This is a genomic window from Syntrophus sp. (in: bacteria) (genome assembly GCF_040768185.1).
Classification (GTDB): Bacteria; Desulfobacterota; Syntrophia; order Syntrophales; family Syntrophaceae; genus Syntrophus; species Syntrophus buswellii.
This window is the reverse complement of sequence record NZ_JAXGNC010000001.1, coordinates 230687-288357: the sequence shown is the minus strand read 5'-3', so window position 1 is coordinate 288357 and position 57671 is coordinate 230687. Positions and strand designations below refer to the sequence as shown.

Sequence of the window (57671 nt, the reverse complement as noted above, 5' to 3'; positions counted from 1 at the left end):
GGCACACAGCTTCTCTCCGGGGATGAAATCGATGAAGCGCTTGCCTTTATGGCTGCGGATATTGACTGCGGCGTCTACCTGGAATACACCCTCCTGACCCTCTCCGTCCTGAGGAAGGATTTGGACAGGGCTCTTGAGATCTTTGCATCGATCCTGAGAAATCCCGTTTTTGAGAAAGAAAAGTTTGCAACGGCCAAAAACCTGGACATCGAGGAACTGAGAAGGATACCTGACGATCCTCAGAATCTCGCCTTTCGCACCTATCGCAAGCTCCTGTACAGGGGCGATCCCCGGGGCAGACTTTCAACCCTTCAATCCCTTGAAAGGATTGCCCGAACAGATCTCCTGAACTACCACCGGGCTCATTTCACCCCGGGAAACATCCTGCTGTCTGTTTCCGGCGACATCACCGGAAAGGAAGCCTTGTCCCTGCTGAATCGCTGTTTGGGCGACTGGCAGGAGATCAATCCCGGCATGACGGCCCTTCCCCCGCCTCGAAGGGAGACCGAGGCATCCTTGACGCTCCTTCCCAAGGAGACGCCGCAATCCGTCATTATTTATGGCTCTTTCGCCCCCCCGATATCCTCCCCGGACTGTTATCCCTTTACCGTCCTGGATTTCATTCTGGGAAGCGGCGGCTTTCAATCCCGGATGTTTCAGGAGATTCGAACCAATCGCGGGCTTGCATACAGTTCGGGAAGCTTTTATCAGGCGAGAAGGGATTATGGGATCTTCGAGGCCTATGTCTTCACGAAGGCGGAATCCACCGCTCAAGTCCTGGGTCTGATAAAGGAGATTATACGAGAGTTCCAGGAAAAAGAGGTCGGCACCGGGGAATTGCAATGGGCCAAAAACGCCATTGCCAACAATTTCATTTTTACGTTCAAAACCGCGGATGATGTGGCCCTTCAACAGATGATGCTTGAATACAAAGGTCTTCCCGGCAGTTTTCTGGAGGAATACCCCGACAGGATTGCAGCCGTCGGAGCCGAAGATGTCAGGCGGGTCGCGGCAGCATATCTTGATCCGCAGAAATCGGTGATTCTCGTGCTTGGTCCGGAAAAGGAATTCGATGCCCCCCTTTCCAGGTTCGGAACGGTAAACCGGGAAGACGCCTTTTAGCGAGCGGCTGGTTTCCGACCCGTTACGATGGGCGTTCCTTTTTACCCAGGGGGATATTTATAACACATGAGGGAGATGATGAATAAATGGCAATGATTGATCGGAAGGCGTTCCAGAAATTATGCCGCAGAATTGATTCCTATGAAGAGGCAATGATTGAAATGCAGCGGTCCTTGACGGCCATTCCAGCCCTGTCCCCTGAGAGCGGGGGGCAGGGTGAATACGAGAAGGCAGGTTTTCTGAAATCGATCCTTCAGGAATGGGGCTTCAAGAATACCTCTGAGATAAACGCACCCGATCCAAGAGTGGCTTCGGGCATCCGCTCCAATTTGCTGGTCACGCTCCCGGGCAGGGATACGGAGAAAACAGTCTGGCTTCTGACCCATCTGGACATCGTTCCTCCCGGGGAGTTGAGCTTCTGGAGCCACGACCCCTATCAGGTCGTCGTCACGGACAGGCTCGTCTTCGGAAGGGGCACGGAAGACAATCAGCAGGACCTCATCGCGTCCCTCTTCGCGGCCAGATCCCTGGTGGATGAGGGAATAGAACCGGAGTCTTCCATCGGCCTGGCCTTTGTCGCCGACGAAGAAACGGGAAGCCTTTTCGGCCTGGATTTTATCCTCAAGGATTCTCGGAATCCCTTCCGGAAGACGGACCTCATTGTCGTGCCCGATGCAGGCAACGAGGAAGGGTCATTGATCGAGATCGCGGAGAAGAGCATCCTCTGGCTTCGGGTTAAGACAACGGGAAAGCAATGCCACGGAAGCAAGCCTCATTTGGGAAGAAATGCCTTTCTGGCCGCCTCCCATCTCATTGTGAAACTGACGGAACTGTACAACCTGTTCAGCAGAAGCGACGCGCTCTTTGAGCCGCCGGTAAGCACCTTCGAACCGACACGAAAGGACGCCAACGTCCCGAATGTCAACACCATCCCGGGAGAGGACGTCTTTTTCATGGATTGCCGCGTTCTCCCGGATTACAGCCTTGCCGGCGTCTGGCAACAGATCAGGAAGACAGCCGACTCCATCGAACAGGATTTCGGGGTGAAGATCGACATAACGGCCGTTCAGGAGACTGAAGCCTCTTTGCCCACGCCGGAAAATGCCCCCGTCGTTCAAGCATTGAAGAAGGCCATCTCGGAAATCTATTCCCTGGATGCCTTTCCTCGCGGGATAGGAGGCGGAACCGTGGCGGCTCATTTCCGGCGACAGGGTTACCCTGTCGCCGTGTGGTCAAAAGTGGGGCAAAAAGCCCATCAGCCCAACGAGTGTTGCAGCCTGGACACCATGCTTGGCAATGCAAAAGTCTTTGCCCATCTGTTTTTACAGAAATAAAAGACCCCTACAAAGACGTTGAAAACGTTTTTGTATAGTGTTAGCGTTTTCACCGTTATTTTGATTATTATTTTTTCAAGGAAACCCATGGTATCGAAAACCGCACTTGAATCCGATGTCGTTGAAAAACTGACGTTCACGCATAACGACACATTGAAATATCTCCTCGGTGAGCAGGACAGGAACATTCATCTCATAGAGAAACTGGAGCCCGTCAAGCTGGCCGCAAGGGGAAACACCGTTTCCGTCTCGGGAGACGCGATTTCCGTCGAGCTGGTGAAAACCCTTCTGCTGCAGCTTTACAAACTGATCCAGCGGGGCTATCCCGTCTTTCCCTCAGACATCGATTATGCCCATCGCATCCTGGCCGGGGACAAGTCCCTCTCCCTGGAAAAAATCTTTCTCGACACGGTCTTTATTTCGTCCAAGAAGCGGATCATCACCCCCAAAAGCATCGCCCAGAAAAAATACATCGACGCCATACGGACCCACGACATGACCTTCTGCATCGGTCCTGCAGGGACAGGCAAAACATACCTGGCCATGGCCATGGCCGTATCATTTCTGCTGGACAAGAAAGTGGAGCGGATCGTTCTGGCCCGGCCCGCTGTCGAGGCAGGAGAAAGACTGGGATTCCTTCCGGGCGACCTGGCCGAGAAAGTCAATCCCTACCTGAGACCCCTGTATGACGCATTGTTCGATATGATGGATTTTGACAGGGCAACGGGCCTTATTACCAAGGGGATTATCGAAGTTGCCCCCCTTGCCTTCATGCGGGGAAGAACCCTCAATGATGCCTTTGTGATTCTCGACGAAGCCCAGAATACGACCTCGGAACAGATGAAAATGTTTCTCACCCGATTGGGCTTCGGCTCTAAAGCCGTCATTACGGGTGATATCACGCAGATCGATCTTCCTGCCGACAAAGTCTCCGGCCTTGTTGAGGCCGAACAGATTCTCGGCAGAACACCGGGAATACGCTTCATCCATTTTACGGAGGTGGATGTGGTCCGGCACTCGTTGGTGCAGGAAGTCATCAAGGCCTACGGCCATTTTCAAAGCTCGAAAGTCAAGGGCTCTTCAGCTCACCGGGAATCATGAAGATAATCGATCTGACAAAGGATTATTTCCGCAGTTTGTCCCGGGAACTGGCGGCGAAGATACCGGACATGCCGGCGCTGGCCAAAAACGTGAAGTTCCAGCGGATGGCCGTCCTCGTGATCGTCGCCGTCATTCTTTCCTTTCTGATTACACCGGAATTCTACATCAGCCATCCGCAGTTCAAGATCGGCTCCATCGCTCCCAAGGACATTAAAGCGGACAAGGATTTGCTCGTTGAAGACAGGGCCTCTACCGAGCAGAAGAAGCGGGAAAGCATCCAGGGCACGAAATCCGTTTACGACTATGACAATGCCCTGGCGGAACATCTTGTGTCATCTGTTTCCTCAGCTTTTTCCAAAATGCGGATTTTTCTGAAGGATCCAGCAAACGAGGGCCTGACCGGACTCCCCTCACCTTTCAGCAATAAGGCCTTCCACGGGGCCATTAACCAATTTCAGCAAAGCCTTGGAATCAAGCTCTCCGAACAGGAGTTGAGAATTCTCCTTCAGGAAAATTTTTCCGAGAGCCTCGAAGAGAAGATCGTACAGCTTCTTCGTGCCGTCTATATCAATCGATATTTTGTCAATACCAGATTGCTGGCCCAGGACATGTCCCTGGGAATCACACTTCGAAACGTCCGGACCCAACAGGAACAGAACCTGGCCGACTTGTCAGATCTTCTTTCTCTGGAAAATGCCTACGATCTTTTGATTCAAGAGGCCGGGGCTCTTCTGCAGGGTCAGAAAAAAGAGGTCCGACAGACGGTTCTTTCCTTCACCAAGAGGCTGATCCAGCCGAATGTGACGTTCAACCGAAATGCGACGGAGAAAAAGAAGGCGGAAACCCTGGATACCGTCAAACCCGTCTTTTTCCTTGTTCAGAAAAATGAAATGATCGTCCGTGAGGGCCAGAAAATTTCCGAACTCGACAAGGAAAAGCTGGATGCATTCTACAGCAGAAAGGGACAGGAATCCCTTGCAGATTTTTCTGTTTTGCTTGGGATTTTCTTGACCATTGTCATTCTCTCTCTCGTTCTTTACTTCTGGCGCACAAGGAACTGGCCCAAGAGGCAGGAGCGAAGCATCGTCAACAGCCTATTTCTGTCCACGATCTCTGTTTTTTCAATCCTTATGGTCAAGGCGGGAATTTTTATTTCCGATGCCGTCAACCGGGCATTCCCCACTCTTTCCACCGAGGCCTTCCTCTATGCCATCCCCTTTGCTGCAGGGGCCATGCTCGTCGCCGTGTTGACCAATCGGAATCTGGCTCTCGTGTTGACCATTTTCCTATCGTTTCTCGTTTCCTTCCTGTTTGACTATGACATCAAAATGAGCCTCTTTTGCTTTCTGGGAAGCGTCGCCGCCTCGTACCATGTTGTAAGCTGCCGCCAGCGCTCCGCTTTTTTCAAGGCCGGCCTCTTCCTGGGGTTCTTCAACATGGCCGTGATTATCTGTCTCAGCCTTGTGTTCAAAGCCCCCCTTTCCATTGATCTCATAGCCCGACTGGCCATGGGACTTGCAGGAGGCCTTCTTTCCGGCATCCTGGTCGCCGGTCTGACCCCGCTTTTAGAATCCATTTTCAACTACACGACGGACATCAAACTTCTGGAATTAGCCAATTTGAATTCACCGATATTCCAGCGAATGATGATGGAGGCACCGGGAACCTACAATCACAGCGTCGTTGTTGCCTCCCTTGTCGAAGCGGCCGCCGAAGCCATCGGCGCGAACCCGCTGCTCGCCAAGGTCAGCGCTTATTACCACGATATCGGCAAGCTGAAAAAGCCACTATACTTCATTGAAAACCAGAGAAACGGCGACAACAGGCACGATAAGCTTTCCCCCAGAATGAGCGGCCTGGTGATCATCTCTCATGTTAAAGACGGATGTGAAATCGCGCAGCAGGCAAAACTGGGCAAGGAAATTACCGATATCATCCGAGAACATCACGGCACGGGACTGGTTCGCTTTTTCTATGACAAGGCCAAAAAGGACAAGGACACCTCCATCAGTTCCCTCCCTGAAAGCGATTTCCGTTATCCGGGGCCGAAACCGCAGACCAAGGAGGCTGGGCTTGTCCTCCTGGGAGACGCCATTGAAGCTTCGTCTCGGACTCTGTCCAACCCTACGCCGTCCAGAATCAGCAATCTCGTTCATGACCGGATTGAGAAAATATTCATGGACGGGCAGCTCGATGAATGCGAGCTGACCATGCGCGACCTGAGCAGGATTGCGGAAATTTTTATACGGATCTTAAACGGGATCTTTCATCACCGCGTTAATTACCCCGAACAAACCGACCGGGAAAGCGCTCATCGAAAGGATGCCAATGGCCATATCGATTCAAAACCATCAGAAAAAGGCAAAAATTGATCTGCGGCGATTGCGGCGGGCCCTGAAAAAGCTTCTTCTCCATGTGGATTGTGCGGACAGCGATATCAGCCTTCTTCTGACCGATGACGATGAAATAACCGGGATCAACGAGCGCTACCTGGGCAGGAATTATCCCACCAACGTCATTTCCTTTTCGTTTCTGGAAGGAGAATACTCCGGCATCAATCCCGGCCTTCTGGGCGATGTTGTCATCTCTGTTGAAACGGCTCTCCGGGATGCTGAAAAGGGGGGGATTCCTCTGGAGGATGAACTGGACTTTCTGCTCATTCACGGACTCCTGCATATCCTGGGCTACGATCACGAACATCCGGATCCCGACCGGACACAAGAGATGCAAAAAAAAGAGCAGGAACTCTTCTTCCTGCTCCATGGCTACCCGCTGGATCTTTGACTTTTAACGGGTGGACTGTGATTCCACCTACTGCACGATCAACGTCTGTCCCGGACGAAGCTCGTTTGCATCGTCGATTTCGTTCATTTCCTTGAGCCGGGCCAGATCGATGCTGTTTTTCTGTGCGATCCGGGAAAGGTTGTCACCCCTTTTAACCATATAGGTCTTTCTCTTTTCCGTTTGGCTCATCCGCTTCTTCCCTTTTTTCTTCAGATCCTTTTTCGGCTCGATGACCTCGGAAAGATCGTCCTGATCTCCCCCGTTGCGGCTTATTTTAATGACTTTGCCGAGGACCAGCTTTTTCCCTTTAAGGCCGTTGAGCTTTTTTATTTCCGATTCACTGGTTCCGAATTTTCGCGCAATGGAAGAAATGGAGTCTCCCCGCTTTACCTTATAGCTGATCCTTGTCCCCTTTCTGCTGGAATGATCCGCTTTTGCTGAACGAACAGGCGCCTTATCGAGACTCTCCTCATTGCCGATGGGAATTCGGATACTCTGCCCGGACTTCAAAGACCTTCTCGCAGAAATTGAATTGTAGGACGCCAATCTCCGGGGCGACACCTTATACCGCCTTGCTATCGAGCCGATGGATTCCCCACGCTTGACCCTGTGGCTTACATACTTCACCCGGCTTTTCCTGCTGTCCGAAATACGCTCCGGTTTGTGCGTTTCCCTGCCTGGAGTTGAACTTGAAGACAGGAAGGAAAGGGTGGGCCTTTCCGCTTGTGGAATCGAATCGACAACCTGCGCATACTTCTCAGCGGCTTCCACCGGAAGCTTCAGATCGTATTCCTTGTCCGGTGTTATTCTGTGACGCAATTCCGAATTGAGCCCAATCAATACCTCTTCCGGAACGCCGGTGAAAAAGGCCACATCCTGAAGTTTCATCGGCCGGTAGGATTTTGCCGCTTTGAATTCGCAGGGCTTGAGCTGCGCATCCGCTGTCAAATCGAAGCCATATCTTCCAGGATCACGGATAATGTGGAGTGTGGCCAGGAAACGAGGCACGTAGCGTGCGGTCTCGTTGGGCAGCTGATGGTACAAATCCCAGAAGCGATCCAGATAGTTGATGTGCTGCCGCGAAATGACTCTCATCACCCTGCCTTCACCGCTGTTGTAAGCGGCCAGAACGGTCAGCCAGTCTCCGAACATGCCATGCAGTTCCTTCAAATAACTGATTGCCGCCTGGGTCGACTTGTCGGCATTCATTCGCTCATCGATCCATTCATCGCGATTTAAGCCGTATGCATATCCCGTGGACGGAATGAATTGCCACAGCCCAAGGGCGCGCGCTTTTGATAAGGCCCCTATTTTAAAGCCGCTTTCAACCAGGGGCAGCCATACCAGTTCTTCGGGCAAACCGGCTTTTTTCAGCTCTTTTTGAATGCTCTCCCGATAAATCCCCGAACGCTGATAGGATGAAATGAAAAAGTCCCGCTCGCAGGTCTGAAAAGAGCGGATTTCCCTTTCAACATCGGCGTTCATGACCAGGGGGATCTCGCTACGGCTTCCCTTGGTCCTCGACTGTGTCGACGAGTAAATGGCCAGCAGCCTTTTCGAAATCATCAGCCGCAGGTCATCCTTCTGACGGGCTATTTCGATGTCCCCATCCGTCTCCAGAAGCAGCGTATAGGCCTGATCGAGAAAATCCAGCGCTTTTTCAATGTCACCCTGCTCCCAGAACTTCTGCGATGAATTCAGGTAGGTAAGGGCTTCTTCCATGAGGTCCCGCTCATCTTCCTTCCCCTCCTCGTCATTCCCTTCATTGGAAGACTGACTTGACACCTCCGCATACGAAGACTTCCTGCTTTTGATCTCCTGATCACCTGCATCCTGCACCTTGTTGCCCGAATTCTTCTGATCACCAAAAAACGAAAAGAAGAAGCCTTTTTGGGCCCCTTCATTCCGGCTCTCCTGTTCATTCTTTGATTGGGCGCAAATCGTCTGCGCCAGAAGCAGCGACAGGAAAAGAATAAAGAAAAGGGAGGTCATCGTATTGTGAATTGCCTTTTTCATGCGGGTGAACTCCTTTCTGGAACAGCAGCGATTGAAGTCAACTTTCCAGCTGACCTTTGTTTTCTGACATGACCCGAATCCGTTGGCCGGTGGGATCACTGTTGATGGTGGTGATCCTATACCACATTTTTTCTATTACTTCTAAGCATAATCCGCATCATTACACGGATATTTCACCAAAAAGGTGCCATTTCAATGAAAAAAAAGCCGGGTTACCACCCTACTGGATCAGGTAAGCCTCTATCAAGTCATCGATATCTCCGTCCAGAACCCTTCCCACATTTCCGATCTCGAGATTGGTTCTGTGGTCCTTGACCATTTTGTAAGGCTGAAGGACATAGGAGCGTATCTGACTTCCCCAGGCAATCTCTTTCTTTGTTTTGTTGATCTCCGACATCTTTTCATTCTGCTCCCGGAGCTTCAGCTCATAGAGCCGGGACCTCAGGTATTTCATGGCCATGGCTTTGTTCTTGTGCTGGGATCTCTCATTCTGGCACTGAACGACAATCCCTGTGGGGGCATGAGTAATTCGAACGGCTGAATCCGTTTTGTTGACATGCTGGCCGCCGGCTCCTGTAGACCTGTAAGTGTCGATCCGCAAATCCTTTTCATCGATCTCTACGACAATTTCATCATCAATCTCGGGATAGACAAAAACGGAGGCAAAGGATGTGTGCCTCCGTGCTCCGGCATCAAAGGGCGAAATGCGGACCAGCCGATGGATGCCTACCTCCGCCTTGGCGTAACCGTAGGCGTACTCCCCTTCGAGGGTAAATGAAACACTTTTTATGCCCGCCTCATCGCCGGGAAGATAATCGATGATGGTTGTTTTGAACCTTCGCTTTTCCGCCCAGCGGAGATACATTCTCATCAGCATTTCCGCCCAGTCCTGGGCTTCCGTTCCACCGGCTCCGGCATGGATTGAGATGATGGCATTCATGGGGTCCTGTTCGCTGCCAAGCATCAGCTTCAACTCCGCTTCCCGGACGGATTTTGCCAAGGCCTCCAATTCCCCGGCTATATCTTCCAGCGCGGCCTCATCCTGCTCCTCCAGAGCCATTTCATAGATGACCTGCATCTCGGTAACGGTCTTCCGCTTTGAATTCCAGTCATCCACGGCCGACGCCAGGCTGTTTTTTTCCTTCAGAATCGCAGTGGCCTTCTCATGATCACTCCAGAAATCCTCTTTCTGCGAAACCGCATCAAGCTCCTTGATCCGTTTTTCTTTCTCAGGGATGTCAAAGACACTCCCCTAGATAACGGATTTTTCTATCCATTTCGGCTATGTTTGCTGGCAGACTTTCGAGCATTTTTTCCTCCTTTTTTCCGATATGAAATAAATGGATACCAATAGAAATAAGCAGATATAGACAAACAGATCCCCGTATCTGGAATACAAGGTCGGTATTTTTGCAAATTTAATCTCATCCTGCAGAATCGTTCTCTCAAAAATTCCCGATTGCTTCAATATGTTTCCCGCAGGATCGATAATGGCGGAAATTCCCGTATTGGCGGCCCTCGCGAGAAACAACCGGTTTTCAACGGCGCGGAAAACGGTCATGGACAGATGCTGATAGGGCGCTGACGTTTTTCCGAACCAGGCATCATTGGTAATGTTAACGAGAAGTTCGGCCCCTTGCCGCTTATAGGCTCTGCCTGCCTCGGCCAGAATGCCTTCGTAGCAGATCAGGACCCCGATTTTTCTTCCGCCTGCCTCCATGGGGAAAAAGCCTTCTCCAGACTTGAAGTCCCCGATGCCAGCCGTGAGCTTTTTAATAAAAGGGAAAAAACGCCGCAAGGGAACATATTCCCCGTAGGGCACCAGGTGCACTTTGTCGTATCGAGCGACGGTTTCCCCTTCGGGGGACAGGAGAAATGCGCTGTTCGAAAAGGTTGGGCCGGCCTCACCATCAGCGTAACTGGGGCTACCGAAAAGCAGCCAGCTTCCCGTTTGCAGGGCCAGGGACACGATCCTCAGGTGCATGTCGTCCACATCCTGGAAATAGAAGGGGACGGCGGTCTCCGGCCAGACGAGCATGCCAGGCGCGGAACCGTTTTTAGCGGCCAGAGACAGAGCGCGGTAAATCTCCATCGTTTCTTTCTGATACAGCGGGCTCCATTTCACGCTCTGATCGACATTTCCCTGTATCAGTGAGACCTGCGTTGCGGGAGACATTGTGACAGCTTCGTGAACCTGCCTTTCCCGCAGGATCCCGTAGAGGCATACGGAAGCCATCAGCACCACGCCCATCCCCACTTCAATGAGAACTTTCTTTCGTTCCCTTCGTAAGGTCAAGAGATCATAGACGATGGCATTGATAAGAACGATCAAGAACGAAATTCCGTATCCGCCTGTCAGATCGGCGATCTGAATGAGCCGGGAATGCAGATATTGGGAATGGCCGAGGTTTTCCCAGGGGAACCCGACAAGAAGATTCGATTTTACGAATTCGAGAACGACCCACAGGAGCGGAGCGGAAAGAATCAGGGGGATATCTCTGCTTTTCAGATAAATGACGCCTGCCGCGAACAAGGCAAAATAAAGGCTCAGATAAGCTGACAGCAGGAGCATCAGTGCGATGCCGACAAAGTAGGGAAGATTTCCATAAACGACAATGACGTAGGCGATCCAATAGATGAGGCCGACATAAAAGATCATCCCGACGGAAAAGCCTGTTTTTGCTCCCTGGGCAACGGTTTTTCCGCGCAGGGAATAAAAAAACGGAACCAGGGCAATCCATGCCAGAAGGCCGTTACCGAATTTTGGGAAGGACAGCAGGAGGAGCAGACTTGACAGCAGGGCGGCCGGAATGGATGGTCTTGAAAGCAACTCGTTTAAAAACTTCACGTCTAATTTCTACCTCGGCGTCTCTGTGCCACGCTCAACGGCATTGCATTCTCTCCATTCGAAAGCCGGGAATCCCTGCGGTCGAAAGACCGCAGGATGCCCTCGTCCTCTGGAACGGCCCGTTGAGTTCCCGGGCTCATTATTGGCGCCTTCGCAAAGTGAACACGTTACAGGGCGCGCAAATGTTCGGATCGCAGCATACTGCGCTGTCCCCTCTGAATGACGTCGGCAAGAAGGCGCAGCGTCTTTTCCCTGTCTTCAGGCAGGTTGGCTTTTACCGGGTAATAATTGGATGCGTGATTTGATGCAAAGAAACATTTCGTAAAGCTGGATTGATCGATCATGAGCTCGATCTCCTTCAGGCATCCGAACTCGTCGGGGAGGACGAATCTTCCCTGAAGATAGTCCTCATACAAGGGTGTGCCGGGGACGATCATAACCGTTAACGCACTGGCATAATCAGGATCGATGTCCGTCAAGATCCGGGCGGTGTCGACTGCGTGCTCCGTACTTTTTTCCACGCCTCCAATGCCCAGTAGAACCGTTACGGAAAGCTGGATGCCAGCATCCTTGATTTTGCGCCCCGCCTCAACAAGCTGAGCATAGGTCACACCCTTTCGGATATCCCTCAATATCTCCTCGTTTCCAGTCTCGACGCCCAGATAAACGATCTGCAATCCGAGACTTTTGAGCTTCTTCAATTCGTTGGATGTTTTTCGCAGAATGCTCTTGGCGTTCCCATACAGCCCGATCCGCTCCACACCCCTGAGGCGGCTGTTGATGGCTTCAAAAATAGGAACGAGCTTTTTCTGCGGTATGATCAAGGCATCGCCATCGCAGAGGAATACCTTTCCGACGGAAGAATAGCGGCTGGCCTCGACAATATCCTCTTCGATTTCACCATAACTCTTGATTCGAAATTTCTTGTCCTTGAAACAGGGACAGAATGTGCACCTGTTATGTGAACAGCCCGTAGAGACTTGAATCAATAAGCTGTAAGCTTCGCTTGGTGGACGATAAATGGATCCTTCATATTTCATGGCATCACCTTTTTTATTGAATTCCTTGTTCCCCATGATGAACGGGGCGTTACCTTCCTCGATTCCTGTTGCGGAAAAATGACGGCAGCAGGCATCGTATTATTTCACATAAAATCACGGAGGGAGGATACTGGATCGATAATTTCCATTGAATGAAACAAGAAAGGGGCCAACTTTTCATTGGCCCCTTTCTCTATGATCTGGCGGGGCCGAAGGGACTCGAACCCTCGCCCTCCGGCGTGACAGGCCGGCGTTATAACCAACTTAACTACGACCCCGCTATTTTATACAACTCGCCTGCTCTTTCGTTGCATTCCCACCATGCTTCATGGTAGGCGGAACAGGACTCGAACCTGTGACATCCACGGTGTAAGCGTGGCGCTCTCCCAGCTGAGCTACCCGCCCTTGCTCTTGCCTATCGCAGGGTTGGATTTCTAACAGCAAAGCCCGGCAATGTCAAGCGATAAATAGGCTCACAAAAAGTTATTCTTCCCGAGATCCCTTTCTCAAGCGCTGGAGCCGTCAGCTCGCCAGCTGCGGCGGATTAACGGTCGACATCTTGGACGTGTCAAAGCAGGGGGGCTCTCCGGAAAATTCCGGAGCCGAGCCTTTTTCCTCCTTGAGCAAAGCAACCTTCAGGACCTCATCCACGTGATCGACCCGTATAACCTCCAGCGACTTTAAGATATTCGCCGGCACTTCATCGAGATCCTTTTCATTGTCCTTTGGAATGACGACGGTCTTGATGTTTGCCCGATGGGCGGCGAGCAGCTTTTCCTTCAATCCTCCGATGGGAAGGACACGGCCACGCAGGGTGATCTCTCCGGTCATCGCCAGATCACCGCGAACCTTTCTCCTGGCGAAGGCCGACGTCATGGACGTCACCATGGCAATTCCGGCGGATGGTCCGTCTTTCGGTATGGCTCCCTCAGGGACATGAACATGGATGTCCACGTCCTTGTAAAAGTCTTCGGCCAATCCAAAGACGTCAGCCCGGGAGCGGACGTAGGTCAAAGCGGCCTGTGCGGATTCCTGCATGACCTCGCCCAGTTTGCCCGTCATGATAAGCTTGCCGGTCCCCTTGACAATGGAAGCCTCCACCACAAGGAGCTCTCCTCCCACCTCTGTCCAGGCGAGACCTACCGTAATCCCGATTTCATCCTTCCCCTCCGCTTCGCCATGTCGATGCTTTGGAACCCCCAGATACTTGGTAACGACCTTCGAGGTGATCCGAATCTTTCCCTTTCCGCCGTTCGTTACGATTTCACGGGCGACTTTTCTGCAGATCGAGGCGATTTCCCTCTCAAGGTTTCTGACCCCGGCTTCCCGTGTGTATTGGCGAATAATGCTCTGGAGGGCGCCATCGGTAAATTCGATCTGTTCGGAATTCAGTCCGTTCGCCTCCATTTCCTTGCTGACCAGGAATCTCTTGGCAATGTTCATCTTTTCCGGTTCCGTGTACCCCGCAATCCGAATCACCTCCATCCGGTCCTGCAGAGGAGCCGGTATGGTCTGCAGCACATTGGCCGTGGTGATGAACATCACATCGGAGAGATCGTAGTCGACCTCCAGGTAATTGTCGTTGAAGGCATAGTTCTGTTCGGGATCAAGAACTTCCAGCAGGGCGGAGGATGGATCTCCTCGAAAATCCGAGCTCAACTTGTCCACTTCATCCAGACAGAAAACAGGGTTGTTTGATCCGGCTTTCTTCAGAAGCTGGATGATCTTGCCCGGCAGTGCGCCGATATAGGTTCTCCGGTGGCCGCGGATTTCCGCTTCGTCTCGGACTCCCCCGAGAGAAAGTCGAACGAACTTCCTGTTCGTAGCCCTTGCCACGGACTTGGCGATGGATGTTTTGCCAACACCGGGAGGCCCGACGAGACAGAGGATGGAACCCTTGTTTTTTCGGACCAGGGTCTGAACGGCCAGGTATTCAAGGATCCGCTCCTTCACCTTTTCGAGTCCATAATGATCCTCTTCGAGGATGGCCTCCGACTGCTTCAGGGTATAGGCGTTCTCCGTCCGTTCCGCCCATGGCATATCCAGGATCCAGTCGATGTAATTTCGAACGACGGTGGCTTCGGCTGACATCGGCGCCATCATCTGCAGCTTCTTGATTTCCTGGCGCACCTTCTTGGCCGCTTCCTCAGATAACTTCTTTTGTTTCAGACGCTTTTCCAACTCGGCGATTTCATTCTTAAACTCATCTTTTTCGCCCATTTCCTTCTGGATGGCCCGCATCTGCTCATTGAGATAATAATCCTTCTGAGTTTTCTCCATCTGCTTTTTGACGCGTCTCTTGATTTTTTCTTCGACTTCAAGGATTTCAATCTCAGAAAGGATCATCGCGTAGATGGCCTCTAAACGCTCGTTAATGTCAAATATTTCCAGGATTTTCTGCTTTTCCTCAAGCTTCAGGTTGATGTGGGAGGCAACCACATCGGCCAGCTTTGAAGGGTCATCAATGGCGGCAATCGTACCCACCATTTCGACATGCACCTTCTTGCTCAGCTTCACATAATTCTCAAATGCCGTATTGATGCTTCTCACCAGGGCTTCCGTCCTGACGACATCCTGATTTTCAGATTCATCAATCTCTTCGACATGCACATAGAAGTATTCCTCATTCGGCATGTACTCCTTAACGAGCGCCCGTTTTTTGCCTTCCACCAATACCTTGACCGTACCGTCGGGAAGTCTCAATAACTGGATGATGATTCCTACCGTTCCGATCCTGTAGATATCTTCTTCAACAGGATCATCCTTCTTGGCATTTTTCTGGGCTACCATGAAAATGCCCTTCTCCTCCTTCATGGCGGATTCGAGTGCCGCGATGGATTTCTCCCGCCCGACAAAAAGAGGAACGATGCTGTGCGGAAACACCACCACATCCCTCAGGGGCAGAAGAGGAAGGAAAATGACATTATTTTTTTCCTTGTTCTTTATAAAATCAAACATTTTAGTCTTTCTCGCCTTTTATTCTTATCTTTATTGTTTCAAAACGGCTCAGGCCGATTCCGATTTCTTTTCAAAAAGCAGGATGGGCTGTGCCCTGTTCAGCACGACATCGTCATTGATGACGCATTCACGCACCTCCTGCTGAGATGGGATGTCGTACATGACATCCAGCATGGCGTTTTCCAGAATGGCCCGCAGCCCTCTGGCCCCGGATTTTCTTTCCACGGCCAATTTGGCCACGGTGCGAAGGGCGCTGTCCGTAAATCGGAGCTTCACATTTTCACGCTCAAAAGCCTTTGTGTACTGCTTGATGATGGCATCCTTGGGTTCCACCAGAATCCGGATCAATTCATCCTCATCCAGTTCGTTCAGCGGTGCAATGACCGGCAATCGCCCCACGAACTCGGGGATGAGGCCGCACTTGAGCAGATCCTCGGGCTGGACTTCTGAAAGCAGTTCTCCGACCTTCCGATCCCTTTTGCCTTTGATGTCCGCCCCGAATCCCATGGCATTGACCCCGATGCGCTTTGCGATGATATCGGGAAGGTCGTTGAAAGCGCCCCCGCAGATGAAAAGGATGCCCGTTGTATCAACCTGTATGAATTCCTGCTGAGGGTGTTTTCTTCCCCCTTTTGGCGGGATGTTGGCCATTGTCCCTTCGATGATTTTCAGCAGGGCCTGCTGAACACCCTCGCCCGACACGTCTCTTGTGATGGAGGGATTTCCCGATTTTTTGGCGATCTTGTCAATTTCATCAATATAGACGATGCCCTTCGACGCCTTTTCCACATCATAATCAGCATTCTGCAGGAGGCTGAGAATGATGTTTTCCACATCTTCCCCGACGTATCCGGCTTCGGTCAGCGTCGTCGCATCGGCAATCGTAAAGGGAACATTCAACAGCTTCGCCAGGGTCTTTGCCAGGAGGGTTTTCCCTGATCCGGTGGGGCCGATCAACAGGACATTGCTTTTTTGAATCTCCACCCCGTCATTGTCGCTTGGCGAGGCAAGCCGCTTGTAGTGATTGTACACGGCAACGGAAAGAACCTTCTTGGGCCTCTCCTGGCCGACGACATACTGATCCAGAAACTCCTTGATCATCCGTGGTTGGGGTATGCTTTTCGAAATGTCCAGCCCTAAATCCGTCGTGCGCTCCTCTTCAACGATGCAGCGGCAAAGCTCGATGCATTCATCGCAAATGTAAGCCGTCGGGCCGGCAACGAGCTTTTTGACTTCACTTTGCGTTTTCCCGCAGAAGGAACAAAAAAGCATCTCCTGTCCCTTGGAATAACCGTCTGTTTTTCTACCCATTACGTCTTCCTCGTTGGATTAAGTCCTCTTCAGGATAATTTCATCAATGATTCCATATTCCTTAGCCTGCCGGCTCGTCATATAATAATCCCGCTCCGTATCGGTCTTGATCCTCTCCAGAGGCTGCCCCGTCAAATCCGAGAGAATGATGCTCAGTTCGTCCTTCAATCGAAGAATCTCCTTCGCCTGAATGTCGATATCGGTTGCCTGGCCCTGAAACCCGCCAAGGGGCTGGTGGATCAGGATTCTTGAGTGCGGCAGTGCGGATCGCTTTCCCCTCTCTCCTGCCGCCAGCAGCAGAGCTCCCATACTGGCCGCCTGACCGACACAGACCGTGGCGACAGGAGGCTTGATGTATTGCATCGTATCATAGATCGCCATTCCGGAACTGATGTGGCCGCCGGGGGTATTCAGATAAAAAAAGATTTCCTTGTCCGGATCTTCAGACTCGAGAAAGAGCAGCTGAGCAATAATGAGGTTCGCCACTTCGTCATCGATCGGAGTTCCGAGAAAGATAATCCGATCCTTTAAAAGCCGTGAGTAGATATCGTATGCCCGTTCGCCTCGACCATCCTGCTGGACTACCATTGGAATGAGATTCATTATTTTTCCTCCTCTGTTGAGGAATCCCTCTTCTGAACCATTTTTATATCGGCTTTCTGTTCGATATACTCAAAGATTTTCTTGTTGAGGATGTCACTTTTGACGTTTTCTTTCATGTTGTCGTCAAAAGACTCGACCACTTTTTCATAGTCCTGCGAATACTGCTGGGCGATTTCTCTCAGGCGCGCTTCCAGTTCCTCATCCGTTGCCTCCAGTGCCTCTTTTTTGGCGATATTCTTCAGCAGGAGGGAGGATTTTACAATCCTCTCGGCTTCTTCCCGGTATTTGTCGCGCCATGAAGAACTCACCTGGGCGATCATCTGTGGATCCATCCCTGTGGAGATGAGCCGTTTCTGCGCCTCCATGATCATGAAATAGATCTGCTGCTCGACATAGGCTGCCGGCACGTCAAAGGCATTCTGCGCGAGCAGTTTGTCCACGATCTGCTTGGCCAGGTCATCATTGATCTTTTTCCCCTGCTCCTCGAAGATGGACTTTCTCACGTCTGCTTTCAGAGCATCCAGTGATTCATATTTCTCAAAATTCTTGACAAAGTTTTCATCGAGTTCCGGGAGCTTTTTCTCCTTGAGGGTTTTGATCGTGACGGTAAATTCCGCCTCTTTTCCGGCGACATTCCGGACTTGGTAATCTTCAGGGAATACAATTTTTATTCCTTTTGTAGTTCCGACCTTCTCTCCGATGAGTTGATCTTCGAATCCGGGAACCATTGTTTTAGAGCCGATTTCCAGGAAATAGTCGTTCCTTTTCATCTCTTCGGGAGTTTCACCCTCGACGGAGCCTTCAAAATCGATCGTGACGAAATCTCCGGTCTGTATTTCCCTGTCAACGGTTACCTCCTCCAGCGTACCGAACATTTTTCTGATCTCGTCAAGACGGCTGTCCACCTCCTGGTCTGTGACGACGAGCTCTTCTTTCTCGAGATTCATGTTCAGGTAACCCTGAGGGTCGATATCCGGCTCCACTTCGAAGGTCGCGGAAAAAGAAAAGCCCTTCTCTTCTTCAATCCCCTTCTCATCGATCTCCGGCTGACCGACCGCCTTGATCTCGTGCTCCTTGAGAGCATTTTCGGTGAATTTATTGACAAGATTCGAGATCGTTTCTTCCTCTACATAGTCTTTATAATGAACTTCAAGAATCTTCCTCGGGATTTTCCCCTGCCGAAAGCCCTTGATCTTTACTTTTCTGCTGTAATTACGGTATACGGCGTCCCTTTCCTTTTTGACATCCGTCCAGGGTACATCGATGGTCAGCTTCTTCTTTACAGGACTGATTTCTTCAACCTTCACCGCAGCGCTCAGTTCACTCACAATATTGACTCCTTAATCAAGATATTTAAAAACAGGCCATGCGCTCTTTCATATGGTGCGAGAGAGGGGACTTGAACCCCTATCCGCCGGGCGGGCTGGATCCTAAGTCCAGTGCGTCTGCCAATTCCGCCACTCTCGCTGATAATCTAAGGCAGTATATATTAACTAGATGTTGAATTGTCAACGGCTATTGTATTGAACAGACGGTACAGCGAACTCCGCACCGGAGGCGATTTCTGCCAAACCGCTCCGGAGGACTCCCCTGCGTTCCCCACTCCTTTTCCGGTGGCGACCTGCGTTCCTGTCCTGGAAAAGGTGCCCCTCTTTCAAAGCCCCTTTACTTTCAGCCCCGCTTACGAGGGGCATGTGGGAGCCACCTGAACGACAAATCATTCCAATGCGAAGGGGATTGGAGTTGGCGCATTCAGGCGTTCGGGCACATTTCTTGTTTACGATTTCGATACTGCAGGAATGAAAAAGATGGCCGCCATCATGTTGAACACGCAAGAGACATGACCTTTTTTATCGCGGGCGGCTTGGAGTTCCGCCCATTAGGAATCTTTAAATCGTGAAAACCATTCCCGTTAGGAAAGGCGGTCATGGCCTCCGTGAAGAAGATTGCCGCAACTCAAAAAGTGCCTGATGAGAGATTCGGATGCGTTTTCATCCGTACAATTCATAATAAAAAGGGTTAGAGAAACCGACTTCACTTTCTCTAACCCCTCAGTATTCATGGTCGGGGCGAGAGGATTTGAACCTCCGACCCTCTGAACCCCATTCAGATACGCTACCAAGCTGCGCTACGCCCCGACTTGAATTCCATTCCGATAAACAGGTGAGGTCATTATCACTATAGAATATTGATGTCAAGGATAATTCCTGTCAAAAAAACTTGTATTCGAAATCACATTCACGTATGAATCAGTAACATGAGCGAGATGCACTTCAATTCTTTACCAAGAGGTTTCCGACAGTTCCCTTCACCGCGCCTTCCGCGGAGGGGATATTTCGTTCTGCTCTTTACCATCCTCCTCCTCGTCCCGGCCAACGGGTATCCCGACATTTATAAATATGTCGACAAAAGCGGTGTCATTCATTTGACCAATGCACCCGTTCAGACGAATGTCAAATACGATCTGGTGATGAGGGAACAGAGGATTATCTTCTCCGTTTCATCCCGCGACATCACCCGGTACGATGATCTCATCCAGAAAGCCTCGGCAAAGTACAACATCGACTCGGCGCTGATCAAAGCCGTCATCAAAGCGGAATCCAATTTCAATCACCGGGCGGTTTCGCCGGTGGGAGCCAAAGGCTTGATGCAGCTGATGCCGTCAACGGCGGCCGACCTGCAGGTTCAGGATGCATTCCATCCGGAGAACAATATTGATGGGGGCGTTCGTTATCTGCGTTACCTGCTGCGGTTGTTTAAAGGGAATCTTTCCCTGGCCCTTGCCGCGTACAATGCCGGTGAAGGCGCCGTTGCCCGCTACAACAACACCATCCCGCCCTATCGAGAGACGCAGAATTACGTTCAGCGCGTTCTGCATTATCTCAATCAATACCGGAACAGCGGTGGATGATCACTTTTCAATATGGCGGGCATCCGGATGCACTTTTCAGCGGATGGGGTCAATTCCTTTGCAGGCTGAAGCAGGTTTTTTTGACCTTGTTAACTAAACACCTTCCACATAAAGGTACGTCTTCAATCGTGCCAGCCTTTTGCGTTTTATCCCCTTGATTTTCATGAGATCCTCCAGACGGCGGAACCCTCCCGATCTGTTTCTCGCCGCGATGATTTTCAGGGCTGTCTTCTCTCCTATGCCGGGAACTAGGATCAATTCTTCAAGAGAAGCACGATTCACATCAATGGGCCTGCTCAGGGCAAGCCTCTTTGAAGCCGCCATTCTTTCTACGGCGATCGAAGACCTCTGGCTGTTTCCCGTCGTGACATGGATCCTGATCCCGTCATCCAGCGGCATGGAGAGATCGGGACTCGAAGCGTCGCGCGCCCGGGAAGACCTGCCGATGCCCAGCATGCTTAACAGGTCGGAAAGCCTCTGTCCCCTGCGGATGAAATAGATCCCCTTCTGTTCAACGTCGCCGTCCACTTCAACGGCAAGACAGCCCTCAGCCGGCAGTCCAGAGAGGATGACCGGCGCCGGGCGGATATGTTCCTGATAAAAATGGATCAGCGCAGGAATGACGAGTGCGGACAAGGCAACAAGAACAGCCCCATGCCATTGGCTATCTCCAAGATTGTTCCTGATGCCTCGCTTCATGACGACCGGGATGGATTTTTTTGAGTCCGGGCGGTTTTCAGGGCGTCTTTTCCAGACCAAAGGCGTCATGCAAAACCATTACCGCCAGTTCCGTATACTTCGATTGAATGACACAGGACACCTTGATCTCGGAGGTACTGATCATCATGATGTTGATCCCCTCCTGTGCCAGGGCGGAGAACATCTTTGCAGCAACGCCTGAATGGCTGATCATTCCCACGCCGATGATGGACACCTTGGCTACCTGATCGTCCACTTCCACACTGGCGGCGCCGACCTCCCTGGCCGCCTCTTCGATCAGGCGCTTCGTTTCCTTGACATCTTTTCTCGATACCGTAAAGGTGAGATCCGTGTATCCTTCCAGGCTCGCATTCTGAATGATCATATCGACAACAATATTGTGCTCGCTAAGGGGTGTAAACAGCCGCGACGCGACACCCGCCTTGTCGGGAACGCGGATAACCGTGATCTTCGCCTGATCCCGGTCATACGTTACCCCCGATACGACTTCCCTCTCCATCTCCTTATCCTCCTTTGTCACCAGTGTTCCCACATCATCCTTGAACGAAGATTTAACATACACAGGCACATCATACTTCTTTGCCAACTCCACCGACCGCGGCTGCAGCACCTTGGCCCCTGCCCTTGCCATCTCCAGCATCTCGTCATAGGAGATCCTCGTCAGCAGTCTCGCATTGCTGCAGATGCCTGGGTCCGTTGTGTATACCCCGTCGACATCCGTGTAGATTTCACACACATCGGCTTGAAGGGCCGCCGCAAGCGCCACGGCGCTCGTGTCGGATCCGCCTCGTCCCAGTGTCGTGATGTTATTGTCCTTATCGACGCCTTGAAATCCCGCTACGACGGCAATGACCCCTTTCTCCAGCTCACGGCGCAATGCGGCGTCTTCGACGCTGAGGATTCTCGCCTGAGTGTGAGCCTGATCCGTCATGATCCTGACCTGAAATCCCAGGAAGGATCGGGCGGGATAGCCCATCCCCTTTAAAACCATGGCCAGCAGGGAAACCGTCACCTGCTCCCCCGTGGAGATCAGGGTGTCGTACTCCCGGATGTCATAATCTTCCGCAGCCTGCTGAGCCAGTTCGATCAAACGGTTCGTTTCGCCGGCCATGGCCGAAAGGACAACGACGACCTGGTTGCCTGCCTGCCGTTCCTTAATGACCCTTCTGGCCACGTTTTCAATCTTCTCCAGGTTGGCAACAGAGGTACCGCCATATTTCTGAACAACGAGCGCCATAAATTAAAATCCTCCCCCAGTCAGAGCTGATGCAATTTCCGCCAAGCGCTTTTCCGGTGCGGAAATTTCTATTCTGCGCAAATGCTCATCCACAAATGCGAAACAAATTGTGATTGCGGTTTCCGGAACAATATCCGCTATTTTTTCCGCCCACTCGATCACGGACACTCCCTTTCCATAAAAATAATCCTCATAGCCCATCTCTTCCAGGTCCTTTGACCCTGAAAGACGGTAGACATCGAGATGATACAGGACGTGGCGTCCCGGATATTCATTGATGAGGGTAAACGTTGGGCTTGCAACGGCATAGGATTTCGGCACACCCAAGCCCCGGGCGATACCCTGTGTAAGGCACGTCTTTCCGGCTCCCAGGTCCCCGATCAGGGCCACAATATCTCCCGATACGAGGCATCGGCCGATGATTTCTCCGATCAGGAGCGTTTCCTCATTGCTGCGAGAAAGGATGCACTTCTTCATGACCGCTCCTCGATACTCCCCCCGGTGATCCGGCGATTCCTTTTCATTGCCATTCCGGTAGCTCATTTCTCCAGGATGACAATGGCACAGGCCTGCATGCGGCCATGCGAAAGGCTGACATGGGTGGTCGTGACGCCGCGTTCACTGAGGATGGCCCTTGCCGCTCCGTAAAGATTCATAACAGGCCTTCCCTGGCTGTCGTTCTGCACCTCGATGTCCTTCAACCTGATTCCCATGCCCAGGCCGAGGCCCAGAGATTTCAGAAAGCTTTCCTTTGCCGCAAACCGGGCTGCAAAATGAACGGCCGGCACGGCCCTTTTCATGCAGTAGCTTATTTCCTGTGGAGAATAAACCTTTTCCAGAAATCGTCTGTCCCATTTCTCGATGATCGTTTTCAGCCGATCAATATCGACCAGATCAATTCCCGTTCCATGAATCATCCTGAAGGCCTTTCTTGTCTCCTTAGAAAATACCGGGGGTTGAAATGCTACGCAGAGAGCAGGGCATCCGTCATGGCGGCCACTTTTTTCATCGCAGGGACATCATGCACCCGGACGATGTGGGCCCCGTTCATAATGGCTGCGGCTACGGCGGCAGCCGTTCCCTCAAGCCGCTGCTGCGGATCGGAAAGGAACTCCGGGCCGCCTGACCCAAGGGCAACAAAGCGCTTTTTTGAGGGCCCGACGAGAATCGGCCGCCCCAGGGCTCGGAACTCACGCAGGTGCTTTAGAAGCTTGAGAGAATCCGCAGGGGTTTTTCCAAATCCCAATCCCGGATCAATGATCATCTGCTCTTTTCTGAGCCCTTCGGAAACCGCCTGGTCAATGCGCTCCTCCAGGTAGGCGAAAACATCTCCCTGTACGGAACGGTATGTCAGGTCGCCGAGCTGCATATCCTTCGGCTTCCCACGCATGTGCATAAGGACGATGGCCGCCCCCGAATCCCTCACCGCTTCACTCATGGCTTCATCAAACGTCATTGCGCTGATGTCGTTGATGATTTCCGCTCCCGCCGCCAGGGCTTCCCGGGCGATTTCGGATTTCGTTGTGTCAATGGATATGGGGATGTCGATTTCCTGCGCCAGTTTTTTGATTACCGGCAGAATCCGCTCCGCCTCTTCCTTCAGCGAAATCGCCTCCGCACCCGGTCTCGACGATTCCCCTCCGATATCCAGGATGTCCGCCCCCGCCTCTGCCAGTTGAACCCCATGCGCGACAGCCAGATCATGGGGAAGGTATTTTCCCCCATCGGAAAATGAATCGGGGGTCACGTTGAGAATACCCATGATGTGGGTCTTTCCACCGAAAACCAGTTCCCGTTTTGCCGTTTTCAGGGAAATCCACTCCAGGGCCTCCCGGGCCAGAAGATCCTTCAGGCGCCCGGATATCGCCCGCAGTCCGAAAGGCTGGCAGGAGATCTTCTCCGCAAGGCGTCTCAGCTGCTTTTCCGTTCCCATGAGGATGGCATCGGTCCGTTCAACGGCACAGGATACGGACTGTCGCGACACGGCCGCATCTCCGCCTACGGAAAGCATCTCCTGCTTGAGAATATTGGCAACCTTGCACTCCAGCCCCTCAATGAGGATATTGAGATGCCTCATTTTAGGAAGCATGGCGTCGATCCCGTAGGGATCGACGCCCATGCTCTGCATAAGCGCTGCAAGCTCTGACGGCGAGAAGCCGGAAAGGGATCTCAGGGGATGGCGGAACCGTTTTGCTTCTTGAGCTTTGCCCATTTAGCTTACCCTTGAAACGCCGACTGGAGAGATGAAATGCGGAGGGAACACTGCGACTCAGGCTTCCCCATCGGCAGGATTGCCCTGTTCTCCTTCCTTCTCGACCCCCGCCGTCGGAATTCCGATGATGGCATCCAACTCGGCGGTGTTCAGAACTTCCTTTTCCAGCAGCTCACTGGCAAGCCGATTGAGCGTATCCTTGTTATCCAGAAGAATTTTTTTGGCATTTTCATAGCAGCCTGTCACGATGGCGGATATCTCCTCATCGATCCGCCGTGCTGTTTCTTCGCTGTAATCCTTGTGGGTGGCAAACTCCCGGCCGAGAAAAATCTGCTCTTCTTTTCCCCCGTAACTGAGCGGCCCGAGGACATCGCTCATGCCCCATTCGCATACCATTTTTCGGGCTATGTGGGTGGCCCGTTCGATGTCGTTGCCGGCACCCGTGGTAAAGTCATTGAGGGTGAGCTCCTCTGCAGCCCGGCCTGCCAGGAGAATCGTAATGTTCGTCAGGAGAAACTTTTTTGGATAGGTGTGCTTTTCATCGACGGGCAGCTGCTGCGTCAGACCCAGGGCTCTTCCCCTGGGGATGATGGTCACCTTGTGGATGGGGTCGCTTCCCGGCAGCAATCGGGCGACCAGGGCGTGACCCGCCTCGTGATAGGCGGTGTTCCGTTTTTCTTCATCGCTGATGACCATGCTTTTCCGCTCGGCGCCCATAAGGATTTTATCCCTTGCGAAATCGAAGTCCGCAAGCTCCACGTTATCCTTTCCCAGGCGTGAGGCATGAATAATCGCTTCATTCACCAGGTTTTCTATATCCGCTCCCGACGCCCCCGGCGTTCCCCTGGCGAGAATCGAAAATTCCACGTCATCCGCCAGGGTTGTTTTACGGGAATGCACCTGAAAAATCATTTCCCTCCCCTTGACATCGGGAAGGGGGACAACCACCTGCCGGTCGAACCGACCCGGCCGGAGCAGCGCCGGATCGAGCACGTCGGGACGGTTGGTCGCGGAAACGAGGATGACGCCTTCATTGGATTCAAAGCCGTCCATTTCCACGAGGAGCTGATTGAGCGTCTGTTCCCGCTCGTCGTGGCCTCCCCCGAGACCGGCACCCCGGTGCCGACCCACAGCATCGATTTCATCAATGAAGATAATGCACGGGGCATTCTTTTTGGCCTGGGTGAAGAGATCCCTCACCCGCGAGGCGCCAACCCCGACAAACATCTCGACAAAATCGGACCCGCTGATGCTCAGGAAAGGCACATCGGCTTCACCGGCGATCGCCTTGGCAAGCAGCGTTTTTCCTGTACCCGGAGGGCCTACCAGAAGCAGACCCTTGGGAATCCGCCCGCCCAGGCGGGTGAATTTTTTGGGATCCTTGAGAAATTCGATGACCTCCTCCAGTTCCGCCTTGGCTTCATCGATCCCTGCGACATCGGAAAAGGTCACTTTCTTTGTCTTGTCTGTCATCAGTCGCGCCCGGCTTTTGCCAAAGGCCATGGCCTTTCCGCCACCGGCCTGCATCTGCCGCATAAAGAAGATCCAAACGCCGATGAGCAGGAGCATGGGAAACCATGACACGAGAACCGTCACAAACCACGGGGATTCATCCTCCGGCTTGGCCGTGATACGCACCCCCTTGGATTTCAGCAGTGGAATGAGACTCGGATCATTGGGGGCGTAACTCTTGAATTTTTTTCCGCTTGTCATCTTTCCGGTGATGTTGTCCCCCTGCATGGTCACTTCTGTAATCTGACCTTTGTCGACATAGGAGATAAAATCGCTGAAAACGATCGTTTCCTCCTGGCCTTTTGGCTGGCTGAAAAGATGGTACACAAGCACAAAGACGAGGCTGATGATCAGCCAGAGTGCAATATTTTTCTGCAAAGAATTCAATAAAGATGCTCCTTTTTATTTCCCAGTGGCTACGTTAGGTTCTTTCCATCAAGCAGATTGTCCAAGAAATCAAGTTTCCGGCCACAATTACATTAATCCTTTTACAATTTCAAATAATTTCTATTTTTGCGATATGCTTCGTATTTTTATCTACCGAAACACGCTCACTGAGTCGATGCCCCGCAATCCAGACCACGGACTGGCGATCCGCCAGCAGCGGTATGGAATCCCGTCGCCGGCGCGGGATCTTTTCGTCGATGAAATAGTTCTTCAATTTCTTTGTTCCCTTCATGCCGGATGGCTGAAAGCGATCCCCCTCCCGTCGATTCCGGATGGTCAGGGGCATCTGCACCCTGTCGAAATCCAGGCAGACGGCAAGGCTTCCTTCCCCTGCAGCTTCCCGGTGAGCCTTTTCTACAAAGGCGGTTCTGACGATTCTGCCAAGCTCCTTGATCTCGACACAACCTGGAAATTCAATGGGATAACAGAATTGGCCGGGGATCCTCCCCCCCGTGCCCGCCGTCTCTGCCGGCGGGGTGTCTTCCCTTCCGCGCGACAGGATCAGCCGCCCGTATTCCCTCCTCACCACGGCCTGTCCAGGCAGGTGGACATCGCCGGCTGGCTTCTCCCCCCTGCAGAGATCGATGACCGCCCCGATATGCCGTGAGGTTATCCGGAACGAGCCGGAGAGCAAATGTTCAAGCAGGCCTTTTACCACTCTGTGCTGAAGCGCTTCGGGTATCCCCGTCAGCCGGGAAATATCGAGCGCTGCCCCCTCCCCCGCCATTGAATCGGGAATCTGCCAGGTGTCAAGAATCCGGCGAGCCGTCGTCTCCAGGCAGTCATCCTCGCGGCGGACGATCGAGGCTGTCCGGTTCAGGGCATCGACGATCCGGGGATTGTAGTGCGCCTGCAAGAGGGGAATCAGCTGGTGACGGATCCTGTTTCGAAGGAAGACATCCCGGGTGTTGGAGCTGTCCTCGGAAAAGGGAATACCCTGTGTCAGGAGAAACGTCAGAATCTCTTCCCGGCTGACTTCGATGAGCGGGCGGATAAAAATCCCGTCCCTAACGGGCAGGATGCCTTTCAACCCCTCCAGGCCGCTGCCCCGGATTAGATTCATCAGGACGGTCTCTGCCTGATCCTCCCGATGATGCCCCAGGGCAATCCGGGAAGCGCCGACCCTTTCCCCCAGCGCCGAAAAGAAGGAATAGCGCTCCTCCCTCCCAAGATCCTCCAGGGAGCGCCTCCGGCGCCCCCTTTGTCGAAGCTCCGTGAGGTTTACCCTTTTGACGGCGCAGGAAATCCCCCTTTCCCCACATAACCGGCAGACCAGCCTCTCTTCGGCATCCGATTCCGCCCCCCTCAGTCCATGGTTGAGATGGGCTGCAGTCAACGTCAGGCCGTACTCTGGTGCAAGAAGCGCAAGAACCTGCAGAAGCGAAACGGAATCCGGCCCTCCCGAAACGGCGACGACCACGTGCTCACCACCCTGCAGCATTCCGAACTTTTGCACGCTGTGCCGGATCTTGTTCAGCATCGCCCTCTGCCCCTCCTCAACAGAAGAACGAAATCATCTCAAGCAGGCCTTCACAGACAAAATCGGGCTGCAGGGACAGGAGTTCCTCCCGGTTTCCCAGGCCATTCAAGAAAGCGCAACTGATCAGGCCGGCGTTTTTGGCCAGAAGAACATCATTGATCCCGTCACCGACAACGACGGCTTTTTCCCGAGGGATACCATAGAGATCGAGAAGAGGATCGACGAGACGCCTGTCCGGTTTACAATAAGGCCTGCTGTCCGCCCCGATGATCTCGTCGAAATATTCGGTCAGATGGAGGGCGTCCGTGAGTTCCACGGTAAAATGATGCCGCTTGTTGGTCATGATGACCTTTTTTTTGTCGGAAAAGTGAGTGAGGACAGCCTCCACTCCCGGATAGGTTGCCGTATGGTCCAGCAGGTGTTCCGTGTAGTAAAGGTCGAAGATTTTCATCGCCTCATCGAAGTATTCCGGGAAAAAGCGCCCCAGAGAGCGCTCCAGAAGCTTATGAACTCCATCCCCAACAAAGCTGATGATTTTCCCGCCGGGAAGTTCGGGCAGCGAAAGTCTCTTCAGCGTGTAATTGACCGCATTCACCAGATCGGTGCCGGAATTGACCAGCGTGCCGTCAAAATCGAAAATCATCAGCTCTACGGCTTTCATGTTCGTCTAAATCCTTCCTGTTGCAGATGGTTCGAACTATATCCAAATTGCTGCGGAATGACAAGGCATGATCCGCCTCTGCCTGACTGCCTGCAGAAACGTCATTTCGGTTGATTTTTTTCTACCCTGTGTTAGAAATACATTCGTTTGGATCCACAACGGAATGGACTGAGACGAAAGGGGTTGAATGCATGAAAACTCGGATGGCCAAAAACCCATCGATCGGTCTTGCAGATCCTTTTCCGGGGTTTTTTATGGCGAACATTTTCTGATTCCTTCAAATTCATGAACGGTTCCATTGAGCAAATAGCGATTATCGGAGCAGGAAAGGTCGGTACGGCCATGGCCTATCTCCTTCAGAAGGCCGGTTACGGCGTTGCTGCCGTTTCGGATCGGAATCCCTCCGCCCTGGTGGACATTCTCTCCTACACGTCGGCTCAGCCTTGTTCCAGCCCTGAAGAAGCAGCCCGAAAGGCCGATGTCATCCTGATCACGACCCCTGATGACGAAATTGCCGGAACATGCCGGACCCTGAGCGATTCCGGGGCCATTTTGCCGGGGAATAAGGTTGTGCACATGAGCGGCGCCGGGGGGCTCGATCTCTTGGAGTCGGCCCGCCGTTCAGGCGCGCTGGTCGCCAGCATTCATCCAATCCAGTCTTTTGCAGATATCCGGGGAGCTATTGAGAACCTGCCGGGCAGCGCGTTCGGCGTTACGGCCCAGGAAGAGCTCGTCGGCTGGGCCGAAAAACTGGTAAGGGATCTTGGAGGGAAGCCCTTCCTGGTCCGTGAGGCGGACAAGCCCCTGTATCATGCCGCCGCCTGCATGGCGTCCAACTATCTGACGACGCTGCTGCACACCGTGGAAACCATTTATGCCTCTTTCGGATTGACCCGTGAACAATCCATCGAGGCCTTTTGGCCCCTGGTCCTGGGAACGATCAGGAACATCGAGCGCCAGGGCACCGTCTCGGCTCTGACCGGTCCCATCGCCCGCGGCGATACGGGTACGGTCCAGAAGCATCTGGACGCCTTTTACCTCAAGCTGCCCCACTTTCTACGCATTTACCAGGAGATGGGCGTTCTAACCGTAGAGTTGGGTGTGGAGAAAGGGAGTCTTTCGACTGAACGCGCCGAAGCCCTTAAGAATCTGCTGCGGGGGGTAGACACCGATCAGATGTAGAGAGAAGGCGCTAAAATCACCTCATGGGCGATCCGCGGATTGTTCTCGAAACGAAAAGGGGCCTCTCATCCAGGAACAGATGAGAGGCCCCCTGCATTTCTCTGTCTATCTGTCTGCGTGCCTCAGGAGAGATAGGACACGATCTTTGCTTTTTCCTTGAGGCTCCTGATCATGTTCTTGAAAACATCCTGCTGTTTCTGCTGCTGAAGATAAGCCGAAATCATCGCCTTGGTCTTTTCGTCAAAGGCGATGGTCTTTGGCGGCCGCACACCCAGGGCCTGCACTACATGGAATCCATATTCCGTCTCCACAACCGGACCGATCTGATTCTTTTTCAATGCGAAAACCGCGTCTTCAAAGGGCTTTACCATCTGTCCCCGGGTGACATTACCCAGGTCTCCCCCCTTGCTTTTGCTTGGGCAGTCTGAATGACTCCTGGCCAGCTCGGCAAAGTCGGCTCCTGCCGAAATCTGCTTTCTCAGGCCTTCCGCTTTTGCCTTTTTCTGGGCAAGAAGCGCAGCACTGTCTCCGGGGGCCTTGGCGATCAGAATATGTCTTGCGTGTACGGCCTCAGGCACCTTGAAGCGATTCTGGTTGTTCTTGTAGAAATCGGAGATTTCCTTCTCCGTTGGCACGGGCAGATTCTTGATCTGCGGGGAAATGAGCTTGTTGATGCGGATTCCAAGCTGAATCTCTTCCCGCATTTTTTCCCTGGTCAGATGGTTCTTCTTCATAAGGTCTTCCAGGGTCATATTGGCGGGGAGGGTTGATTTCAGTTTTTCAATCGCCGAATCGATTTCCTCGTTCGTCGCGGTGATTTTCAGGCGGTTTACCTCATTGTTCAGCAGGGTTTTGACAACAAAATCCTCAACAAGTCCCTTCTGAATGTTGGCTTTGACCTGGTCGAGCTTTTCAGCCGGTATTTTGTCCTGAATCTCCGACAGTTTGCTGTTCACTTCCGCATCCAGCTGCGCCTTGGTCATTTTCGCCCCATCCACCTCAATGACGGCCCCACCGGGTCCAAGGGCGACCGATGTATCCTTCGCAGGTTTCGATGGATCGGATGCGTTGGACTTTCCGGTTGTTTCGTTAAGAGCGGTCTCTTTTTCCCCCTGTTTCTGGCAGGCCGTCAATCCGAAGGCCAGTAAAAAGCTCAGGCAAAGTATTGCTGTTGAAAAAATGGCTCGTACTCCCTTGTCCTTTGGTGATGACATATGATCTCCTTTGAATGTTCATGCATTAATGCTGATAAGACAGATTTTTCAATTAAGTGGGCGAAGTATAGGGAAAGTGCCTGTAAAGGTCAAGAGGTGATTCGAATAAATTTCCGAAGATTATTTTTCGCCCTGAAACTCATAATGCCTCAGATTCTTTAGCATTTCGATCTGCACGTCCAGCCCGGGATCGCTCCCGTCTCGTTTTGCCCGCCAGACTTCCTCGAGAGGATGCTCCATCCACTCCAGCAGCAGCGGTAAAGCCCGTCCCATCGTACACGCTGGATAGGCGGTGTCCGAGAGGTGGTGGAGGAATTTCATGGTTCTGAACCCGTCAAACCACTCCGAAAAATGCTCGAGACGTTTTTCCGGACTCCTGTGCGTCCTGCAGATCTTCGTCCAGACATGGGGGAACTGATTCCGTTCCAGGAAAGAGGGAAGAAGGGGTGAGATCTCCTCTGCCATCCGCAGGGTAAAATCCCCACCGTTACCGATGCATGTTGTCATCCCCTTCAGCCAGGACTTCAGAACCCGGAAGGCCCGGGGATCATAAAAGATGTCCTCCCGGTCCGTTCCCTCCAGGGAACTGTTCATCCGCTGTCCCGTGCCGAAGGGAACCCTCCGGGAAACCCTGGGAGACGGGTACACCTGTGTGCCTGAAATGGTTCCCACGGGAGAATGCTTCGCCAGCTTGTTCAGAAAATAGAAATCCTCCCCCGCCTCGCGGCGGTTCATCCCCCGGACGGCAGCATAGCTGCGGACGCTGCAGCTCATGGTGGAACCGATGGTGTGGAAGGCGTAAGGGGATCCTGCAAATTTCAGCCCGAGGACATAATAGCGGAGGTAGAGCTCATACCGGACAATGGCGGCAAGCAGCTTCGGGTTTGCGGGAAGGGGATGGGCATAGGGCACGACGGCAGCTCCCGGTTTCCGGCCTTCATAAAAGCGGCGTACGGCGGACAGATAATTTCGATCCACGGGGGAATCCGCATCGAGGCACAGGAGCAGACCAGGATCGGAACCGGTAAAATCCATGACGCAAAGCGCCGCATCGAGACCGATCTTTCTCGCAAGACCGACCCCACCCTGTTTCAGGGGCAGCTCCCTTCCCGGTGAAGAGGCATCCACATAGGCCAGGCGCAGCCTTCCCTGGAGAATCCGCCGGCAGTCTTCGATGAGGAAGCCTCCGCCCTCTTCGAAAGGGGGAAGTCGCCCTCTTCCCAGTTCCCGAAGAATCTCCAGGGTCCGTTGATTGTTTTCAATCGCCTCCGCGCTTGTGTAGGGACAGGGGCGGTTGTTGACGACGCAGATGACCAGCGTCCGCTCCAGCTTGTCGGGGGCGTTGCCGGCCAGGCTGGCCAGTGTCGAAAAAAGATGGCCCCTTTCAGCCAAAACGGGAATGACCACGGCCTGCAGAATGCCCTGAAGACAATCTTCACCGGGGCTCAAGGTGTGTGAGGACTCGTAGCGACACTTTGTCAGGTAGTCGAAAACGAAGCCGGGCTGAGTCATGCGGTCAGAATCCCGCGGGTCAGTTTTTCCAAGGATTCGTAATCGCTTCCCTCAACCCAGAAAATTTTGATGCCGTGCCGTTCCATTCGGCGAAACCATGTGCCCTGTCTTTTTGAGAACTGGAAAATGCGGTTCGTAAGGGTTCGCACCATTTCTGTACAGGACATTTTCCTCTGAAGATAAAGCGCGACATACCGGTATTCGAGGCCCAGGGAATGAAGCCTCTCCCAGGAGATCCCGGACCGGTTGAGCTCTTTCACCTCATCGATCAGACCCATGGCCAGCCGCTCATTCAGCCGGAGGGTGATCCGTCTGCGGAGCGACTCCCGATCCCAGTGGATACCGATCACCAGGGGATCGATGGCTGGTCGTTCCCCTGTGGAGCCTGCCTCCCTGTTCCGCGGGAATTCAGCGATTTCAAGGGCGCGAAGAATGCGGGAGCGATCGAGCAGATCCGTTGTATTGTGCAAGGTCGGATTGAGCGCCAGCAGTCGCTGCCGAAGTTCCTCGATCGATTTCTCCTTCAGGGATTCCCTCAACTCGATGTTTTCCGGAACGGCATCCATTCGATAGTCTTCGAGAACGGCGGAGAGGTATAATCCGGTACCGCCCACGAGGATGGGGATCATCCCCCGGGACGAGATCTCCGCAAAACAACGGTAAAAGCGGGCCTGATACTCAAACATGCTGAAATCGTAATCAGGATCCACGATATCGATCAGGTGGCAGGGGATGTTTCTTCCGTCGATCCGGTAATCCCCAAGATCCTTGCCCGTTCCGATATCCATTCCCCGATAGACCTGCCGTGAATCCGCGGAAATGATTTCCGTATTCAGGTCAAGGGCGAGGCGGACCGCCAGCCCTGTTTTTCCCGATGCCGTAGGGCCCAAGATGACGATGAGATTTTTGCTCATGTCAATAAATGATCTTGATCTTTTGGAGTATTCAATGTTAGCAGGTACCTTTCTCCGGGCAAGAGAAGAAAGAAATTACGGCCGAATGTCCCGTCGTGCGATTCCTCCCCTTGCTTCCTTTGTCTTGAACAGATTCTGCCTATAAATCAAAGCGCCATGAATGACAAGATCCTTGATCTGGGAAAAGGTCCCATTGTGCCTCTGCTGCTCAGAATGAGCGGACCGTCCATTGCCGCCATGCTCATCATGGCGTTTTTCAACCTCATTGAAGCCTTCTGGCTGGCCCGTTTAAGCTCTAAAGCCATGGCGGCTTTAACCATCTGCTTTCCCATCCTGCTGGTTTTTGGCGGCATCGGAGTAGGAACGGGGATAGGCGCCGGTTCCTACGCCGCCCGGATGTTCGGAGCGGAGGAATTTCTCAAGGCCCGCCAGACGGCGGGGCAGGTCTTTTTTCTTTCAGCCGCTCTGGGCGTTCTGCTTGCCGGGGTGATTCTAGCCGCTCCGGCTCCGATTCTGAAACTCTTCGGCGCCACGGACGAAATCCTCCCCCTTTCACGCCTCTATCTCGTCACGGTCATGCCTGGCGTCCCTTTTCTTTTTCTGATCATGATGATCAACAATCTCCTCCGGGCGGAAGGCAGGCCCAATGCCTCGATGCTTTCCGTTTTTTTTATTGCCGCGGTCAGCGCCATCCTTGAACCCCTGCTCATCTTCGGGCTGGGGCCTTTCCCCCGCCTGGAAATACAGGGGGCCGCCCTGGCCACGGTGATCTCCCAGATCTCGGGCGCTCTGCTGTCCTTTTATTACCTCCAGCAGAAAAGCTCAAAGTATCGGCTGAAATGGAAACATCTACGCCCGAATCTCCCCATCATTTACTCCATTTATTCGACAGGATTTCCCTCTATCGTCATCAATCTGGTGGTCAGCCTGGGCATGCTGCTGCACAATTCCATCCTCGCCGGGTACAGCGACCTGGCCGTCGCCACTCTCGGCATTATCTTCCGGACAAATGGTCTGATCATGATGATGCTCTACGGCTTCGGGCAGGGTCTGATGCCGCTGGTGGGCTTCAGTGAAGGGGCCAGCCTCTATTCCAGGCTTTTGGAGACCGTCAAGGTCGCCGTCAGAATCTCCGTCGGCATCGCCGTGCTGAGTTGCCTGGCTGTAGAAGTCTTCGCACATTCGATTGCAACGTTTTTCTCTCCCGACCCGCAGTTGCAGGCCCTGACGGAAACGGCCCTTCGCATCAACTTTTTAATGCTTTTGACCGCCGCCCCCAGCCTGATGTGGATCAACATGTTCATCGGCCTCGGGCGTGGAATCACGGCCATGCTTCTCCTGGTTGCCCGCGACACCCTGGTCCTGTTTCCCCTTCTGTTCGGCCTGCCTCACCTTTTCGGCATCACCGGCGTGTGGATGACCCAGCCCCTCGCCAATGCCCTGGCCTTTCTTTTTATCCTTTTCTGGACCAAACGCCAGTATCGTGTTTTCGAATCCCGGATGGTCGACTGAACATTGCGGTTCAAATCCCCGGCAGGCTCAGATATCCCCATCATGGCGACGGTACAGGCCCACAGGTTGGCCCGGCGCACAGGATCTCTCCGCAACGAATTCCGACGTGCACTAACGCGTCAACGCACGAACAAATGCTTCCGGCTGCTCCGGTGTGATCAACCACGGACGCTTGCCGGAACGCTCGATCCACACGTAACCATCGGTGCGCGAGACATACATCTGAACGACACCCCGGCGCCTCGTCCACAGCCAACCGAATCCTCCCCAGAGTCCGCCTGATCCGACCCGCACGCACCAGCCGGTTTCCGTCTTCAGTTCCTCCCCGTCGATCAGCCGCACATTCGAGATGTCCCTTCGCGGAATCCCTCTGCGTTTGAGGGGCCAGCACACCTCGATTCCACTGCGATGGACGACAAACCGGCTCGGCCGGAACCGAAGCCAGATCCAAGCGTATACGGCGATGATGACCAGGGCGGGTTCGGCAGGCACCCTTTCCCCGAAGAGCGGCGCGGCAAGCAGTACAGCCGGCAGCGCCAGAAGAAGAAGCGTAACGGTCCGAATCATTGCGGACATCGGTGCCAGCCGGAAGCTCTCGGCGTTCGTCTCATCGCTCATGAGTCGCTCCAACGCGGGGCACCCGTCGATGTCGCTATCGTACAAGATAGGACAGGACGCCGCTCATCAGATCATTGACCGATTGATAACGGCTCGGGCTTACTGACAGGATTTCTTCCGCCGTTTGAACATATCGTGATGGAACGATCTCTTCGCGACAATGGAAGACAAGATCTTGCGCCAAATTCGGGGTTGTTTCGAGGTGGAACTGCAGGCCGATCACCTGCTTACCGAGTTGAAAGGCCTGGTTCCCGCACCCTTCACTCCTGGCGAGGCGTATCGCACGCGCAGGCAAATCAAAGGTTTCCCCGTGCCAGTGAAAAACGGTTTCCGAAGGCGGAAAACGGAAGGCGTCGTCATCGACTGGGGTAACGGCATGGATAGGAAACCAGCCGATTTCCTTTTCTGGGTTGGCAGTGACCTGCGCCCCCATGGCGTTTGCAATGAGCTGAGCGCCAAGGCATATTCCCAGGACAGGTTTCCCAGACTCGATCATTTCACGGACAAAGTTCTTTTCCAGAGACAGCCATGGGAATCTTCCTTCATCATTCACACTCATAGGGCCGCCCATGATCACAAGCAAATCGATTTCTTTGCGATCCGGTAAATCTGCTGCTTCAAAAAACCGTGTTCCGGTCAGATCGTACCCCTTGGAACCCAGCCAGGGTTCGATACTTCCAAGCCCTTCAAAAGGGACATGCTGAAAATAGTGCGCCCGCATTTTCTCTCCAGTGATGGCCGACGACGCGTTTCAGCCGCGCTGATTTTCCGCGCCGGGCAATGGACAGTGTTCATAACGGCAGGCAGGCCATGATTCCGGTCCGCTCGGTCCAGGGATTGACATGCCGTATCCAATTTCCATAGGGATCTACCGTGAAGCAGGAGGCATGCCCGGCATTCATGCCTTCCCCATGGCCTTGAAGAATGTGTAGCAAAAGGTACCGTCCAGCCCGGTTGTCCGATATAAAGCCTGGATTCCCCTGTCGAAGGTGGCGGGGTCTATGATGCCTTCCTCGATGGCCGACTGACGCACCCCCTCGATCATGGCCGTGAATGTTTTTTTCGTAAATCCGTCGACGATTTCCGGCCTGCTGGAGTCGGCATAGACCATTCTGGGTGAGACCCGAACTTCTTTGAACCCGGCAGTGACCAGCAACGGATAGAGGGACCTTCCGATTCGCGCGTTTCCGCCGGCGCGGGACTGCAGTTCGACCTGGCAGGAAATCGCGGCATGGGCTTCATTGCTGTCAGGATAAAAAAATGCGGAACCATGGTCGCCTTCAATCACCGTCATTGTTCCTCCTGGCCGCAGACACGCCTTCAGCCTTTGCAGGGCAAGGCCCGGATCGCTCAGATGTTCCAGAACAAAGCAGACAAAGACGTGATCAAAGGATGCTGCAGCAAAGGGCAAATGGTAGAGGTCCCCCTGCTGGAACCGGACATTGGCCAGCCCTGCCGCGCGGATCTTCTCTTCAGCCTGCAGGATCGAATCTGCAGAGATGTCCATGGATACGATCGAAGCTCCAGGGCTGTTCCGCGCCAGCGTCAGCGTTTGTGCACCGACTCCGCAGCCGGCTTCCAGGACGAGGCTTCCCGCTGGGTATGCCGTGTCGGAATGCAGCAGATCGATCAGGGTGTCGGCCTGATCCTGTAAACGGATGTTTTCCTGCAGATCGTACCCGTGTACATAGGCTTTTGTCATGGAGTTACTCTCCTTGCCGTACATCTGCCGAGCCCTGAGGGCGGCTTGTCCACCCGGGTCGGCTCGATGCGTCATGTCCTTACAATATCGTCCGTCCTGAAAAATCCCGTCCCCGTTTTCTGCCCCGACGGCATGGTGTTGTCAGCAGGTCATAACACCATCTCTTTCCCCTTGTACAGCCTATGCCGTTTCCGCATTCTTAACGTCGGGTACTTAAGATTCCCCGGCATCCGGACATGAAACCCTTCGCTCAGATCGGACACATCCAAGAGTTGGTATATCGGCGAGACGCATCGCGGTCTCTTTTCACGCAGTCCTTCGGTGTGTTTCCGGATTCTGTCATACGAATGGAGGATCTGTTCTTTTCTCTTTTTTGCATAACGGGGAATGTGAACCGCCCGGGGTGAGACGTAATAAGGCCGCTTCAGCGGAGCCGGTCTCAAGCCGCACAATAAGCTCAAAATGAGACGCGCAAGCCCGCTAGGTCGACTGCGGCATTCTTTGGGGCGCTGCCGCGGGTGTCATCGTCAGGATCTTCACGGCATCACCGCCAGATGGAAGCGCTTCCAGTGACCTGGATAGCGTTCACCGTCCCATCTTTCCCCCAATGCATAGTGGGGACCCAATTCCCATGTCCCAGCCGTATCAAGCGTCCTTTCTCCTGAGGTTGTAATTTTTTCCAGGGGCATCATGGTCCTGTTGATTTTCAGGTAGGCAAAATCTTTCTGCTTTCCAGATGGGTCGTAGGCCGTAACCCATATCCCCAGTAGATCAACAGGCTTGTCGCCGGCATTCTGCATCGTAAATTCAACACGGATTCGGTCATTTACCTTGGGCGGGTTGTGGACGCTTTTTGCCGTTAACTCCAGAAAGCGTATCCCGTGACTGTTTGTATCCGGCACATTGTCTTCATAGACGGTGACAGATCCTGGAGGAAACAATGGAAAGAGCCCGACCGCAATCAGGATCAGTCCAAACAGTCCCAGAACCACCTGACGGACACGCGAACTCAGAAGCGGAATTTCAATTCCAAAAGCTTTGAGGCCTCCTCCCACAATGGCAGCGATCAAACAGGTGAGACCCGTAATGAGGAGTGTCTGCTGCATGGCATTCTCTCTTGTTAATGGTTATTGATGGAGCATCCCCGCTTGACACGAAACGAACCCGGAGTGCCGGAGGAGGGCATGATCGCCTTCAGCACCCGGCCGGCGTCTTCTCATCGTCGTTTCTCCATGAAGACAAGGCGGACATCCAACGACAGATCCTCTTCGCGATACGCTTCATACCCGAGCCTTTCGTAAAGGCGGATATTGTTCATGCTCTTGTTGCCGGTAAAGAGCTCAACCGATCCGCTTCAGAAAACGCCTTCTCCAGGCTCTTCATAAGCGTAGTGCCGATTCCCGTTCCCTGGTAATGCAGGTGAACGACCAGTCTGCCAATCAGGCACGTACCCGAACGAAGTGAATCTCTCACGGAGCCCACGATTCTTCACTCGAGAATGGCCTTAAGGAATATCCTGGTTTCAAATTCCGCCCCTCACACTCTCTGTCGCAGCGATACCTATCGCACAGAACAGACCTGTTGTCAATGATTTCTCCATCATATTAGCTACTTCAGCGGCATAATCGCCAAGGGATTCTCGGGGTAAAGGACCGGGGGCCTTCCCTTTCCAGCTGGCCAAAACGAATAAGCCGGCCTAAATGTTCCCAATGCGCTCGTTATCCGACATAAGCATGCGTTGGATCATCCCCGGGATCATCAACTGGGGGAACGTATTGTAATGGCTCTCACCCGGGCTTGCAAATGTCCGCCAACGGTAATGGGGAAGTCGGTGAAAAGGCCGAATTCGATGAAAAAGTCGGTTGCCATCCTTTCGGACACAGTCATGCGATGCACATTCCGGAGATACTCCAACGATCTTTTCAGTTTTTATGAATTTAGAAACTCAATATCCTTATATTCCAGAATCGAAAGTTCCCATTCTGCAAAAGCCGGATACATCTAATGGAGATAAAATTCATGCTCGATAATGAGATGGGGAGAGAACAGGTCTCTGCAATTCTGGATGAGACGATCTACTTTTACTCAGAATAAAGCGGGGCCGAGCTGCAAGCCCTGCCCCGCTTGAGTGCCTTTCAGGTTTTTTCTTTCAAATCCCTCTCTATTTCAAATACCTCTTTCTCATTGCGCCAAGAGCAACGAGACCCGGTGCAAAAAGAAGAACGGCCGGGGGAAGCGGTACGGCACTGGAGGTATAGGCAAACGTGTAAAGCTGACCAGTACCAGATCCCACATTATCGACCCCGCTGGCGTTGAAGTTTATGTAGAGAGTGTCCGCCGTGAAGGACAGTATCGGATCAACGGGCGGCGGGTATCCTCCGATTGAGACAAGGTTCAGAGATGTGAAGAGCGTGGCACCCGTAAGGTTTTTGAAGACAAATCCATTCCACCCGGAACCGCCACTCCATCCCATGGTCACGTTCTCTATCGTTATTTCGCCAGCCTTGACATCGATACTTCCAACTCCGGAACCTGCATACCACTCGCTTCCGGGATCGACAACCGTGCCCGTCCAAGACGAATAGACACTTCCAGCTGACGGATACCACCATTCAATTTGTAACGTCTCACCTACGACTGAACCATAAGCAGGTGCCACAAAAAAAGCAAATAGAACCAAGACCAAACCAAACCGTTTCATGGGGTTTACTCCTTTCATGAATGCATTTCAGAATTAAGGAAAAGTATCTTTTCGGCTTCCTCGTCCTTTATTGAGCGTCATGCCTGGTCTAATGACTCAGCTTACATGTTTTTACTCAAAGCTGACCAACCAGAATCAAACGCCAGTTCAGCCAGGGATGCTCCGCTTGGACGCTGTTGGCTATGTTTTGGACCTATGGTACGCTGTCGTCGGAAATGAGGGGGAGAGGGCGTTTCAGATATCTTCTCTGATGAGTAGATTCCGGATGGTCACTCTCTATGGAATCGGGTTTTCCCCCTGTTTCAGTTGTTCTTCACCCCCTTTCCACGTACTCAGATCCAAAATCCCGCATATCGAGGCAATAACATGAAAGGTGTGAGATGAATGACCGTTATTCACGTCCTGAGTTTGCTTATCCCTTTGCAGAACCACTAAAGTTGCTTCCTGGAACAATAAAACATAAATCGTCCCTTGACAATCGGGGATATCCCGTTATTTTTTGCACTTAACGCTTACACCAAGCTCGCAACATTTTATCTTCCATAGGGTTTTTTACTTAAGAAATGGTCGGAATCACGGGATACTTTTGCTAAACCTGCCAGATATCCGTAACCCGTTAATCGAGAAACCAATGGCTCGTGCTCAATTCTTTGGTAGACGTTGACCCGAACGATTTAAATAAGGTTGAAGGGACCATCGGCAAAAGAAAATAAATTCATCAGCAGGATTCATCTCCACCTGGTTCAAGTGTAATATCAAGGATGGCGGAAATGATCCGGTTCGTATGCCGCCATCCCCACGGCATGGCACCTTATTTTCATTGACACACCTTGATGAATTCCCTATATTCCCGCATCGATAGTACAAGTATTTACGATACTTCATCTTCGATTTCCGGAACGTCCTCCCGCCATCCGCAGATATCATGCCGGATGGCGGAACTCCAGGCGGGCCTCGAATATGGGAACGGAAGGCTCAGACCACCAAACCCGGGACGAACGGCTCCGGACGGAATCGCCCGGCGGAGGGCGTTCTTTCCGGACGCCACCCGTAAAATCCCGCGCGAGCTGGGCCGGATCATCACCTGCAGGAGGATCATGCTCCTTGCCCTGGCAGGGTGTGCCGCGCTCTCCTCGACGCCCAGCTGACGGCTCTGCTCTTCGTGGAAGGGAAGCTCCTTTCTACCTGCTGCACTCTCATGAAGATCTACCTGTTCGTCAACGTTAACGGATTGCTCACAGATTCGACATTGCCTCCTGTGGTTCGTCATCGTCTCCTGCATCTTCCTGCTGGGCGTCGAGGCGGTCCACAACCTGGGAAAGAAGGGTGGCTACAAATGATATATCAGGATCTTCCAACAAGCATAGCCGATCGCGTCCACCGCTGGGTGGTCATTGCTCTCCAGGTGGTCATGGCCATCGAGCTCGTTGTGCTGCTTTTCGAGGGCCAGTGGATGACGGCCTTCACCGTGAGTCTCATCATGGCGATCACTGCGGCACCCGTTGTTTTCAGGAAAAGCCTCCCGGTAAACATATCCCCCGAGTTCCAGCTGCTGGCCATCGTGTTCATGTTCGCCGCCCTTTTCCTGGGGGAGGTCAGGAACTTCTACGAGCGGTTCTGGTGGTGGGATATCACTCTGCACACCACATCGGGCCTGCTCCTGGGCATCCTGGGCTTCCTCCTCATATACGTGCTCAACGAGGCTGACCGCATCGACGTCCACATGCTCCCGCGGTTCGTGGCGTTCTTCGCATTCACCTTCGCCGTGGCCATGGGTGCGCTCTGGGAGATCTTCGAGTTTGCCATGGACCGAGTCTTCGGCATGAACATGCAGAAGCCCATGGCGGGCGACCCGTCGGGCCTGACGGACACCATGTGGGATCTCATCGTGGATGCCCTGGGGGCACTGGCCGTCAGCCTGCTCGGCTGGTGGTACATGGTCCGCGAGCGGCAGTCCTTCATCGAGCTCTGGATACGGCGATTCATCATGCGAAACCCCCGTCTTTTCCGGGAGGGCGTGCATGAGTGACAATAGCAAAGTGATGACTGAAATCCTGGCACTGCTCGGCCGGAAGGACTGGGCCGGCGTGAGGGTGTTGCTCCGCGACGTCCCCCCGCCTGATGTCGCGGATGTCCTCCTTGCGCTGGGCAAGCAGGAACGCGTCCTGCTCTTCCGCCTGCTGCCCAGGTCGCTGGCTTCCGATGCCTTCTCGTACCTGGAACCGTTCAAAAAGGATGAGCTGCTCAAGGACCTCTCTGATGAGGAAGCGCGGGAGCTTCTGGCCGACCTCTATCCCGACGATCTGGCCGAGTTTCTCGAGGAAATGCCGGGCATGGCCACCCAGCGCCTCCTGAACCTCCTGGACCCGGTCGATCGCAAAGACGCCCTGCATCTCCTCGGGTACCCGGAGAAAAGCGTAGGCAGACTCATGACCCCTTATTACGTTGCGGTCCGGCCTGAGTGGACGGTGGCGCAGGCCCTGGATCACATCCGGGAGAGGGGCCGGGACAGCGAGACCATCCATGTCATTCATGTGGTGGACGCACGGTGGAGGCTCCTGGACACACTGAGCTTGAGGCGCTTCATCCTTGCCGGCCCCGATGACACGGTCGAGCGGATCATGGACCGTTCCTTCGTCAGCATCACCGCTTCCGAGGACCGCCAGGAGGCGGTCAGGCTGATTCAGCACTACGACCTCGTCACCCTGCCCGTGGTGGATTCCGGTGGGGTGCTCCTGGGCATCGTCACCGTGGACGACGTCCTCGACGTCGCCCAGAAGGAGGCCACCGAGGACATCCAGCTGTCGGCCGCTGTCAGCCCCCTGAAGATCAGCTACCGGGACTCCGGCTTGTGGACCCTGTTCAGCAGGAGGGTCGGGTGGCTGGCCGCCCTGGTGCTGGTGAACATGGCCTCCGGTGGTGTGATCGCCTACCACGAAGACCTGCTCACGTCCTCCATCGCCCTGACCTTTTTCATTCCCCTGCTCATTGCCACCGGGGGCAATGCCGGATCCCAGTCCGCCACGCTCATGGTCCGGGCCATGGCCACGGGCGAAGTCAAGCCGGCCCAGTACACCTGGGCCGTTGGCAGGGAACTCGTGGTGGGCCTCATCCTGGGGCTCGCCCTGGGGCTGCTCAGCTGGATGCTCGGGTTCTACCGGGGCGGTGTCCAGATGGCCCTGGTCCTCTTCCTGGCTATGGCTTCCATCGTCGTGGTGACGAATATCATCGGCGCGGGTCTCCCCTTCATCCTCTATAGGCTGGGCATGGACCCCGCCGTGGCCAGCAGCCCCCTGGTCACGTCCGTGGCGGACGTGGTGGGTCTGATCATCTACTTCTTCATCGCATCGAACCTTATGGGAATTCCCGGTTGAACGCCTGCTGCGTCGTGCACCTTCGGGACGGATTTATCCCTTTATGCACACAATCACGGCCTTTCCTCCCTTTTCAGCCGCATCTTCGCGTGTGCATGGCCCCTTTTCTTGCCGATGTGCTCCCCGTTCTTTTTATCCGTGATCGTCGGCCAAATGCGGTTTTGTGTTTTCCAATCGCAGACGGCCGACAGATAATTTGAAAGGAAACCAGTTGAAGGAAAGAAAAAAATTGGTTAGATTAACTTTTTTACAGGAAATTTCCACAGGAGAACTCATTAAGGTGCAGAATTCGACGCAACAGGAAGACCTCAGCCGTCTGACTCTCCTCGGCCGGGAGGCAAAACCGTCCAAAAGCCTTGAAACCTTCCCCAACCGCCATCCAGATCGGGACTATGTCGTTACCATGGAAACGGACGAATTTACCTGCGTCTGCCCCATGACGGGCCAGCCGGACTTTGCCCACCTCCAGATCCGGTATATCCCCGATGCCTCCATTCTGGAATCAAAATCCCTGAAGCTCTATCTCTGGTCGTACCGCAATGAAGGCATTTTTCACGAGCACGTCACCAATGTCATCCTGGAGGATCTGATTGCCGTGCTTTCGCCCCGATGGTGTAAAGTCACGGCACATTTCGGAGTGCGCGGCGGGATTTCCATAACCGTGGAAGCTGAATACACCAAGCCGGGGACTGCTCAACCATGATCGACGCCGAGCCCTCCACCCTGATTCCGGATTTCGATATCCCGATCGACCGCCGGGGGACCTCCTCGGAAAAATGGGACAGATACGAGGGACGGGATATTCTCCCCCTCTGGGTTGCCGACATGGATTTCCGCTCTCCCGAACCCGTCATAAAAGCCCTTCACCAGCGTGTTGACCACGGCGTGTTCGGCTATACCGACCCTCCCCGTGAACTCCTTGAAGTGGTCTGCACCATGCTTTTGGATCTTTACTCCTGGTCGGTCGAGCCGGACTGGATCGTCTGGCTGCCGGGCCTTGTCTCGGGACTCAACATCGCATGCCGGGCCGCCGGTCAAGAGGGTGATGAGATTCTCACGGCCGTTCCCGTTTACCCCCCCTTCCTTACGGCCCCGGGCCATGCAAACCGCCGGCTCGGGACGATCCCCATGATCTCGGATGGAAGCCGCTGGATCATGGATCTCGATGCCCTCCGGGACAGGCTGACTCCCAGAACGTCGCTTTTTCTGCTCTGCAACCCTCACAATCCCTGCGGGAGGGCTTTTGAACCGGCGGAACTCTTTGAGCTGGCGGAGCGGTTTGCAGGGAACGACCGGATCATCTGCTCCGATGAGATTCACTGCGGCCTTTTGCTGGATTCGAGCATACGTCATGTGCCGATTGCCGCTCTGAGCACGGAAATTGCGGAGCGGACCATCACCCTGATGGCGCCGAGCAAGACCTTCAATATCCCCGGCCTGGGCTGCTCATTTGCGGTGATTTCCGATCCTCTGTTGAGGAAGCGCTTTCGCCGGGCCATGGCCGGCATCGTTCCACCCGTCAATCTTTTCGGATATGCCGCGGCTCTGGCCGCTTACCGGGACAGTTCGGTGTGGCACGCCGCTCTGCTGAAGTACCTCCGGACAAACAGCTCCCTGGTGGAGGAGACGATTTCCCGCCTTCCAGGCCTGTCCATGTCTTCCGTGGAGGCCACCTATCTGGCCTGGATAGATACCCGGAGCGCCGGGTTGAAGAATCCCGCCTCATTTTTCGAGAACGCCGGCGTGGGTCTTTCGTGTGGCAAATACTTCGGAGCCCCTGGATTCGTCCGGCTGAACTTCGGCTGCCCCCGAAGCATCCTCGGGGAAGCCCTGCGGCGAATGTCACAGGCAATGGAAGGCCTTAACGTTTGAACCGGACCCATAGATAGGGATTTCAAACCCGCCGCAGGCCCATCACATTTTGAAAGGGAGAGAGACATGGCCTTACCAATCAGAATCTACACCCTCAGCACCTGCAGCCACTGCAAGGCCGCCAAGAATTTTCTCAATGAATGCGGCGTCTCTTACGACTGCATTGAAATGGACCTGCTGACCGGGGATGACCGGATAGACCGCCTCAATGAAGTGTTCAAGTACAACCCCGCCCTGTCTTTCCCGACCATTCTCATTGGAGACGACATCATTGTCGGATTTCAGGAACAGCGGTTAAGGGAGGCCCTTGGATTGTGATGGACAGCCGCACTCTTTATGATACATTGAAGAAGATCAATGAACCGAAGGGATATTTTTTCAACAAGGATGAGCGGTGGGTTTTCGACCTGCTGGACAGTCTGCTGATCAACAAGGAACGCTACGGCTACATGTCCTGCCCCTGCCGCCTGGCGGCAAACGACCGTCAGAAGGATTCGGATATCATCTGCCCCTGCGCCTACCGGGAACAGGACATCGCGGAATACGGAAGCTGCTACTGCAATCTTTACGTTTCCGGAAGCTGGAACGAATCCGATGAACACCATCCTGTCGTACCGGAGAGAAGACCCCCGGAAAGGATGTTCTGACCTTGTCACGATGGAAATCAGGAAGCCGGATACAGAAGGAAAATTCATGAATGGCGCTGAGGTCCTTGTTCAGACCGCGGTCCGGGCAGGGGTGGACGTCTGTTTCGCCAACGCGGGCACGACGGAAATTCATGTTGTCAAAGCCATGGAGAAGATCCCCGGGATCCGTCCAAGGCTCTGCCTTTTTGAAGGCGGGTGCAGCGGCGCTGCCGACGGTTACGCCCGGATGACGGGGAAGCCCGCCATGACTCTGCTTCACCTGGGGCCGGGATTCGCCAACGCCGTCGCCAATTTTCACAACGCCCGCCGCGCGGGAACGCCCATATTCAATGTGATCGGGGACCATGCGACCTGGCACCGTCCCTCGGATCCGCTCCTCAACATGGACCTGGAGAGCCTGGTGGGCACCGTCTCCGGATGGACGAGAACCTGCGACTCCGTCTTCAGGATCTCTTCCGATGCGGCTGCAGGCATTTCTGCGGCCCTCTCCGGTCGGATCGCCACTCTGATCCTTCCCAGTGATTGTTCGTGGACTGAGGTCATGTCTCCACAGATTGCCACCGCCGGCTTCAGCTTCGATCCCGTCGAAAAGACATCCATTGACGAGGCGGCTCAGCTTCTGCTCTCGTCGTTCCGTACGGCCCTTTTTCTGGGGGGTAGGGCGCTTCAAAAAGCGGGGCTTCAAGCTGCCGTCCGCGTTGCCGACTCTGCCGGCTGTGACCTCCTCACCGATGTGTTTCCGCCCAGGATGGAACGGGGGGCCGGTTACCCTGTCGTTAAAAAGATTCCCTATTTCCCGGAAGCGGCCTCGGAGCTGCTGTCCGGCTATGACGCCCTGGTCTTTGCGGGAGCCAGGGAACCCGTGGCCTTTTTCGGCTACCAGGACATGCCCGGCTGCCTGCTTTCTCCCGGCCAGAGGCGGGTTCACATCGGCACCGGGAACCAGGATGAAGTCGAAGCGCTCGAATGCCTTGCAGATGCCCTGAATGCCCAGCCTTATCCGGTTCCGGATTCTCCGCTCATCGCTTCTTACAGCCGTCCGCCCCTTCCAGGAGGGCGCCTGACGGCAGAAACGGTCTGCCAGGCCCTGGCCGCCCTGCAACCGGAAAACGCCATTGTCGTCGATGAATCTCTGACCTCCGGGTTCGTTTACTATGCCATGTCCGCAGGTGTGGCGCCTTTCACCCTTCTCACCCTGACCGGCGGTGCCATCGGCCAGGGAATCCCCAGCGCCACCGGAGCCGCCATTGCCTGCCCGGAGCGCCCCGTCATCGATTTTCAGGCAGACGGCAGCGCCCTGTATACCCTTCAGTCCCTCTGGAACCAGGCAAGGGAAAATCTCAATGTCACAACGCTGATCTGCTCCAACCGGAGCTACAACATCATCCGGGCGGAAATGAAGCGGGCCGGCTTTTCTCCTACCGGCCCGGTTTCGGATTGCCTGGTGAATCTCGATCATCCCGAGATCGACTGGGTCCGCCTCGGGCAGGGATTCGGCGTCCCTTCCATGTCGGCCTTTACCGTGGAAGAGCTTGCCGACGGCTTCTCCCGCGCCCTTGAAGAGCCGGGTCCGCACCTGATCGAACTTGTTTTACAGGCCTGACCTTCAGGGTTTTTTTCACTGAGAAAGCCGCATTACGATAGGAGGAATTTTAAAGGACATAGATGATCCATGAATGAGAGAATCTTCGTACACCCCATTTACTCCAAGCCGAACGTCGAGTATCCCTGCCGTTGGATCTACAAGGTCATCGGAAGGGATCGTGAACAGATCGTCCTGGCCATTGAGGAAGTCATGCAGCAGCGTCCCTGCGAGATACGCTATTCCAGAAGTAGTTCAAAAGGAAAGTACCACAGCTTCTCCCTGGAAATAACCCTTCAGAGCGACGACCAGCGCCTGTCCATTTATGAATCGCTGATGAAGCACCCTGCCGTCAGGATTGTCCTGTAATCTCAATGGTCCCTGAAAAACATATCCTTACCAGAGAACTGCAGTCCAGCCAGAACGGAACGGCTATCCAGGCGGCACTTCAGGCGCAGACCCGGAAGCTCCGGTCGGAAGGCGAACTCGCCGTTCCGGTGCTTGCCGTCAATTCCCTTCTGGCCCAGGCGCTGAAAGCGGCGGAAAAGCGCGGTCATCTTCGCATCGGCCTTCAAGCCGCCGGGGAAAAGCTTGCCAGGGAACGGAAAGGCCTGCTGAAAATGGTGCGGGAGCAGGGCCTTGCCGTGGGAGAGCGTATTTCCCGATTGATCCTCGTTTCCAATGACGGAACGGAGCGGTTTTACCGGAGTGTTGAGTGGCTGGCCAAAGATCACCGATCGCGGCTGCTGGTTTGCCTGCTGGACGTACCCAGTCTTGAAATCGGCAATATCCTTTTCGGGGAGGAAAGAAACATCAAACTCCTCCTGATCGATCACAAGGATAGCGTGTCGCTTTTTTTTCACACCTTGATTTCTGAAAGACAAACAGGAGAATAAGATGCCCTATACGATCAATACAACGGCAGAGTATCACCGTGGGAAGCTTGAAACCCTCGGCTGGGAACTCACGGTGAGCAATGCCCTTCATCCTGAGAACAGCCCCTGCAGAACGATTCTCAAAGCCCCCTCTTCCTATGGGCGGCATCTTTATACGTATCTCCAGTCGGTGCTTCCAAATCCGGATTTCGTTTCTGTTCTTGAGATTGGAGGGGGCTACGGCTATCTCATGCGGGATTTTCTTGACTGCAAGCCGGATCTTAAGCCCCTCATGCTGGACATCTCTCCCGTGCTGCTGCAGAAGCAGAGGGACACGCTGAAGGATTTTGATGTGATCTACCGGCTGGGCGATTTCCTGGAGACCGACGATGCTCTCCTCAAGGGCGTTGAATTGGTCCTGATGAATGAAATCCTGGGAGATTTTCCGACCGCGGTGGATGTGCCCCGAGACATTCTCCAACACGATCTTTCCCCTCAGGCGCTGGACAACGCCCTGAAGCGGATTCGACGGCTCTTTGATTCCTACTCCCTTGGGACTCCCCAAACCGTGACGTTTCACTTCAATCTCGGCGCCATCGAGGCCGTGGAAAAACTGTGCAGAGCCGGAGTTCCAGCTATTTTTCTCGGGGAGCACAGCTGCGAGGCCTCCATCCCGGAGCATTTCGCCCGCTTCATCCGTGTCGAAGCATCAGACAGCCCGCAGCGGATCGCCCTCAAAGGACACGATGAATACACGATCAAAATGTCTCACCTCCAGAAAGTGGCGGAATCCTATCATTACCGGATCCTTCGCGGCCCTTTCGCCGACTTTCTGGACGTCAGCTATTCCGACTCCCTGCTGGCCCTTTTGACAAATCAGGAGGAAGCCGATGACCGAGACGAGATCCTGATACATTTCCTCGGGGATCTGTTCCAGTATGAATACCTGATCCTTTTGCGGTAGAAAAGGCACGACGGTTCTCTGTTCCGCAATCTTCGAACCCGGGAGGGGATGGAGAGGATGAATCGCACCATGAATCGGATCTGGCGCCTTTGCTGGAAGGACCTGCCACTCATCAATTTTCTGTTTCTGGCGGTGTCTGTATCATCGGCGGTACGCCTCAATCTGTCGCCGCCACGGGATGATCTCTATTGGACATTTGTTTTTCCCCTGGCGGTTACTGCTGCCCTCTGCCTGGCTCGTTTCCGGAACGTCGATCATCTCGAACGGGCCTTCAACCTGACGATTCTTCTTGGGACCTCGTTCATCCTCGCCGCTATGTACTTCGCAGCCAAACCCAAACCAATGACGACCGACGAGTTGCTCTGCCGCTATGAGTTCAGCGCCCTTGCCAATGCCGCTTTGATCGGAGTGCACGCCTGGCGGCGAAGCGGCAGACTGGCGGCCCTTTTCTTCGGGCCGGTCGCCGCATACGGAGCCGTTCTCGAAAATGGAGGCATTTTGCTCGGGTATTTTACCGAAGTGGGCTACTCGATGTATCTCCGGCCCTTTCCGGCGCCGCTGGCCACCATGGCCGGCTGGATCACGGTATTCTATCTGGTGATGTCCCTTACGTGGGAATTTCGTCTCTGCATCCCATGGCTGGCCCGCTCGGCCATCGGCTCGGCTCTCGTGGCTACAGCCTGCGCACTCTGCATGGATTTCCAGCTCGATCCCCTGGCAACAGCGGCCGGATTCTGGCAATGGAACCACCTTTTGACGCTCCGCCTGCTCGGCGTGCCTTTGCTCAATTTTGTCGCCTGGGCAAGCGCCGTCTTTCCCTTTTCGCTCATGATCCTCAGTCTGCAGACGCGGCAATCCATCGAGCCGGAAGTTTTGGGGTGCGCCGAAAACCTGAAGAGGGTCTGGCGGCGTATTCCGCTCGCCCTGGCGGCTTCTGCGGTTCTCTTCTTCGCCTCAATGGCCGTTTTCGAGGGCGGATTCTCCGGACCAACCTTTGCCGTCCTGGAGAACACGCTGCGAAACTACGGATGCGCACTTAATTAGGATATTGACAAAACATTGGAATCAGTATATCAGCCTACTTCTGTGTTGTTTGCGTGCCGCAAACGGACTTCGAGGCGCGGGCCCATAGCTCAATTGGAAGAGCCACCGGCTCATAACCGGTAGGTCCCTGGTTCGAACCCAGGTGGGCCCACCATTTCAAAACGCAGGAAGTGGATCCGGAGTTCGCATTTCATTGTTCTAAGAAGAGATACGATGGGAAAGATGATCTTCAGTTCAAGAGTCCATTCATCATTATGCCAGTCACAAGGATCGTCATCTTGGACTATCAGCCCGGATTAAGGAAAATGCACCGTTAAATGGTGCATTTTTTATTTCTGCTGTTTCAAAAAGGGGGATATTTTTTTAATTGAACAAGCATTTGTCATCGCTTATTGCTTTGCAGAACATGGATGCTGAGGCGGGAAAGCTGAAAAAACAGAAGAATGACCTTCCGTTGCGCCTTAAACAACTGGATGAGGCAAACGAGAGATACAATCTTGAGTTTGAAGAAAACAAGAAACGATACGAGGACGTTTTAGCACAGCACAAGGAACTGGAATCCAGGCTAAAAAAAGGTTCGGACTCTTTGAGCAAAGCAAAGGATCGACTTGGCGAAGTCAAGACAAACAAGGAATACCAGGCGATACTCAAGGAAATAGAAAGCATTGAGACGAAAAACAGTGAAGTTGAAACGGAGATCATCTGTCTGCTGGAAGAAATAGATACCCGCAAAGGGATTTTTCAGGAGAAGGAAAAGGCAAAAGAGCAGCATAACCGTCAATATGAGGTTGAAAGACAGAATATCGCCAGGGAGATTGATTCTCTGGATGAAAAGATTCTGATGTGCTCCCAGGAGCTCAAAAAGATCCTGGAAAGCATCCCCAAAGATCTTACCAAGCGCTATGATATGATCAAAGCGGTGAATCATGGAACAGCCGTTGTCTCCGTATGGAAAGGCGTCTGCGGAGGCTGCTTCATGAATATCCCCCCCCAGCTTTACAATGAACTCCAGAAAACCGATGATCTGATCTCCTGCCCGAACTGCAGCAGAATTATTTATTGGCAGAACAAGGAATAAGAGACCAACGCCGCCCAGTGGCGCTTTGACATAGAGTAAATCTGTCGAACTTGATTCGGATGCTGTGCCGCAGATCGAGATACGGATTTTTCCTTCCCGATCAGTCCTTTCTTGAAGCTTCTCTCCCCCTTTTTTTCCAGGGATATTTTTTCCGGATGTGTGCAAATCGATGGACTATTCTCCGAATCGGACGGGCAATCGCCCCTTAGCCCGATTGAAGGCCGTAAGGAAAAGATTTGAAAAGAATGTCCAGTGCCGTTAAAATGCAATCTTAAACGGGTGTTGGAGTAGATCAGATGATCGCTGGCCTGCATGTCAGGCGAGAGGAAAGTCCGGGCTCCGCAGGGCAGGATGGTCGCTAACGGCGACTGGAGGCGACTCTAAGGAAAGTGCCACAGAAAAAATACCGCCCGATGTGATCGGGTAAGGGTGAAAAGGCGAGGTAAGAGCTCACCGTTTTCCGGGTGACCGGAAAAGCTTGGTAAACCCCATCCGGAGCAAGACCGAATAGGAGAACATTGTAGAGCGGCCCGCTCGACGTTCTCGGGTAGTGTCGCTGGAGACAGCAGGCAACGGCTGTCCTAGATGAATGATCATCGCCATATTCCGGGAGACCGGGATGTGGAACAGAACCCGGCTTACGGTCTGCTCCGACCCCGTTTTCAACACTTGACCGGAATCCCCTCGGCTCTGCCTTTCCCTCTTTTCCGGACAAATGCCGACACCCCGGGAAGAAGCAATCCCGAGAATCAGGTAGAGTCGCACAACGGGCTCTATCACCACCTCTGAAATAAGATACGGCCATAGTGCAGGCAGATGCTACATCCTGTCCTGCACTATGGCCGTAAACGTTTTCGGCCCGGATTATCCGGCAACCATCATGGCTCGGTATCCTGCCTGCGGGTTATCTAGGATATGCCGAGAGTTTTTTCCATCTCCAGAAGATCGATGGTCGTTTTAATGACCGTATCGGCATTGAGTGAGATGCTGTTGATTCCGCATTCCACCAGGAAGCGGGCGAATTCCGGATAATCACTGGGAGCCTGACCGCAGATTCCGATCTTCTTTCCCATCGCCTTTGCCTTTGCAATCGCCGTCCGGATCAGTTCCTGCACGGCGGCATTTCTCTCATCAAAAATGTGGGAAATTTCGGCGGAGTCTCTGTCCAGCCCAAGGGTCAGCTGGGTCAAGTCGTTGGAACCGATGGAGAAGCCATCGAAGATCTTGCCGAATTCTTCGATCAGAATGACGTTGCTGGGAATCTCCACCATCATGTAAACTTCCAGGCCATTTTCCTTCTGGACCAGCCCTTTTCCCGCCAGCACGCCGAGGACCTTTTTCCCCTCATCAACCGTTCGGCAGAACGGAATCATGAGCTTTACATTCGTGAGTCCCATTTCATTCCGAACTTTTTTCATGGCTTCGCATTCCAGGGCAAAGGCATCGCGATACTTGTCGTCATAATATCTCGAGGCCCCCCGGAATCCGATCATGGGGTTTTCCTCTTTTGGTTCAAAGTAAGAGCCGCCCATCAGGTTCGCATATTCATTGCTCTTGAAATCGCTCATGCGCACAATGACATCGTTGGGGTAGAAGGCGGCACCGATTTTTGCGACGCCCTGTGCCAGGACATCGACGAAGAAGTCGCTCTTCTTCTCGTAGCCCTTTGTCCTCCTCTCGATTTCCTTGCGGGTCGCTTCATCGTTCACCCGGTCGAAATGAATCAGCGCAAGCGGATGGATGCTGATGAAGTTGTTGATGATAAATTCCAGCCGCGCCAGTCCGACGCCGTCGTTGGGAATGGCCGCCAGCGAAAAGGCATTGTCCGGACTCCCCACATTCAGCATGATCTTGGTCTTCGGACGCTCCATATTCTGAACGTTGACCGTCTGCACTTCATATTTCAGCAGGCCCTCGTAGACATTTCCCACTTCACCTTCCGCACAGGACACCGTTGCCTGGGTAACGCCCACCAATTTTTCCGTGGCATCTGCACTGCCGACGATGCAGGGAACTCCAAGCTCGCGGCTTACGATTGCGGCGTGACAGGTTCTTCCTCCCTTGTTGGTGACAATGGCTGCCGCGATTTTCATAACGGGTTCCCAGTCAGGATCCGTCATATCGGTCACCAGGACTTCTCCCTTCTTGAAATTGCGGATATCCGTGACGGATTCGATGATGTTGACCGGTCCCGAACCGATCTTCGATCCGACGCTCGTGCCCGTGACCAGCGGGGTGCCCTGCTCAAGAAGCACATAACTCTCCAGGATGCTGGCATCCTTCTGTGATTCCACCGTTTCCGGCCGTGCCTGAAGAATGAAGAGCTCACCGGTTACACCGTCCCTGCCCCATTCGATGTCCATGGGCTTGAAGTATCCCGCCTGCTGGGAATAATGGTCCTCGATGATGGCTGTCCAGCGGGCCAGGGTGAGAACTTCCTCTTCCGTTACGCAGAAGCGCTCCCGCTCCTCCGGAGAAGTCGGAACGATCTCGGTGGGTTTGTCGCCGCCAGTGGCATAAATCATCTTTATTTCCTTGGACCCGAGCTTTTTCTGAAGAATGGGTTTAAACCCCTGCTTCAGGGTCGGCTTGAAGACGTAATACTCATCAGGATTGACGATCCCTTGAACAACCGTCTCTCCCAGTCCGTGGGCCGCCGTCACCAGGATGGCATCCTTGAAGCCCGATTCCGTATCGATGGAAAAAATGACGCCCGAGGCGCCCACGTCGGAGCGGACCATTTTCTGTACGCCGATTGACAGCGAAACGGACATGTGGTCAAAGCCTTTGTCGACACGGTAGGAAATGGCACGATCGGTAAACAGCGAGGCAAAACATTTTCGGCACGCATCGATCAGCGCTTCATTTCCCCGGATGTTGAGATAGGTTTCCTGCTGTCCCGCAAAGCTGGCATCCGGCAGGTCTTCGGCTGTAGCCGAACTGCGGACGGCCACGTCCGTATTCTCGCCATACTCCTGGCAGAGCTTCTGGTAACTGTCGATAACCTCCTTTTTGAGGTCTTCCGGAAATTCAATATTATAAATCAGCGAACGGATCTGCTTTCCCTTGGAGCTGAGATTCTGCAGATCATGTGTATCCAGATCGGAAAGAATCTTGTGGATCTGATCACTCACCCCGGCTGATTTCAGAAGATACTGATAGGCGTGCGCCGTAACGGCATACCCGTCAGGAATATTAACCCCCTTGGGGCGGAGTTCACGTCTCATCTCTCCAAGAGAAGCGTTCTTTCCTCCGACTTGGGGTATATCTTTCAACTCTAGATCATCAAACCATATCACAAGTTTATCTTCCATTTTACCCCCTTCTCCCTAAGGACACTGATGTTTGATCTGCCATTATATCCTCCTAATGCTGTTGTTTATTGTGCGTCTTGCGTGGAATGTACTTGATGGGATGTGTATGAACATACATCTTTTCTTATATACCAGCCATAGACGATAAAGTCAATTAAAATATTGATTAATAACATAATTTTACTGCATTTAATATGATTACAACATAGCTATAATGAGAGCGCTGAAATGAATATAAACCTCATGTCATGAATATTAAGATAAAAAAAGCCGGTCAAATAACCGGCTTTTTTCATTTCCCTAGAATCTGCTGAAGAACCTCGTCTCAGCTTTTTTCTCCGTGAAGAATTTTTTTGATACATTCTTCAGCCCAGTGCAACACCGCACCAAAACAACGTCAGCAGAGATTGAATTCCTCTCGCGTCAAGCCCTCTCTTCCGGTTGCCGGCTGTTTTTAGTGGCTTCGAAAAGCCCTCGTTAAACAACCCGTGACCGGCAGCACGCCTTAACCGGCGATGAAGTACTTCATGTAGGGGTTCGCATACAGAAGAACCAGCGAAACGACCAGAGCGTAAATGGCGACTGATTCAGCCATGGCCATACCGACCAGCATGGTCATCATTACTTTGCCCTGGACACCGGGATTTCTTCCGACAGCCTGGCAGGCGCCGCTTGCGGCATTACCGATACCGGCACCGGCTCCGATGGCTCCGCCGCCGATCGCGATTCCAGCACCAACCATGGCGCCGACTGCAAAGATAACCTTAATGTAGGACTCACTGCCGGGCGCAGCAGCTTCAGCGGCGCAGACTACCGACGCCGTCAAGAGCACGGCCGCCATTGTTAAGCATGTAACCATTGTTTTCCGAATCTTCGTGATCATCTTCTTTCTCCTTTTCTCCTTAAATAGTTCTTATTCCTTTGCTCCCCCTCATCAAAATACATGATACCGGGAGACTGAGGAACCATCTAGGCGGCTATGCATAGCAAAACACGCACCATTCTTTGTCATGCGGGTTATATATTTGTTAATCACTCGTTAATACGTGCTGTTTTGAAAATTTTCACTCTCGTCAGCTTCACCGGGGATGGCTGCCAATAACACATTTCATTGAATGTAACATTAAAAATGAATGGGCGGATTGAACGAAAATTGAAACACAACAGAGCGCATGACGGCCCTTCCAGAAGCCCTGTGAGGAAATCGTCACGGGTCTGTTACTCATTGATAGTACAAGGCAATCATCATTTCCAATCCTGTTCGGAAATCAGCCTTTTTGTCTTGACAGTCATGCATTGTTCATGTTAAAGCCACGCCACTTCGATTAAGGAAGGAGATTGAGAGCATTGACTAAGATTTTGGAGAAAGTGGATTTATCTGAGAATGTGGTCAAGATGGTACTTGACGCCCCCGCAATAGCCAAAAAACGAAAGGCGGGTCAGTTTATAGTCCTCAAGATCGACGAAAAGGGGGAAAGAATTCCCCTGACGACCGTGGACGCGGACCCCGAAAAGGGGACCCTGACCATCATATTCCAGGTCGTAGGAAAAACGACGGCCAAGCTGGCAACAATGAAAGCGGGCGATGAATTGATGGATCTGCAGGGGCCGATGGGGAGGCCCACCCATCTTGAAGGCGTCAAGAATGCCGTCTGCGTTGGTGGAGGAGTCGGTGTGGGAGTTGTTTATCCCATCGGAGCCGCCCTGAAAAAGCAGGGGGCGAAGGTTACATCCATCATTGGTGCTCGAAACAAGGAGTTGCTTATCCTGGAAGAGGAAATGAAGGGCATCAGCGACAATCTGATCGTGACAACCGATGATGGAAGTTATGGCATTCATGGGTTTGTCAGCGATGCTTTGAAGACGTTGATTGAATCCGGTGAAAAGATCGATGAAGTCTTCGCAATCGGCCCGGTGCCCATGATGAAGGCCGTGGCGGCAGTAACAAAGAATTATGGCATCAAGACCACGGTCAGCCTGAATTCCATCATGGTGGATGCGACAGGCATGTGCGGTGCCTGCCGTGTGGCGGTTGGCGGAGAAACTAAGTTCGCCTGTGTCGATGGCCCTGAATTTGATGGCCATGCCGTTGATTTCGATCTGCTGGCGAGCCGTTTGAGAATGTATATGACCCAGGAAAAAGAATCGATGGACAATTACAGGTGTGAATGCCATGGAAAATAACGAAAAGAAAGAAAAAAAAGAAAAAGTACCGCGGCATAAGATGCCGGAGCAGGATCCCAAGGTAAGGATCCACAACTATAACGAAGTCCCTATCGGCTATTCGGAAGAAACGGCCATGAAGGAGGCGGAACGCTGCATTCAGTGCAAGAAACCGGGTTGCCGCACCGGCTGTCCGGTAGGCGTTGACATCCCCGCCTTTGTAAAACTGATTGCCGAGGGGAAATTTATCGAAGCCGCCTGGAAGCTGAAGGAAGACAGTGCGCTTCCTGCAGTGTGCGGCCGTGTCTGTCCGCAGGAGAGTCAGTGCGAGAAATTCTGCATCCTTGGTAAAAAGGATGAGCCTGTGGCCATCGGTCGTTTGGAACGGTTCGCCGCAGACTTCGAGCGGAACAGCGGTCAGGTAAAGATTCCTGAAATTACTGCCAAGAACGGCAAGAAGGTGGCTGTTGTCGGAGCAGGTCCTGCAGGACTTACCGTTGCCGGCGACCTGATCAAACTGGGGTACGAGGTGACGATTTATGAAGCCCTTCATAAACCGGGAGGAGTGCTCGTTTACGGCATCCCCGAGTTCCGTCTCCCCAAAAGCATCGTTGAAGCGGAGATCAACTATCTCGAGAAACTGGGAGTCAAGGTTGTGTGCAATGCGGTGATCGGCCGGCTGGAGACCATCGATGAGCTTTTTGCGGAAGGCTACGATGCCGTCTTCCTGGGTGTGGGCGCCGGAGCCCCCGTTTTCATGGGTATACCGGGAGAAAACCTCAGCGGCATCTACTCGGCCAACGAGTACCTGACCCGCTCCAACCTGATGAAGGCCTATCTGTTCCCCGAATATGACACGCCCATTGTCCGCGGAAAGAATGTCGCTGTCATCGGTGGCGGCAACGTGGCCATGGACTCCGTGAGAACCGCCCTTCGTCTCGGCGCGGACAATGCCTACATTATTTACCGGCGCAGTGAAGTCGAACTTCCCGCAAGAGCAGAAGAAGTTCATCACGCAAAGGAAGAAGGCGTCCAGTTCAAACTGTTGACCAATCCTGTCGAATACATCGGAGATGCGAACGGCTGGGTTACGGGAATTAAGTGCG

The 57671-nt window shown here is 53.3% G+C and carries 50 protein-coding genes, 5 tRNA genes and 1 other RNA gene (2 of these 56 running past the window's edge); 24 read left to right on the top strand and 32 right to left on the bottom strand.

What is annotated here, in order from left to right; genetic code table 11:
- The 5 genes from AB3175_RS01370 to ybeY form a co-directional block, all read left to right on the top strand.
- Positions 1-1122, top strand: partial view of a M16 family metallopeptidase gene (locus AB3175_RS01370; RefSeq protein ID WP_367359141.1) — the 3' portion only. It extends 309 nt beyond the left edge of the window; the window shows 1122 of its 1431 coding nt (coding positions 310-1431); its start codon lies beyond the left edge, outside the window; it ends in the stop codon at positions 1120-1122.
- An 86-nt stretch (positions 1123-1208) separates the two neighbouring features.
- Positions 1209-2456, top strand: coding sequence for a M20 family metallo-hydrolase (locus tag AB3175_RS01365; protein ID WP_367359140.1), 1248 nt, complete (start codon positions 1209-1211; stop codon positions 2454-2456).
- Positions 2457-2543: 87 nt separating this feature from the next.
- Positions 2544-3557: a PhoH family protein gene (locus AB3175_RS01360; RefSeq protein ID WP_367359139.1), complete on the top strand. Its 1014-nt coding sequence runs from the start codon at positions 2544-2546 to the stop codon at positions 3555-3557.
- Entirely contained in the window at positions 3554-5929 is a 2376-nt protein-coding gene (locus tag AB3175_RS01355; RefSeq protein WP_367359138.1) for an HD family phosphohydrolase, read from the top strand. Before AB3175_RS01360 ends, AB3175_RS01355 begins: the two co-directional genes overlap by 4 nt.
- Complete coding sequence (gene ybeY / locus AB3175_RS01350) at positions 5886-6341, top strand: rRNA maturation RNase YbeY (protein ID WP_367359137.1); 456 nt, start codon at positions 5886-5888, stop codon at positions 6339-6341. The genes AB3175_RS01355 and ybeY overlap by 44 nt, the downstream gene beginning before the upstream one ends.
- 27 nt (positions 6342-6368) lie before the next feature.
- On the opposite strand, the gene AB3175_RS01345 is transcribed toward ybeY, so the two are convergent.
- The 12 genes from AB3175_RS01345 to AB3175_RS01290 all read right to left on the bottom strand — a co-directional run bounded on the left by AB3175_RS01345 (position 6369) and on the right by AB3175_RS01290 (position 19255).
- Positions 6369-8357, bottom strand: coding sequence for a LysM peptidoglycan-binding domain-containing protein (locus tag AB3175_RS01345; RefSeq protein ID WP_367359136.1), 1989 nt, complete (start codon positions 8355-8357; stop codon positions 6369-6371).
- A gap of 220 nt (positions 8358-8577) precedes the next feature.
- Positions 8578-9667 (bottom strand): peptide chain release factor 2 gene (gene prfB, locus AB3175_RS01340; protein ID WP_367359135.1). Its coding sequence is split into 2 segments (ribosomal slippage): positions 8578-9597 and positions 9599-9667, totalling 1089 coding nucleotides; the frame shifts between segments, so codons are not numbered across the junction.
- Positions 9640-11205 carry an apolipoprotein N-acyltransferase gene (gene lnt, locus AB3175_RS01335; protein WP_367359134.1) on the bottom strand — a complete coding sequence of 522 codons (1566 nt, stop codon included), beginning with the start codon at positions 11203-11205 and terminating at the stop codon, positions 9640-9642. Before lnt ends, prfB begins: the two co-directional genes overlap by 28 nt.
- A 167-nt stretch (positions 11206-11372) precedes the next feature.
- The gene (locus AB3175_RS01330; RefSeq protein WP_367359133.1) at positions 11373-12245 is read right to left on the bottom strand and encodes a radical SAM protein; all 873 of its coding nucleotides are present in this window, start codon (positions 12243-12245) and stop codon (positions 11373-11375) included.
- Positions 12246-12446: 201 nt separating this feature from the next.
- Positions 12447-12523 (bottom strand) — tRNA-Asp (locus tag AB3175_RS01325).
- 51 nt (positions 12524-12574) lie between these two features.
- Positions 12575-12650, bottom strand: a tRNA-Val gene (locus tag AB3175_RS01320).
- A gap of 117 nt (positions 12651-12767) precedes the next feature.
- Entirely contained in the window at positions 12768-15203 is a 2436-nt protein-coding gene (gene lon / locus AB3175_RS01315) for an endopeptidase La (RefSeq protein WP_367359132.1), read from the bottom strand.
- A 48-nt stretch (positions 15204-15251) separates the two neighbouring features.
- Entirely contained in the window at positions 15252-16514 is a 1263-nt protein-coding gene (gene clpX / locus AB3175_RS01310) for an ATP-dependent Clp protease ATP-binding subunit ClpX (RefSeq protein WP_367359131.1), read from the bottom strand.
- Positions 16515-16532: 18 nt separating this feature from the next.
- Positions 16533-17117 carry an ATP-dependent Clp endopeptidase proteolytic subunit ClpP gene (gene clpP / locus AB3175_RS01305; RefSeq protein WP_367359130.1) on the bottom strand — a complete coding sequence of 195 codons (585 nt, stop codon included), beginning with the start codon at positions 17115-17117 and terminating at the stop codon, positions 16533-16535.
- Positions 17117-18445, bottom strand: a complete 1329-nt coding sequence (gene tig / locus AB3175_RS01300; protein ID WP_367359129.1) for a trigger factor — start codon at positions 18443-18445, stop codon at positions 17117-17119. Before tig ends, clpP begins: the two co-directional genes overlap by 1 nt.
- Positions 18446-18498: 53 nt before the next feature.
- Positions 18499-18584 (bottom strand) — tRNA-Leu (locus AB3175_RS01295).
- 594 nt (positions 18585-19178) lie between these two features.
- Positions 19179-19255: transfer RNA gene (locus AB3175_RS01290), tRNA-Pro, on the bottom strand.
- A 119-nt stretch (positions 19256-19374) separates the two neighbouring features.
- Between AB3175_RS01290 and AB3175_RS01285 the strand changes: the two genes are divergently transcribed.
- Entirely contained in the window at positions 19375-20028 is a 654-nt protein-coding gene (locus tag AB3175_RS01285) for a transglycosylase SLT domain-containing protein (protein ID WP_367359128.1), read from the top strand.
- Between the two features lie 93 nt (positions 20029-20121).
- Here AB3175_RS01285 and AB3175_RS01280 read toward each other — a convergent pair whose 3' ends face one another.
- From AB3175_RS01280 to AB3175_RS01245, 8 genes are all read right to left on the bottom strand, one after another.
- Positions 20122-20727, bottom strand: a complete 606-nt coding sequence (locus AB3175_RS01280; protein WP_367359127.1) for a ComEA family DNA-binding protein — start codon at positions 20725-20727, stop codon at positions 20122-20124.
- 37 nt (positions 20728-20764) lie between these two features.
- A complete protein-coding gene (locus AB3175_RS01275; protein ID WP_367359126.1) occupies positions 20765-21985 on the bottom strand; it encodes an aspartate kinase in 1221 nt (406 codons plus the stop codon).
- 3 nt (positions 21986-21988) lie between these two features.
- A complete protein-coding gene (gene tsaE / locus AB3175_RS01270) occupies positions 21989-22528 on the bottom strand; it encodes a tRNA (adenosine(37)-N6)-threonylcarbamoyltransferase complex ATPase subunit type 1 TsaE (protein WP_367359125.1) in 540 nt (179 codons plus the stop codon).
- The gene (gene acpS, locus AB3175_RS01265) at positions 22525-22902 is read right to left on the bottom strand and encodes a holo-ACP synthase (protein ID WP_367359124.1); all 378 of its coding nucleotides are present in this window, start codon (positions 22900-22902) and stop codon (positions 22525-22527) included. Before acpS ends, tsaE begins: the two co-directional genes overlap by 4 nt.
- Positions 22903-22949: 47 nt before the next feature.
- A complete protein-coding gene (gene folP / locus AB3175_RS01260) occupies positions 22950-24197 on the bottom strand; it encodes a dihydropteroate synthase (RefSeq protein ID WP_367359123.1) in 1248 nt (415 codons plus the stop codon).
- 57 nt (positions 24198-24254) lie between these two features.
- Complete coding sequence (gene ftsH / locus AB3175_RS01255; protein WP_367359122.1) at positions 24255-26096, bottom strand: ATP-dependent zinc metalloprotease FtsH; 1842 nt, start codon at positions 26094-26096, stop codon at positions 24255-24257.
- A gap of 109 nt (positions 26097-26205) precedes the next feature.
- Entirely contained in the window at positions 26206-27636 is a 1431-nt protein-coding gene (gene tilS / locus AB3175_RS01250; RefSeq protein WP_367359121.1) for a tRNA lysidine(34) synthetase TilS, read from the bottom strand.
- A gap of 16 nt (positions 27637-27652) precedes the next feature.
- A complete protein-coding gene (locus AB3175_RS01245) occupies positions 27653-28297 on the bottom strand; it encodes an HAD family hydrolase (protein ID WP_367359120.1) in 645 nt (214 codons plus the stop codon).
- A gap of 285 nt (positions 28298-28582) precedes the next feature.
- Between AB3175_RS01245 and AB3175_RS01240 the strand changes: the two genes are divergently transcribed.
- A complete protein-coding gene (locus tag AB3175_RS01240; RefSeq protein WP_367359119.1) occupies positions 28583-29479 on the top strand; it encodes a Rossmann-like and DUF2520 domain-containing protein in 897 nt (298 codons plus the stop codon).
- A 122-nt stretch (positions 29480-29601) separates the two neighbouring features.
- On the opposite strand, the gene AB3175_RS01235 is transcribed toward AB3175_RS01240, so the two are convergent.
- From AB3175_RS01235 to miaA, 3 genes are all read right to left on the bottom strand, one after another.
- On the bottom strand, positions 29602-30693 hold the full coding sequence (locus tag AB3175_RS01235) for a peptidylprolyl isomerase (protein WP_367359118.1): 1092 nt from the start codon (positions 30691-30693) through the stop codon (positions 29602-29604).
- A 120-nt stretch (positions 30694-30813) separates the two neighbouring features.
- Positions 30814-32205, bottom strand: coding sequence for a hypothetical protein (locus tag AB3175_RS01230; RefSeq protein WP_367359117.1), 1392 nt, complete (start codon positions 32203-32205; stop codon positions 30814-30816).
- Positions 32202-33119 (bottom strand): tRNA (adenosine(37)-N6)-dimethylallyltransferase MiaA, encoded by a 918-nt coding sequence (gene miaA, locus AB3175_RS01225; RefSeq protein WP_367359116.1) that lies wholly within the window; start codon positions 33117-33119, stop codon positions 32202-32204. Before miaA ends, AB3175_RS01230 begins: the two co-directional genes overlap by 4 nt.
- Positions 33120-33275: 156 nt before the next feature.
- Here miaA and AB3175_RS01220 point away from each other — a divergent pair, with 156 nt between their 5' ends.
- A complete protein-coding gene (locus tag AB3175_RS01220; protein ID WP_367359115.1) occupies positions 33276-34631 on the top strand; it encodes an MATE family efflux transporter in 1356 nt (451 codons plus the stop codon).
- A 111-nt stretch (positions 34632-34742) separates the two neighbouring features.
- On the opposite strand, the gene AB3175_RS01215 is transcribed toward AB3175_RS01220, so the two are convergent.
- The 7 genes from AB3175_RS01215 to AB3175_RS01185 all read right to left on the bottom strand — a co-directional run bounded on the left by AB3175_RS01215 (position 34743) and on the right by AB3175_RS01185 (position 40922).
- Positions 34743-35249 carry a PH domain-containing protein gene (locus AB3175_RS01215; RefSeq protein WP_367359114.1) on the bottom strand — a complete coding sequence of 169 codons (507 nt, stop codon included), beginning with the start codon at positions 35247-35249 and terminating at the stop codon, positions 34743-34745.
- Positions 35250-35283: 34 nt separating this feature from the next.
- Entirely contained in the window at positions 35284-35970 is a 687-nt protein-coding gene (locus AB3175_RS01210; RefSeq protein WP_367359113.1) for a type 1 glutamine amidotransferase, read from the bottom strand.
- A 177-nt stretch (positions 35971-36147) separates the two neighbouring features.
- Positions 36148-36951, bottom strand: a complete 804-nt coding sequence (locus AB3175_RS01205) for a class I SAM-dependent methyltransferase (protein ID WP_367359112.1) — start codon at positions 36949-36951, stop codon at positions 36148-36150.
- Between the two features lie 536 nt (positions 36952-37487).
- The gene (locus tag AB3175_RS01200; RefSeq protein ID WP_367359111.1) at positions 37488-38057 is read right to left on the bottom strand and encodes a hypothetical protein; all 570 of its coding nucleotides are present in this window, start codon (positions 38055-38057) and stop codon (positions 37488-37490) included.
- A 208-nt stretch (positions 38058-38265) separates the two neighbouring features.
- The gene (locus AB3175_RS01195) at positions 38266-38424 is read right to left on the bottom strand and encodes a GNAT family N-acetyltransferase (protein ID WP_367359110.1); all 159 of its coding nucleotides are present in this window, start codon (positions 38422-38424) and stop codon (positions 38266-38268) included.
- Positions 38425-39112: 688 nt separating this feature from the next.
- The gene (locus tag AB3175_RS01190; RefSeq protein ID WP_367359109.1) at positions 39113-39652 is read right to left on the bottom strand and encodes a hypothetical protein; all 540 of its coding nucleotides are present in this window, start codon (positions 39650-39652) and stop codon (positions 39113-39115) included.
- An 871-nt stretch (positions 39653-40523) separates the two neighbouring features.
- Positions 40524-40922 (bottom strand): hypothetical protein, encoded by a 399-nt coding sequence (locus AB3175_RS01185; RefSeq protein WP_367359108.1) that lies wholly within the window; start codon positions 40920-40922, stop codon positions 40524-40526.
- Positions 40923-40988: 66 nt separating this feature from the next.
- On the opposite strand from AB3175_RS01185, the gene AB3175_RS01180 reads away from it, so the two are divergent.
- The 14 genes from AB3175_RS01180 (at position 40989) to rnpB (ending at position 51744) form a co-directional block, all read left to right on the top strand.
- Positions 40989-41681 carry a hypothetical protein gene (locus tag AB3175_RS01180; RefSeq protein ID WP_367359107.1) on the top strand — a complete coding sequence of 231 codons (693 nt, stop codon included), beginning with the start codon at positions 40989-40991 and terminating at the stop codon, positions 41679-41681.
- Complete coding sequence (gene mgtE, locus AB3175_RS01175) at positions 41674-43026, top strand: magnesium transporter (RefSeq protein WP_367359106.1); 1353 nt, start codon at positions 41674-41676, stop codon at positions 43024-43026. Before AB3175_RS01180 ends, mgtE begins: the two co-directional genes overlap by 8 nt.
- A gap of 280 nt (positions 43027-43306) precedes the next feature.
- Entirely contained in the window at positions 43307-43729 is a 423-nt protein-coding gene (queF, locus tag AB3175_RS01170) for a preQ(1) synthase (RefSeq protein ID WP_367359105.1), read from the top strand.
- Positions 43726-44898: a MalY/PatB family protein gene (locus tag AB3175_RS01165; RefSeq protein ID WP_367359104.1), complete on the top strand. Its 1173-nt coding sequence runs from the start codon at positions 43726-43728 to the stop codon at positions 44896-44898. The genes queF and AB3175_RS01165 overlap by 4 nt, the downstream gene beginning before the upstream one ends.
- Before the next feature lie 66 nt (positions 44899-44964).
- Positions 44965-45216, top strand: coding sequence for a glutaredoxin family protein (locus AB3175_RS01160; protein WP_367359103.1), 252 nt, complete (start codon positions 44965-44967; stop codon positions 45214-45216).
- Entirely contained in the window at positions 45216-45545 is a 330-nt protein-coding gene (locus tag AB3175_RS01155) for a ferredoxin-thioredoxin reductase catalytic domain-containing protein (RefSeq protein ID WP_367359102.1), read from the top strand. The genes AB3175_RS01160 and AB3175_RS01155 overlap by 1 nt, the downstream gene beginning before the upstream one ends.
- Positions 45546-45591: 46 nt before the next feature.
- Positions 45592-47148: an acetolactate synthase large subunit gene (locus tag AB3175_RS01150; RefSeq protein WP_367359101.1), complete on the top strand. Its 1557-nt coding sequence runs from the start codon at positions 45592-45594 to the stop codon at positions 47146-47148.
- A gap of 69 nt (positions 47149-47217) precedes the next feature.
- Complete coding sequence (locus AB3175_RS01145; protein WP_367359100.1) at positions 47218-47496, top strand: YbeD family protein; 279 nt, start codon at positions 47218-47220, stop codon at positions 47494-47496.
- 5 nt (positions 47497-47501) lie between these two features.
- A complete protein-coding gene (locus tag AB3175_RS01140; protein WP_367359099.1) occupies positions 47502-48023 on the top strand; it encodes a hypothetical protein in 522 nt (173 codons plus the stop codon).
- A 1-nt stretch (position 48024) separates the two neighbouring features.
- Positions 48025-48966, top strand: a complete 942-nt coding sequence (locus AB3175_RS01135) for a hypothetical protein (RefSeq protein WP_367359098.1) — start codon at positions 48025-48027, stop codon at positions 48964-48966.
- A 69-nt stretch (positions 48967-49035) separates the two neighbouring features.
- On the top strand, positions 49036-50010 hold the full coding sequence (locus AB3175_RS01130; RefSeq protein WP_367359097.1) for a carotenoid biosynthesis protein: 975 nt from the start codon (positions 49036-49038) through the stop codon (positions 50008-50010).
- Between the two features lie 78 nt (positions 50011-50088).
- Positions 50089-50164: transfer RNA gene (locus AB3175_RS01125), tRNA-Ile, on the top strand.
- A gap of 213 nt (positions 50165-50377) precedes the next feature.
- On the top strand, positions 50378-51088 hold the full coding sequence (locus AB3175_RS01120; RefSeq protein ID WP_367359096.1) for a zinc ribbon domain-containing protein: 711 nt from the start codon (positions 50378-50380) through the stop codon (positions 51086-51088).
- A 284-nt stretch (positions 51089-51372) separates the two neighbouring features.
- An RNA gene (gene rnpB / locus AB3175_RS01115) (RNase P RNA component class A) lies at positions 51373-51744 on the top strand.
- 252 nt (positions 51745-51996) lie between these two features.
- Here the strand turns inward: rnpB and ppsA are convergent.
- Positions 51997-54402 carry a phosphoenolpyruvate synthase gene (gene ppsA, locus AB3175_RS01110; protein WP_367359095.1) on the bottom strand — a complete coding sequence of 802 codons (2406 nt, stop codon included), beginning with the start codon at positions 54400-54402 and terminating at the stop codon, positions 51997-51999.
- 505 nt (positions 54403-54907) lie between these two features.
- Entirely contained in the window at positions 54908-55285 is a 378-nt protein-coding gene (atpE, locus tag AB3175_RS01105; protein ID WP_367359094.1) for an ATP synthase F0 subunit C, read from the bottom strand.
- Positions 55286-55749: 464 nt separating this feature from the next.
- Here atpE and AB3175_RS01100 point away from each other — a divergent pair, with 464 nt between their 5' ends.
- Entirely contained in the window at positions 55750-56586 is an 837-nt protein-coding gene (locus AB3175_RS01100) for a sulfide/dihydroorotate dehydrogenase-like FAD/NAD-binding protein (protein ID WP_367359093.1), read from the top strand.
- Positions 56576-57671 carry the 5' portion of an NADPH-dependent glutamate synthase gene (gltA, locus tag AB3175_RS01095; protein WP_367359092.1) on the top strand. The gene runs 320 nt beyond the window's last position, so 1096 of the gene's 1416 nt are visible here — the first part of the coding sequence; the start codon lies at positions 56576-56578; the stop codon falls past the right edge of the window. Before AB3175_RS01100 ends, gltA begins: the two co-directional genes overlap by 11 nt.

Excerpts from the sequence above, each read along its gene's own strand:
- AB3175_RS01365 (WP_367359140.1), top strand. The coding sequence starts at position 1,209 with ATGGCAATGATTGATCGGAAGGCGTTCCAGAAATTATGCCGCAGAATT.
- AB3175_RS01360 (WP_367359139.1), top strand. The coding sequence starts at position 2,544 with ATGGTATCGAAAACCGCACTTGAATCCGATGTCGTTGAAAAACTGACG.
- AB3175_RS01355 (WP_367359138.1), top strand. The coding sequence starts at position 3,554 with ATGAAGATAATCGATCTGACAAAGGATTATTTCCGCAGTTTGTCCCGG.
- ybeY (WP_367359137.1), top strand. The coding sequence starts at position 5,886 with ATGGCCATATCGATTCAAAACCATCAGAAAAAGGCAAAAATTGATCTG.
- AB3175_RS01345 (WP_367359136.1), bottom strand. The coding sequence starts at position 8,357 with ATGAAAAAGGCAATTCACAATACGATGACCTCCCTTTTCTTTATTCTT.
- AB3175_RS01330 (WP_367359133.1), bottom strand. The coding sequence starts at position 12,245 with ATGAAATATGAAGGATCCATTTATCGTCCACCAAGCGAAGCTTACAGC.
- lon (WP_367359132.1), bottom strand. The coding sequence starts at position 15,203 with ATGTTTGATTTTATAAAGAACAAGGAAAAAAATAATGTCATTTTCCTT.
- clpX (WP_367359131.1), bottom strand. The coding sequence starts at position 16,514 with ATGGGTAGAAAAACAGACGGTTATTCCAAGGGACAGGAGATGCTTTTT.
- clpP (WP_367359130.1), bottom strand. The coding sequence starts at position 17,117 with ATGAATCTCATTCCAATGGTAGTCCAGCAGGATGGTCGAGGCGAACGG.
- AB3175_RS01285 (WP_367359128.1), top strand. The coding sequence starts at position 19,375 with ATGAGCGAGATGCACTTCAATTCTTTACCAAGAGGTTTCCGACAGTTC.
- AB3175_RS01280 (WP_367359127.1), bottom strand. The coding sequence starts at position 20,727 with ATGAAGCGAGGCATCAGGAACAATCTTGGAGATAGCCAATGGCATGGG.
- AB3175_RS01275 (WP_367359126.1), bottom strand. The coding sequence starts at position 21,985 with ATGGCGCTCGTTGTTCAGAAATATGGCGGTACCTCTGTTGCCAACCTG.
- tsaE (WP_367359125.1), bottom strand. The coding sequence starts at position 22,528 with ATGAGCTACCGGAATGGCAATGAAAAGGAATCGCCGGATCACCGGGGG.
- acpS (WP_367359124.1), bottom strand. The coding sequence starts at position 22,902 with ATGATTCATGGAACGGGAATTGATCTGGTCGATATTGATCGGCTGAAA.
- folP (WP_367359123.1), bottom strand. The coding sequence starts at position 24,197 with ATGGGCAAAGCTCAAGAAGCAAAACGGTTCCGCCATCCCCTGAGATCC.
- tilS (WP_367359121.1), bottom strand. The coding sequence starts at position 27,636 with ATGCTGAACAAGATCCGGCACAGCGTGCAAAAGTTCGGAATGCTGCAG.
- AB3175_RS01245 (WP_367359120.1), bottom strand. The coding sequence starts at position 28,297 with ATGAAAGCCGTAGAGCTGATGATTTTCGATTTTGACGGCACGCTGGTC.
- AB3175_RS01240 (WP_367359119.1), top strand. The coding sequence starts at position 28,583 with ATGAACGGTTCCATTGAGCAAATAGCGATTATCGGAGCAGGAAAGGTC.
- AB3175_RS01235 (WP_367359118.1), bottom strand. The coding sequence starts at position 30,693 with ATGTCATCACCAAAGGACAAGGGAGTACGAGCCATTTTTTCAACAGCA.
- AB3175_RS01230 (WP_367359117.1), bottom strand. The coding sequence starts at position 32,205 with ATGACTCAGCCCGGCTTCGTTTTCGACTACCTGACAAAGTGTCGCTAC.
- miaA (WP_367359116.1), bottom strand. The coding sequence starts at position 33,119 with ATGAGCAAAAATCTCATCGTCATCTTGGGCCCTACGGCATCGGGAAAA.
- AB3175_RS01220 (WP_367359115.1), top strand. The coding sequence starts at position 33,276 with ATGAATGACAAGATCCTTGATCTGGGAAAAGGTCCCATTGTGCCTCTG.
- AB3175_RS01215 (WP_367359114.1), bottom strand. The coding sequence starts at position 35,249 with ATGAGCGATGAGACGAACGCCGAGAGCTTCCGGCTGGCACCGATGTCC.
- AB3175_RS01210 (WP_367359113.1), bottom strand. The coding sequence starts at position 35,970 with ATGCGGGCGCACTATTTTCAGCATGTCCCTTTTGAAGGGCTTGGAAGT.
- AB3175_RS01205 (WP_367359112.1), bottom strand. The coding sequence starts at position 36,951 with ATGACAAAAGCCTATGTACACGGGTACGATCTGCAGGAAAACATCCGT.
- AB3175_RS01200 (WP_367359111.1), bottom strand. The coding sequence starts at position 38,057 with ATGCAGCAGACACTCCTCATTACGGGTCTCACCTGTTTGATCGCTGCC.
- AB3175_RS01190 (WP_367359109.1), bottom strand. The coding sequence starts at position 39,652 with ATGAAACGGTTTGGTTTGGTCTTGGTTCTATTTGCTTTTTTTGTGGCA.
- AB3175_RS01185 (WP_367359108.1), bottom strand. The coding sequence starts at position 40,922 with ATGACGAACCACAGGAGGCAATGTCGAATCTGTGAGCAATCCGTTAAC.
- AB3175_RS01180 (WP_367359107.1), top strand. The coding sequence starts at position 40,989 with ATGATATATCAGGATCTTCCAACAAGCATAGCCGATCGCGTCCACCGC.
- mgtE (WP_367359106.1), top strand. The coding sequence starts at position 41,674 with ATGAGTGACAATAGCAAAGTGATGACTGAAATCCTGGCACTGCTCGGC.
- AB3175_RS01165 (WP_367359104.1), top strand. The coding sequence starts at position 43,726 with ATGATCGACGCCGAGCCCTCCACCCTGATTCCGGATTTCGATATCCCG.
- AB3175_RS01160 (WP_367359103.1), top strand. The coding sequence starts at position 44,965 with ATGGCCTTACCAATCAGAATCTACACCCTCAGCACCTGCAGCCACTGC.
- AB3175_RS01155 (WP_367359102.1), top strand. The coding sequence starts at position 45,216 with ATGGACAGCCGCACTCTTTATGATACATTGAAGAAGATCAATGAACCG.
- AB3175_RS01150 (WP_367359101.1), top strand. The coding sequence starts at position 45,592 with ATGAATGGCGCTGAGGTCCTTGTTCAGACCGCGGTCCGGGCAGGGGTG.
- AB3175_RS01145 (WP_367359100.1), top strand. The coding sequence starts at position 47,218 with ATGAATGAGAGAATCTTCGTACACCCCATTTACTCCAAGCCGAACGTC.
- AB3175_RS01140 (WP_367359099.1), top strand. The coding sequence starts at position 47,502 with ATGGTCCCTGAAAAACATATCCTTACCAGAGAACTGCAGTCCAGCCAG.
- AB3175_RS01135 (WP_367359098.1), top strand. The coding sequence starts at position 48,025 with ATGCCCTATACGATCAATACAACGGCAGAGTATCACCGTGGGAAGCTT.
- AB3175_RS01130 (WP_367359097.1), top strand. The coding sequence starts at position 49,036 with ATGAATCGGATCTGGCGCCTTTGCTGGAAGGACCTGCCACTCATCAAT.
- ppsA (WP_367359095.1), bottom strand. The coding sequence starts at position 54,402 with ATGGAAGATAAACTTGTGATATGGTTTGATGATCTAGAGTTGAAAGAT.
- atpE (WP_367359094.1), bottom strand. The coding sequence starts at position 55,285 with ATGATCACGAAGATTCGGAAAACAATGGTTACATGCTTAACAATGGCG.